Source organism: Mycobacterium sp. HM-7 (genome assembly GCF_053852335.1).
Window position 1 is genome coordinate 5,384,556 of sequence record NZ_CM132657.1, and the last position, 55,741, is coordinate 5,440,296.

57 protein-coding genes and 2 pseudogenes (2 of these 59 only partly in view) are annotated in these 55,741 nt (G+C 67.3%); 34 read left to right on the plus strand and 25 right to left on the minus strand.

What is annotated here, in order from left to right; translation table 11 throughout:
• Window positions 1-295: the start of an acyl-CoA dehydrogenase IpdE1 gene (gene ipdE1, locus ACWW1C_RS26025; RefSeq protein ID WP_455980947.1), read on the minus strand. Its footprint begins 860 nt before the window's first position; only the first 295 of its 1,155 coding nucleotides appear in the window; the start codon lies at window positions 293-295; the stop codon falls past the left edge of the window.
• Window positions 296-397: 102 nt separating this feature from the next.
• Between ipdE1 and ACWW1C_RS26030 the strand changes: the two are divergent.
• The 6 genes and pseudogenes from ACWW1C_RS26030 to ACWW1C_RS26055 all read left to right on the plus strand — a co-directional run.
• Window positions 398-577, plus strand: a pseudogene (locus tag ACWW1C_RS26030) (hypothetical protein); the annotation flags it as partial.
• Window positions 578-1,702 (plus strand): acyl-CoA dehydrogenase family protein, encoded by a 1,125-nt coding sequence (locus tag ACWW1C_RS26035; RefSeq protein WP_455980948.1) that lies wholly within the window; start codon window positions 578-580, stop codon window positions 1,700-1,702.
• 14 nt (window positions 1,703-1,716) lie between these two features.
• Window positions 1,717-2,682, plus strand: coding sequence for an acyl-CoA dehydrogenase family protein (locus ACWW1C_RS26040; RefSeq protein WP_455980949.1), 966 nt, complete (start codon window positions 1,717-1,719; stop codon window positions 2,680-2,682).
• Window positions 2,683-2,684: 2 nt separating this feature from the next.
• Window positions 2,685-3,623 carry an acyl-CoA dehydrogenase IpdE2 gene (ipdE2, locus tag ACWW1C_RS26045; RefSeq protein WP_455980950.1) on the plus strand — a complete coding sequence of 313 codons (939 nt, stop codon included), beginning with the start codon at window positions 2,685-2,687 and terminating at the stop codon, window positions 3,621-3,623.
• 25 nt (window positions 3,624-3,648) lie between these two features.
• Window positions 3,649-4,815 carry a pyridoxal phosphate-dependent aminotransferase gene (locus tag ACWW1C_RS26050; protein ID WP_455980951.1) on the plus strand — a complete coding sequence of 389 codons (1,167 nt, stop codon included), beginning with the start codon at window positions 3,649-3,651 and terminating at the stop codon, window positions 4,813-4,815.
• 79 nt (window positions 4,816-4,894) lie between these two features.
• A complete protein-coding gene (locus ACWW1C_RS26055) occupies window positions 4,895-5,701 on the plus strand; it encodes an Abi-alpha family protein (RefSeq protein ID WP_455980952.1) in 807 nt (268 codons plus the stop codon).
• Between the two features lie 126 nt (window positions 5,702-5,827).
• Here ACWW1C_RS26055 and ACWW1C_RS26060 read toward each other — a convergent pair whose 3' ends face one another.
• The 4 genes from ACWW1C_RS26060 to hsaA are packed head-to-tail and all read right to left on the minus strand — an operon-like array spanning window position 5,828 to window position 9,864.
• Window positions 5,828-7,168 (minus strand): MFS transporter, encoded by a 1,341-nt coding sequence (locus tag ACWW1C_RS26060; protein WP_455980953.1) that lies wholly within the window; start codon window positions 7,166-7,168, stop codon window positions 5,828-5,830.
• 7 nt (window positions 7,169-7,175) lie between these two features.
• Window positions 7,176-7,745 carry a 3-hydroxy-9,10-secoandrosta-1,3,5(10)-triene-9,17-dione monooxygenase reductase subunit gene (hsaB, locus tag ACWW1C_RS26065; protein ID WP_455980954.1) on the minus strand — a complete coding sequence of 190 codons (570 nt, stop codon included), beginning with the start codon at window positions 7,743-7,745 and terminating at the stop codon, window positions 7,176-7,178.
• Window positions 7,746-7,756: 11 nt separating this feature from the next.
• Complete coding sequence (hsaC, locus tag ACWW1C_RS26070) at window positions 7,757-8,659, minus strand: iron-dependent extradiol dioxygenase HsaC (RefSeq protein ID WP_455980955.1); 903 nt, start codon at window positions 8,657-8,659, stop codon at window positions 7,757-7,759.
• A gap of 14 nt (window positions 8,660-8,673) precedes the next feature.
• The gene (hsaA, locus tag ACWW1C_RS26075; RefSeq protein WP_455980956.1) at window positions 8,674-9,864 is read right to left on the minus strand and encodes a 3-hydroxy-9,10-secoandrosta-1,3,5(10)-triene-9,17-dione monooxygenase oxygenase subunit; all 1,191 of its coding nucleotides are present in this window, start codon (window positions 9,862-9,864) and stop codon (window positions 8,674-8,676) included.
• 155 nt (window positions 9,865-10,019) lie between these two features.
• On the opposite strand from hsaA, the gene ACWW1C_RS26080 reads away from it, so the two are divergent.
• A complete protein-coding gene (locus ACWW1C_RS26080; protein ID WP_455980957.1) occupies window positions 10,020-11,081 on the plus strand; it encodes a 2Fe-2S iron-sulfur cluster-binding protein in 1,062 nt (353 codons plus the stop codon).
• Between the two features lie 22 nt (window positions 11,082-11,103).
• The gene (locus tag ACWW1C_RS26085; protein WP_455980958.1) at window positions 11,104-11,688 is read left to right on the plus strand and encodes a hypothetical protein; all 585 of its coding nucleotides are present in this window, start codon (window positions 11,104-11,106) and stop codon (window positions 11,686-11,688) included.
• Window positions 11,689-11,719: 31 nt separating this feature from the next.
• Here ACWW1C_RS26085 and ACWW1C_RS26090 read toward each other — a convergent pair whose 3' ends face one another.
• On the minus strand, window positions 11,720-12,181 hold the full coding sequence (locus ACWW1C_RS26090; protein ID WP_455980959.1) for a MarR family winged helix-turn-helix transcriptional regulator: 462 nt from the start codon (window positions 12,179-12,181) through the stop codon (window positions 11,720-11,722).
• Window positions 12,182-12,218: 37 nt separating this feature from the next.
• On the opposite strand from ACWW1C_RS26090, the gene ACWW1C_RS26095 reads away from it, so the two are divergent.
• Complete coding sequence (locus tag ACWW1C_RS26095; RefSeq protein WP_455980960.1) at window positions 12,219-13,031, plus strand: amidohydrolase family protein; 813 nt, start codon at window positions 12,219-12,221, stop codon at window positions 13,029-13,031.
• Here ACWW1C_RS26095 and ACWW1C_RS26100 read toward each other — a convergent pair.
• Window positions 12,992-13,480 (minus strand): hypothetical protein, encoded by a 489-nt coding sequence (locus ACWW1C_RS26100; RefSeq protein ID WP_455980961.1) that lies wholly within the window; start codon window positions 13,478-13,480, stop codon window positions 12,992-12,994. The two genes, ACWW1C_RS26095 and ACWW1C_RS26100, sit on opposite strands and share 40 nt — an antisense overlap.
• An 83-nt stretch (window positions 13,481-13,563) precedes the next feature.
• Between ACWW1C_RS26100 and ACWW1C_RS26105 the strand changes: the two genes are divergently transcribed.
• Window positions 13,564-14,178 (plus strand): TetR/AcrR family transcriptional regulator, encoded by a 615-nt coding sequence (locus tag ACWW1C_RS26105; RefSeq protein ID WP_455980962.1) that lies wholly within the window; start codon window positions 13,564-13,566, stop codon window positions 14,176-14,178.
• A 4-nt stretch (window positions 14,179-14,182) separates the two neighbouring features.
• Here ACWW1C_RS26105 and ACWW1C_RS26110 read toward each other — a convergent pair whose 3' ends face one another.
• Entirely contained in the window at window positions 14,183-15,187 is a 1,005-nt protein-coding gene (locus ACWW1C_RS26110) for a bile acid:sodium symporter family protein (RefSeq protein WP_455980963.1), read from the minus strand.
• A 71-nt stretch (window positions 15,188-15,258) separates the two neighbouring features.
• Between ACWW1C_RS26110 and ACWW1C_RS26115 the strand changes: the two genes are divergently transcribed.
• Window positions 15,259-16,113 (plus strand): LysR family transcriptional regulator, encoded by an 855-nt coding sequence (locus ACWW1C_RS26115; protein WP_455980964.1) that lies wholly within the window; start codon window positions 15,259-15,261, stop codon window positions 16,111-16,113.
• A gap of 75 nt (window positions 16,114-16,188) precedes the next feature.
• Here ACWW1C_RS26115 and ACWW1C_RS26120 read toward each other — a convergent pair whose 3' ends face one another.
• Complete coding sequence (locus tag ACWW1C_RS26120; RefSeq protein ID WP_455980965.1) at window positions 16,189-17,253, minus strand: hypothetical protein; 1,065 nt, start codon at window positions 17,251-17,253, stop codon at window positions 16,189-16,191.
• Between the two features lie 401 nt (window positions 17,254-17,654).
• Between ACWW1C_RS26120 and ACWW1C_RS26125 the strand changes: the two genes are divergently transcribed.
• Entirely contained in the window at window positions 17,655-18,524 is an 870-nt protein-coding gene (locus tag ACWW1C_RS26125) for a helix-turn-helix transcriptional regulator (protein ID WP_455980966.1), read from the plus strand.
• Here the strand turns inward: ACWW1C_RS26125 and ACWW1C_RS26130 are convergent.
• Window positions 18,521-20,641: an acyl-CoA dehydrogenase gene (locus ACWW1C_RS26130; RefSeq protein ID WP_455980967.1), complete on the minus strand. Its 2,121-nt coding sequence runs from the start codon at window positions 20,639-20,641 to the stop codon at window positions 18,521-18,523. The genes ACWW1C_RS26125 and ACWW1C_RS26130 overlap by 4 nt on opposite strands.
• Window positions 20,642-20,896: 255 nt before the next feature.
• Between ACWW1C_RS26130 and kstR the strand changes: the two genes are divergently transcribed.
• Entirely contained in the window at window positions 20,897-21,502 is a 606-nt protein-coding gene (gene kstR, locus ACWW1C_RS26135; RefSeq protein WP_346416108.1) for a cholesterol catabolism transcriptional regulator KstR, read from the plus strand.
• Window positions 21,503-21,505: 3 nt separating this feature from the next.
• Entirely contained in the window at window positions 21,506-22,249 is a 744-nt protein-coding gene (gene otsB / locus ACWW1C_RS26140; protein WP_455980968.1) for a trehalose-phosphatase, read from the plus strand.
• Here otsB and ACWW1C_RS26145 read toward each other — a convergent pair.
• Window positions 22,246-23,346, minus strand: coding sequence for a LacI family DNA-binding transcriptional regulator (locus ACWW1C_RS26145; protein WP_455980969.1), 1,101 nt, complete (start codon window positions 23,344-23,346; stop codon window positions 22,246-22,248). The two genes, otsB and ACWW1C_RS26145, sit on opposite strands and share 4 nt — an antisense overlap.
• Window positions 23,347-23,443: 97 nt before the next feature.
• Between ACWW1C_RS26145 and ACWW1C_RS26150 the strand changes: the two genes are divergently transcribed.
• Genes ACWW1C_RS26150 through ACWW1C_RS26160 form a run of 3 tightly spaced genes read left to right on the plus strand, consistent with a single transcriptional unit; the run spans window position 23,444 to window position 26,009 of the window.
• On the plus strand, window positions 23,444-24,364 hold the full coding sequence (locus tag ACWW1C_RS26150; RefSeq protein ID WP_455980970.1) for a metal ABC transporter solute-binding protein, Zn/Mn family: 921 nt from the start codon (window positions 23,444-23,446) through the stop codon (window positions 24,362-24,364).
• A gap of 9 nt (window positions 24,365-24,373) precedes the next feature.
• Window positions 24,374-25,186: a metal ABC transporter ATP-binding protein gene (locus ACWW1C_RS26155; RefSeq protein ID WP_455980971.1), complete on the plus strand. Its 813-nt coding sequence runs from the start codon at window positions 24,374-24,376 to the stop codon at window positions 25,184-25,186.
• Window positions 25,179-26,009 carry a metal ABC transporter permease gene (locus ACWW1C_RS26160; RefSeq protein WP_455980972.1) on the plus strand — a complete coding sequence of 277 codons (831 nt, stop codon included), beginning with the start codon at window positions 25,179-25,181 and terminating at the stop codon, window positions 26,007-26,009. Before ACWW1C_RS26155 ends, ACWW1C_RS26160 begins: the two co-directional genes overlap by 8 nt.
• Here the strand turns inward: ACWW1C_RS26160 and ACWW1C_RS26165 are convergent.
• Window positions 25,996-26,799: a sulfurtransferase gene (locus ACWW1C_RS26165; RefSeq protein WP_455980973.1), complete on the minus strand. Its 804-nt coding sequence runs from the start codon at window positions 26,797-26,799 to the stop codon at window positions 25,996-25,998. The two genes, ACWW1C_RS26160 and ACWW1C_RS26165, sit on opposite strands and share 14 nt — an antisense overlap.
• A gap of 23 nt (window positions 26,800-26,822) precedes the next feature.
• Here ACWW1C_RS26165 and ACWW1C_RS26170 point away from each other — a divergent pair, with 23 nt between their 5' ends.
• The 5 genes and pseudogenes from ACWW1C_RS26170 to ACWW1C_RS26190 all read left to right on the plus strand — a co-directional run bounded on the left by ACWW1C_RS26170 (window position 26,823) and on the right by ACWW1C_RS26190 (window position 31,719).
• Complete coding sequence (locus ACWW1C_RS26170; protein ID WP_455980974.1) at window positions 26,823-27,581, plus strand: LamB/YcsF family protein; 759 nt, start codon at window positions 26,823-26,825, stop codon at window positions 27,579-27,581.
• A complete protein-coding gene (locus ACWW1C_RS26175) occupies window positions 27,581-28,501 on the plus strand; it encodes an MBL fold metallo-hydrolase (RefSeq protein WP_455980975.1) in 921 nt (306 codons plus the stop codon). The genes ACWW1C_RS26170 and ACWW1C_RS26175 overlap by 1 nt, the downstream gene beginning before the upstream one ends.
• Window positions 28,474-29,622, plus strand: coding sequence for an SLC13 family permease (locus tag ACWW1C_RS26180; protein WP_455984443.1), 1,149 nt, complete (start codon window positions 28,474-28,476; stop codon window positions 29,620-29,622). Before ACWW1C_RS26175 ends, ACWW1C_RS26180 begins: the two co-directional genes overlap by 28 nt.
• A 31-nt stretch (window positions 29,623-29,653) precedes the next feature.
• Window positions 29,654-30,061, plus strand: a pseudogene (locus tag ACWW1C_RS26185) (nitroreductase family deazaflavin-dependent oxidoreductase).
• A 101-nt stretch (window positions 30,062-30,162) separates the two neighbouring features.
• The gene (locus ACWW1C_RS26190) at window positions 30,163-31,719 is read left to right on the plus strand and encodes a purple acid phosphatase family protein (protein WP_455980976.1); all 1,557 of its coding nucleotides are present in this window, start codon (window positions 30,163-30,165) and stop codon (window positions 31,717-31,719) included.
• Here ACWW1C_RS26190 and rlmB read toward each other — a convergent pair.
• The 4 genes from rlmB to carD all read right to left on the minus strand — a co-directional run bounded on the left by rlmB (window position 31,716) and on the right by carD (window position 35,071).
• The gene (gene rlmB, locus ACWW1C_RS26195; protein ID WP_455980977.1) at window positions 31,716-32,657 is read right to left on the minus strand and encodes a 23S rRNA (guanosine(2251)-2'-O)-methyltransferase RlmB; all 942 of its coding nucleotides are present in this window, start codon (window positions 32,655-32,657) and stop codon (window positions 31,716-31,718) included. The genes ACWW1C_RS26190 and rlmB overlap by 4 nt on opposite strands.
• Window positions 32,658-32,659: 2 nt before the next feature.
• Complete coding sequence (gene cysS, locus ACWW1C_RS26200) at window positions 32,660-34,027, minus strand: cysteine--tRNA ligase (RefSeq protein WP_455984444.1); 1,368 nt, start codon at window positions 34,025-34,027, stop codon at window positions 32,660-32,662.
• A 61-nt stretch (window positions 34,028-34,088) separates the two neighbouring features.
• A complete protein-coding gene (gene ispF, locus ACWW1C_RS26205) occupies window positions 34,089-34,562 on the minus strand; it encodes a 2-C-methyl-D-erythritol 2,4-cyclodiphosphate synthase (protein WP_455980978.1) in 474 nt (157 codons plus the stop codon).
• 20 nt (window positions 34,563-34,582) lie between these two features.
• On the minus strand, window positions 34,583-35,071 hold the full coding sequence (gene carD, locus ACWW1C_RS26210) for an RNA polymerase-binding transcription factor CarD (protein WP_020100886.1): 489 nt from the start codon (window positions 35,069-35,071) through the stop codon (window positions 34,583-34,585).
• Between the two features lie 360 nt (window positions 35,072-35,431).
• On the opposite strand from carD, the gene ACWW1C_RS26215 reads away from it, so the two are divergent.
• From ACWW1C_RS26215 to disA, 3 genes are all read left to right on the plus strand, one after another.
• Entirely contained in the window at window positions 35,432-36,025 is a 594-nt protein-coding gene (locus ACWW1C_RS26215) for a hypothetical protein (RefSeq protein WP_455980979.1), read from the plus strand.
• Window positions 36,026-36,079: 54 nt separating this feature from the next.
• The gene (gene radA, locus ACWW1C_RS26220) at window positions 36,080-37,474 is read left to right on the plus strand and encodes a DNA repair protein RadA (RefSeq protein WP_455980980.1); all 1,395 of its coding nucleotides are present in this window, start codon (window positions 36,080-36,082) and stop codon (window positions 37,472-37,474) included.
• 74 nt (window positions 37,475-37,548) lie between these two features.
• Entirely contained in the window at window positions 37,549-38,628 is a 1,080-nt protein-coding gene (gene disA, locus ACWW1C_RS26225; RefSeq protein WP_455984445.1) for a DNA integrity scanning diadenylate cyclase DisA, read from the plus strand.
• Window positions 38,629-38,630: 2 nt separating this feature from the next.
• Here disA and ACWW1C_RS26230 read toward each other — a convergent pair whose 3' ends face one another.
• Complete coding sequence (locus tag ACWW1C_RS26230; RefSeq protein ID WP_455980981.1) at window positions 38,631-39,431, minus strand: hypothetical protein; 801 nt, start codon at window positions 39,429-39,431, stop codon at window positions 38,631-38,633.
• Between the two features lie 75 nt (window positions 39,432-39,506).
• A complete protein-coding gene (locus ACWW1C_RS26235) occupies window positions 39,507-40,124 on the minus strand; it encodes a carbonic anhydrase (RefSeq protein ID WP_455980982.1) in 618 nt (205 codons plus the stop codon).
• A gap of 37 nt (window positions 40,125-40,161) precedes the next feature.
• On the opposite strand from ACWW1C_RS26235, the gene ACWW1C_RS26240 reads away from it, so the two are divergent.
• Together ACWW1C_RS26240 and ACWW1C_RS26245 are read left to right on the plus strand one after the other, a co-directional pair.
• Window positions 40,162-41,049: an A/G-specific adenine glycosylase gene (locus ACWW1C_RS26240; protein ID WP_455980983.1), complete on the plus strand. Its 888-nt coding sequence runs from the start codon at window positions 40,162-40,164 to the stop codon at window positions 41,047-41,049.
• 98 nt (window positions 41,050-41,147) lie between these two features.
• Window positions 41,148-41,492: a hypothetical protein gene (locus ACWW1C_RS26245; protein WP_455980984.1), complete on the plus strand. Its 345-nt coding sequence runs from the start codon at window positions 41,148-41,150 to the stop codon at window positions 41,490-41,492.
• Here ACWW1C_RS26245 and ACWW1C_RS26250 read toward each other — a convergent pair.
• Window positions 41,489-42,463, minus strand: a complete 975-nt coding sequence (locus ACWW1C_RS26250) for a helix-turn-helix domain-containing protein (RefSeq protein ID WP_455980985.1) — start codon at window positions 42,461-42,463, stop codon at window positions 41,489-41,491. The genes ACWW1C_RS26245 and ACWW1C_RS26250 overlap by 4 nt on opposite strands.
• A gap of 72 nt (window positions 42,464-42,535) precedes the next feature.
• Between ACWW1C_RS26250 and ACWW1C_RS26255 the strand changes: the two genes are divergently transcribed.
• On the plus strand, window positions 42,536-42,736 hold the full coding sequence (locus ACWW1C_RS26255; RefSeq protein WP_455980986.1) for a hypothetical protein: 201 nt from the start codon (window positions 42,536-42,538) through the stop codon (window positions 42,734-42,736).
• Here ACWW1C_RS26255 and ACWW1C_RS26260 read toward each other — a convergent pair whose 3' ends face one another.
• Entirely contained in the window at window positions 42,737-43,495 is a 759-nt protein-coding gene (locus ACWW1C_RS26260; protein WP_455980987.1) for an alpha/beta fold hydrolase, read from the minus strand. It abuts the gene before it with no gap.
• Between the two features lie 55 nt (window positions 43,496-43,550).
• Here ACWW1C_RS26260 and mhuD point away from each other — a divergent pair, with 55 nt between their 5' ends.
• A complete protein-coding gene (gene mhuD, locus ACWW1C_RS26265) occupies window positions 43,551-43,868 on the plus strand; it encodes a mycobilin-forming heme oxygenase MhuD (protein ID WP_020100898.1) in 318 nt (105 codons plus the stop codon).
• Window positions 43,831-45,195, plus strand: coding sequence for a serine hydrolase (locus ACWW1C_RS26270; protein WP_455980988.1), 1,365 nt, complete (start codon window positions 43,831-43,833; stop codon window positions 45,193-45,195). The genes mhuD and ACWW1C_RS26270 overlap by 38 nt, the downstream gene beginning before the upstream one ends.
• Here ACWW1C_RS26270 and ACWW1C_RS26275 read toward each other — a convergent pair.
• From ACWW1C_RS26275 to ACWW1C_RS26290, 4 genes are all read right to left on the minus strand, one after another.
• Window positions 45,161-45,823: a (2Fe-2S)-binding protein gene (locus tag ACWW1C_RS26275; RefSeq protein ID WP_455980989.1), complete on the minus strand. Its 663-nt coding sequence runs from the start codon at window positions 45,821-45,823 to the stop codon at window positions 45,161-45,163. The genes ACWW1C_RS26270 and ACWW1C_RS26275 overlap by 35 nt on opposite strands.
• Entirely contained in the window at window positions 45,813-46,367 is a 555-nt protein-coding gene (locus ACWW1C_RS26280) for a TetR family transcriptional regulator (RefSeq protein ID WP_455984446.1), read from the minus strand. Before ACWW1C_RS26280 ends, ACWW1C_RS26275 begins: the two co-directional genes overlap by 11 nt.
• A gap of 65 nt (window positions 46,368-46,432) precedes the next feature.
• Window positions 46,433-46,900, minus strand: coding sequence for a DUF4334 domain-containing protein (locus ACWW1C_RS26285; RefSeq protein ID WP_455980990.1), 468 nt, complete (start codon window positions 46,898-46,900; stop codon window positions 46,433-46,435).
• 78 nt (window positions 46,901-46,978) lie between these two features.
• Window positions 46,979-48,385 (minus strand): short-chain fatty acyl-CoA regulator family protein, encoded by a 1,407-nt coding sequence (locus ACWW1C_RS26290; protein ID WP_455980991.1) that lies wholly within the window; start codon window positions 48,383-48,385, stop codon window positions 46,979-46,981.
• A gap of 119 nt (window positions 48,386-48,504) precedes the next feature.
• On the opposite strand from ACWW1C_RS26290, the gene prpD reads away from it, so the two are divergent.
• From prpD to ACWW1C_RS26310, 4 genes are read left to right on the plus strand one after another with little or no spacing between them, the layout of a single operon-like run.
• On the plus strand, window positions 48,505-50,010 hold the full coding sequence (gene prpD / locus ACWW1C_RS26295) for a 2-methylcitrate dehydratase PrpD (protein WP_455980992.1): 1,506 nt from the start codon (window positions 48,505-48,507) through the stop codon (window positions 50,008-50,010).
• Window positions 50,007-50,927 carry a methylisocitrate lyase gene (gene prpB, locus ACWW1C_RS26300; RefSeq protein ID WP_455980993.1) on the plus strand — a complete coding sequence of 307 codons (921 nt, stop codon included), beginning with the start codon at window positions 50,007-50,009 and terminating at the stop codon, window positions 50,925-50,927. Before prpD ends, prpB begins: the two co-directional genes overlap by 4 nt.
• Window positions 50,924-52,042 (plus strand): bifunctional 2-methylcitrate synthase/citrate synthase, encoded by a 1,119-nt coding sequence (locus ACWW1C_RS26305; RefSeq protein WP_455980994.1) that lies wholly within the window; start codon window positions 50,924-50,926, stop codon window positions 52,040-52,042. Before prpB ends, ACWW1C_RS26305 begins: the two co-directional genes overlap by 4 nt.
• A 7-nt stretch (window positions 52,043-52,049) precedes the next feature.
• Window positions 52,050-55,430 (plus strand): pyruvate carboxylase, encoded by a 3,381-nt coding sequence (locus ACWW1C_RS26310; RefSeq protein ID WP_455984447.1) that lies wholly within the window; start codon window positions 52,050-52,052, stop codon window positions 55,428-55,430.
• A 12-nt stretch (window positions 55,431-55,442) separates the two neighbouring features.
• Here ACWW1C_RS26310 and ACWW1C_RS26315 read toward each other — a convergent pair whose 3' ends face one another.
• On the minus strand, window positions 55,443-55,741 hold the final stretch of the coding sequence (locus tag ACWW1C_RS26315) for an NADP-dependent oxidoreductase (RefSeq protein WP_455980995.1). 619 nt of this gene lie beyond the right edge of the window; the window shows 299 of its 918 coding nt (coding positions 620-918); its start codon lies off the right edge, out of view — the gene reads right to left on this strand; it ends in the stop codon at window positions 55,443-55,445.

The following is a 55,741-nucleotide window of genomic DNA, read 5'->3' on the forward strand; positions in this document are numbered from 1 at the left end:
GCCCGAGCAGTTCCTCACCGAGGTGGTTGACCTTGTCCGGGGCGTCCGCCTTGGCGTACTCCTCATAGAAGGCGACGCGGTGCGCGACCGACAGGCCGCGGCCACCATGCTCCTCCGGCCAGCCCAGGCAGGTCAGCCCCGCCGCAGCCAGATGCTGGTTCCACGCACGTCGTTCTTCATAAGCCTCGTGCTCACGACCGGGGCCACCAAGGCCCTTGAGAGCTGCGAATTCACCGACGAGATTGTCTGCGAGCCATTGCCGGACCTCAGCCCGGAACGTCTGGACCTCTATCACCCTTGTAGGCTAACCTACCAAGCACTTGCTTTGTTAGAGGGAGTTCCGATGAGTGGGTCCGACGGCACCCAGCAGCCCGGTCGGCAGACCCCACCGCAGACCTACACCAAAGAACATTTGGCTAATTTCAAGACACCGCGGTCGGTGGCGTTCCTCGAGACGCTGCCACGTAACCCTGGAGGCAAAGTGGTCAAACCTGCGCTCAGGGCGAGCGAAGCGACGGGAAAGACTTCCAGGGCGAGCGAAGCGACGGGAAAGACAAACGGAGAGACGAGTCGGTAAATGGATCTGACATTCGACGACGAAACCGAGGAATTCCGGGCCGAGGTCCGCGACTTCTTGGCGGCCAACAAGGACAAGTTCCCCACCAAGTCGTATGACACGCTCGAGGGCTTCGAGCAGCACCGCGTCTGGGACAAGGTGCTTTTCGACGCCGGCCTGTCGGTCATCGCGTGGCCCAAGGAGTACGGCGGCCGCGACGCCACCATGCTGCAGTGGGTGGTGTACGAGGAGGAGTACTTCAAAGCCGGCGCACCCGGGCGGGCCTCCGCCAATGGCACCGCGATGCTGGCGCCGACGTTGTTCGCACACGGCACACCGGAGCAGATGCAGCGCGTGCTGCCGAAAATGGCCTCCGGCGAAGAGATCTGGGCCCAGGCCTGGTCCGAGCCCGAGTCCGGCAGCGACCTGGCCTCCCTGCGGTCGACCGCGACCAAGGTCGACGGCGGCTGGAAGCTCAACGGCCAGAAGATCTGGAGCTCGCGGGCCCCGTTCGGGGAGCGCGGTTTCGGCTTGTTCCGTTCCGACCCGGAGGCGCAGCGCCACAAGGGTCTCACCTACTTCATGTTCGACCTCAAGGCCGAGGGCATCACGGTCCGCCCCATCGCCCAGCTGGGCGGTGAGACCGGTTTCGGTGAGATCTTCCTCGACGACGTGTTCGTCCCCGACGAGGACGTCATCGGTCAGGTGCATGGCGGCTGGACCGCCGCCATGAGCACGTCGAGCAACGAGCGTGGCATGTCGCTGCGTAGCCCGGCCCGCTTCGTGGCCCCGGCCGAACGCCTTGTCGCGCAATGGAAGGTCGACCAGAACCCGGCGTACGCCGAGCGTGTCGCCGACGCCTGGATCAAGGCTCAGGCCTACCGCCTGCACACCTTCGGCACCGTCACCCGGCTGGCCAACGGCGGCGAACTGGGCGCCGAGTCCTCGGTGACCAAGGTGTTCTGGTCCGACCTGGACGTCGCGCTGCACCAGACCGCACTGGACCTGCGCGGCGCCGACGCCGAGCTGTACGACCACTGGACCGAAGGATTGTTGTTCGCCCTTGGCGGCCCGATCTACGCCGGTACCAACGAAATTCAGCGCAACATCATCGCCGAGCGCCTGCTGGGCCTGCCCCGCAAATAAGAGGGATTGTTCACGTGTTCTTTGAATTGGACGAATCGCAGCGCGATTTCGCTGCGAGCATCGACGCCGCGCTGGGCGCGGCAGATGTGCCCGCCGCCGTTCGGGCGTGGGGCGGGGTCGAGAAGGCGGCCGACGCCGCTCCCGGCCGCAAGGTCTGGTCGACCCTGGCCGATCTCGGCGTCACCGCGCTGAACGTGCCGGAAGAGTTCGACGGCATCGGCGCACACCCGGTGGATCTGGTTGTCGCCCTTGAGCGTCTGGGCTACTGGGCCGTGCCCGGACCGGTCACCGAGTCGATCGCGGTCGCGCCGGTGTTGCTGGCATCAGATAAGCGTTCGGAAGGCCTGGCCTCCGGTGAGCTCATCGCCACCGTCGCCCTGCCGCCGTTGGCCCCGCGGGCCGTCGACGCCGACACCGCCGGCCTGATCCTGCTGGCGGGTGATGGCCAGGTGCAGGACGCCGTCATCGGTGCCGAGCACCAGTCCGTCGACCCGGCCCGCCACCTGTTCGACGTGACCGCCACCGGTGAGGCCCAATCGGCCGACACTGCAAAGGCTTTCGAGTTCGGCGCGCTGGCCACCGCGGCGCAGCTGGTCGGCGCCGGCCAGGCGATGCTCGACATGGCTGTCGCCTACGCCAAGCAGCGCACCCAGTTCGGCACCGTGATCGGTTCCTACCAGGCCATCAAGCACAAGCTGGCCGACGTGCACATCGCCGTCGAGCTGGCCCGCCCGCTGCTGTACGGCGCGGCACTTGCCCTGGCTGACGGCTCACCCACGCTGGCCCGTGACGTCAGCGCCGCCAAGGTCGCCGCGAACGAAGCCGCACTACTGGCGGCTCGGTCGTCGCTGCAGACGCACGGCGCCATCGGTTTCACCCAGGAACACGACCTCTCCCTGTTGCTGCTGCGCACGCAGGCGCTGCGCTCGGCGTGGGGCGACTCGGCGTGGCACCGGACCCGCGTACTGGAAGGGCTGTGAGCATGAGCGAAGAACGGGAGATGCTGCGCGCCACCGTCGCGGCGCTGGTCGAGAAGCACGCGGGCCCTGAGGCCGTCCGGGCCGCCATCGGGTCCGAGAAGGGCTACGACGAGAAGCTCTGGCAGATGCTGTGCGAGCAGGTCGGCGCCGCGGCGCTGGTCGTGCCCGAGGAACTCGGCGGCGCCGGCGGCGAATTGGGCGACGCCGCAGTCGTTCTCGAAGAGCTGGCCAAGAACCTGGTCCCGACGCCGCTGCTCGGCACCACGCTGGCCGAACTCGCGCTGCTCGCCGTCGGCGACGAAGAGCCGCTGGAGGGCCTGGCCGAGGGAACGTCCATCGGCACAGTCGTTTTCGACGCCGGCTACGTCATCAACGGCGACGTCGCCGACGTCGTTATCGCGGCGCAGGACGGCCAGCTGACCCGCTGGACCGACAACACCGTCACGCCGGCCACCGCGATGGACCCGACCCGCCGGCTCGCCGCTGTCACAGCGGGCAGCACCACTACTCTCGGCACCGACCCGGGCCTCGCCGACACCGCCGCCATCCTGATGGCCGTCGAGCAGGTCGCCGCCGCGAGCCGCTGCCTGGACCTGACCGTGGCCTACTCCAAGGACCGCGTGCAGTTCGGCCGTGCGATCGGCAGCTTCCAGGCGCTCAAGCACCGGATGTCGGACATGTACGTCAAGGTCTCGGCCGCCCGGTCGATCGTCAACGACGCCATCGCCGACCCGACGCCCACGAATGCGTCGCTGGCCCGCTACATGGCCACCGAGGCGTTCAATGCCGTTGCCGGCGAGGCGATCCAGATGCACGGCGGCATCGCGATCACGTGGGAGAGCGACATCCAGTTCTACTTCAAGCGCGCGCACGGCAGTGCCCAGCTGCTCGGGTCGTCGCGGGAGCACCTGCGTCGTCTCGAAGCCGAAGTTCTGCTCTGACGTACCGTCCTCTAGCGTCGAAAGCATGACCAACCCGGTAGCGCTGCGTGCAGGCATTCCGCCGTTCTATGTGATGGACGTGTGGCTGGCCGCGGCCGAGCGCCAGCGCAGCCACGGCGACCTGGTGAACCTGTCGGCGGGCCAACCCGCCGCACAGGCACCGGCGCCCATCCGGGCCGCCGCCGCCGAGGCGCTGGCCAACGACAACCTCGGCTACACCGTCGCGCTGGGCATTCCCGAGCTGCGTGAGGCCATCGCCAAGTCGTACCTCGACCGATACGGCGTCGAGGTCGAACCCGACGCGGTCGTCATCACCACCGGATCGACCGGCGGCTTCCTGCTGGCGTTCCTGTCGTGCTTCGACGTCGGCGATCGCGTCGCGGTCGCCAGCCCCGGCTACCCCTGCTACCGCAACATCCTGTCGGCGTTGGGCTGCGAGGTGGTCGAAATCCCGTGCGGCCCCGAAACCCGTTTCCACCCAACCATTTCCATGTTGGAACAGCTCGACCCGCCGGTGAAGGGTCTGATCATCGCCAGCCCGAACAACCCGACGGGCACCGTGCTGCCGGCCGAGGATCTGGCCGCCATCGCGACCTGGTGCGACGACAATTCCATCCAGTTGATCAGTGACGAGCTGTACCACGGCCTCATCTACGACGACGCACCCGCGACCAGCTGCGCCTGGGAGACCTCGCGCAACGCCATTGTGGTGAACAGCTTTTCGAAGTACTTCGCCATGACCGGCTGGCGGCTGGGCTGGCTGCTGGTGCCCGAGCCGCTGCGCCGAGCCGTCGATTGCCTGACCGGCAACTTCTCCATCTGCCCGCCGACACTGCCGCAGTACGCGGCCGTCGCGGCGTTCACGCCGGAGGCCATCGCCGAAGCCGACGCCCTGGTGCACCACTATGCCGAGAACCGGGCATTGCTGCTCGCCGGGCTGGCCGAGGTCGGGCTCGACAAGCTGGCGCCCGCCGACGGCGCCTTCTACGTCTACGCCGACATCTCGAAGTACTCCACCGACTCGCTGACGTTCTGCGAGAAGCTCCTGGCCGACACCGGCCTGGCGATCGCGCCGGGCGTGGACTTCGACACCCAGCACGGCGGATCGTTCGTGCGGTTGTCGTTCGCCGGGCCGAAGTCCGACATCGAAGAAGCATTGCGCCGCCTCGGCCCCTGGCTCGCCGCGTACTGAAGGTGCCCGTCGCAGGCCGCTGAGGCGTTTGCCACACAACCGGTGAGAACGAGCTGCAGACCGGTACCATCGGTCCGCAATGTCCCAGGAAACCGACAACCCAGAACCGGAAGTTACCGACGACTTACCGGTGAACCGCGAGGGCCTCGAACGGCACGGCATCAAGCTGTCCACGCCCATCGGTGAGATCGCCATCGCGATCTCGACGCCGCGCGGAGGCTTGGCGATCCCGAAGCGATTCGACCCGCTCGGCCTGGCCAACCGCGCCCTCGGGGTCGCGAAATTTGGGTTCAAGCTGGCTGCCTGGGGCGGCGAGCAGATCGCGATCGCGACCAAAACCAGCATCGAAGCCATCGAGATGGCCCCCGAGCGGACGCCGGCTCCGGCGCCGCAGAAGCAGCCCGCCGCGCAGTCCCTTCACGGCAAGCTCGGCGGCCTGCTCGACCGTGCCCTGGATCAGAGCACCTCCGATGGTCGCACCGAGCTCTACCACCGGCTGCTCGATCAACTGGTGGCCGACGAGGCCCGGATCATCGGCGCGCTGTCCGACAACGAGTCGTCTCCGCTGGTGAACATCTACCGCCGGAACCGCACCGCCCCGACCCTGGAGAACGCCTGCCTCATCGGCCGCACCGCCAACGTCGCGCTGCCGCAGATGGTGCCGCAGTACGTCAGCCACCTGTTGGCACTGGGACTGGTCGAGACCGTGCCCGAGGACCCGAACCTCAAGGCCGACTACGAAATCCTCAGCGCGGAATCGATGGTGTTGAAGGCCATCAAGGACGCCTCCCGCGGCCCCTTCCCGGCACGTGTGGAGAAGCTCGCGTTGCAACTGTCGGAGCTCGGTCGCGGCCTGTGGGAAGCCGCGATGCGGGACGAGTCGTAGTCGAGGTTTTCCCGTCGGCCGCGCGTTGATGCTGCGCCCAGGGTCTTCGTTACTCGAACTTTGTGGCCCTCAGTGCAATGTCAACGCCGACAATGCATTTGCTTGTCACACTCGTCGCCCGAACCGTCAAGGACGGGGCACTCCCAGGGCCCGCTCGCGGTCAGCCCGGTCCAGCTCGGCCAGGTCGATCCCCTTGGTCTCGCGCGCGAACGCCAACGCGACCAGCGTCACGACGCAGGCCCCGGCCAGATAGATCGCGATCGGCACCGACGAGTGGTAGTCCTTCAGCAGCCGCACCGCGATGATCGGCGCGAGGGAGCCGGCGAAGATGGCCGTCACCTGATAGCCAAGGGACACACCGGAATACCGCATCCGGGTCGGGAACATCTCGGACATCAACGCCGGCTGCGGGGCGTACATGAATGCATGCGCCACCAGGCCGGCGGTAATGGCCGCCATGATGGCGAAATAGTGCTTGCTGTCCATCATCGGGAACGCGACGAAACCCCAGACTGCGGTGAGCAGCGTCCCGATCAGGTACACCGGCCGGCGGCCGATGCGGTCGGAGAGCCTGCCCACCAACGGGATTGCCACCAGGTGCACCGCGTGCGCCACCAGCAGATACCACAGGATCAACGAAGTGCTCACGCCCGCATGCACTTTCAGGTACGTGATCGAGAACGTCACCACCAGGTAGTACATGATGTTCTCGGCGAACCGCAGGCCCATCGCCGTCAGCACTTTGCCCGGGTAGTACCGGAGCACCTCGATGACGCTCAGCGACGTCGCCTTCACCCGCTCGGCTTCTTCTTGTGCCGCAACGAAAATCGGGGCATCGGTCACCTTGGTCCGGATGTAGTAGCCGACCAGCACCACCACCGCGGACAGCCAGAATGCCACCCGCCAGCCCCAGGACAGGAACTCCGACTCGGGCAACGTCCCGGTCAGCGTGAGGAGCACGACGGTCGCCAGGATGTTGCCCACCGGCACCCCGGCCTGCGGCCAGCTGGACCAGAATCCGCGGCTCGGCGCGGGACTGTGCTCGGCGACCAGGAGCACCGCGCCACCCCACTCGCCGCCGACCGCGAAGCCCTGAATGAACCGCAGCACCACCAGTAGGGCCGGCGCCCAGTAGCCGATCTGACCAAAGGTCGGTAGGCAGCCCATCAGGAAAGTGGCCGAACCGACCAGCAGCAGCGAGAACTGCAGCAGCGTCTTCCGGCCGAACTTGTCCCCGAAATGGCCGAACACCACGCCGCCCAGCGGGCGGGCGACGAAGCCCACCGCGTAGGTGACGAAGGCCGCGAAGATCGCGTCGAGATCACCGCCGCTCTGGCCGAAGAACACCTTGCTGAACACGATCGTGGCAGCGGTGCCATACAGGAAGAACTCGTACCACTCCACGACGGTGCCGGCCATGGAGGCCAGGACAACCCGCCGCAATCCGGTCCGGATCGGCGCGCTCATGGCGCGACTATAGCCAGGTGTCCTCGGTTGTCGTGGTCAAGAACGATTCCAGATCATCGCGCCATTGCGCCGGGGTGTTCTTGTCCGGCTCGATGCCGGTGTACTCGCCGCGGTAGAACAGCAGCGGACGAGGCTTGATGGCCGGTGGCTCAGACATCGATTGCACCGCACCGAACACGACGAAATGGTCGCCGCCGTCGTGCACGGAATGCACCGTGCAGTCGATGTGCGCCAGCGTGCCGCCGAGCACCGGGGAGCCCAATTCCGAAGGGCTCCAATCGATGCCGGCGAACTTGTCTTCGGCCTTCGAGCCGAACTGCGCCGAGACGTGCTGCTGGTTCTCGTGCAGCATGTTGACGCAGAACTTGCCGCTGGCTTCGATGGCCTTCCACGCCCGCGAGTGCTTCGTCGGGCAGAAGAGGACCAGCGGTGGATCCAGCGACAAGGCAGCGAACGACTGGCAGGCGAAACCGACCGGCACACCGTCATTCACGGTGGTGATGACGGTGATGCCGGTACAGAACTGCCCGAGCACATTTCGGAATGTGCGGGGGTCGATCTGCGGGGTCTGAGTCATGCCGCGCGAGCCTACTTGAACCCGACGCTGAAGTCGTGGCCCCAGAGGCTGATGCCGACGCTCTCGCGGGCGATCCAGCTCTCGTCCTCGACTTCGAGTCCCTCGCAACCGAATTCCATGTCGAAGCCACCCGGCGTCTTCATGTAGAAGGACAGCATCTTGTCGTTGATGTGCCGGCCCAGCGTGGCCGACATCTTGACCTTCTTGCGGTTGGCGCGATCCAGGCAGAGGCCGACGTCGTCGGAGTTCTCCACCTCGACCATCAGGTGCACGATGCCCGTCGGGTTGGGCATGGGCATGAACGCCAGCGCATGGTGGCGCGGGTTGCAGCCGTAGAAGCGCAGCCACACCGGGTCGCCATCGGCGGGGCGGCCCGCGAGCTGCGGAGGCAGCCGCATCGAGTCGCGCAGCCGGAAGCCCAGCACGTCCTGGTAGAACGCCTGCGCCGCGGCGTCGTCGTTGCAGGTGAGCACGACATGGCCGAGGCCCTGCTCGGCGGTGACGAACTTGTGGCCGTAGGGGCTGACGAACCGACGACCCAGGTACTGGATGCCGTAGTACACCTCGAGGGTGTTGTCGGCCGGGTCCTGGAAGCTGATCATGCCCTCGACCTTGCGGTCGAGCAGCTCGTCCTTGGTGCCTTCCTTGAAGGCGACGCCGTGGGCGCTCAGGGTTTCCTTCAGCTGCTCGAGGGCAGGCGCGTCGGCGACCTCCCAGCCCGACGCCAGTAGCCGGTCCTGCTCACCGGGCACGATGACCAGGCGCGCAGCGACGTCGTCCATCCGCAGGTAGAGGGCGTCAGGGTTGGTGCCCTCGCCCTCCATCATGCCGAGCACCTTGAGCCCGAACTCGCGCCAGGCCGCCATGTCGGTGGCCTCGATGCGCATGTAGCCGAGGGCCTTGATGACCGTCATTGAGCGATATCCCCTTAGACCATGGTGTCTGCGGGCGGCAGACCGAATTCGTTGTTACCGAAGATCAGGTAAGCGCGCTCGGGCTCGTTGGCGGCGTGCACGCGGCCGGCGTGCGCGTCACGCCAGAAGCGCTGCAGCGGAGTGCCGTTCGCCAGCGCGGTCGCGCCGGCCGCCTCGAACAGGCGGTCGACGGACGCGATGGCCCGACCGGTGGCGCGCACCTGGTCACGACGAGCGCGGGCCCGCAGCTCGAACGGGATCTCCTTGCCGGCGACCAGCAGGGCGTACTCGTCACCGACGTTGCCGACCAGCTGGCGCCATGCGGCGTCGATGTCGCTGGCGGCCTCCGCGATGCGGACCTTGGCGAAGGGGTCGTCCTTGGACTTCTCACCGGCGAACGCGGCGCGGACACGCTTGCCCTGGTGCTCGACATGCGCCTCATAGGCGCCGTAGGCCATACCGACGATCGGCGCCGAGATGGTCGTGGGATGCACGGTGCCCCACGGCATCTTGTAGACCGGGGCGGTGTTGGTCTGGTAACCGCCGGCGGTGCCGTCGTTCATCGACTTGTAGGACAGGAAGCGGTGCCGCGGCACGAACACGTCCTTGACGACGATCGTGTTGCTGCCGGTACCGCGCAGGCCGACCACGTTCCAGACGTCGTCGATCGTGTACTCGGTGCGCGGGATCAGGAAGCTGCCGAAGTCGACCGGACGGCCGTCCTTGATCACCGGGCCGCCGAGGAATGCCCAGGTGGCGTGCTCCGAGCCGGAGGACCAGTTCCATGCGCCGTTGACGATGTAGCCGTCGCCCGTCTCGGTCACGACGCCCGCGCCCATCGGGGCGTACGACGAGGAGATGCGGACGGTCGAGTCTTCGCCCCACACGTCTTCCTGGGCCTGCTGATCGAACAGCGCCAGGTGCCAGTTGTGCACGCCGATGATCGATGCGACCCAGCCGGTGGAACCGCAGGCGCTGGCAATGCGACGGACCGCCTCGTAGAACACCGTCGGGTCAGCCTGGAGGCCATCCCACTGGGCGGGCTGCAGCAGTTTGAAGAAGCCGATCTCGTTCAGACTGTCGATAGACTCCTGCGGCACCTGGCGCAGGTCCTCGGTCAGCTGTGCGCGTTCGCGCAGCACCGGCAGCAGGTCGTCGATACCGGCCAGCACGGCCTGCACGTCGAGTTGTTCAATTGACGTCACGGATTGCCTCCCGGGGAGTGGTCGTCTAGACAGAAGATTAGAACACGTTACGATTTGTGTCGAGCACGGCGGTACTGCAGCAGGTAGACCCGCATAACTGCACTTTTGTAACCTGTTCTAGTTACCGGTCAGAAGACCGGTTCGAACGAAGGGTGATGGTTGTGGACGAGCCGCTGGGCAGCCACGTACTGGAACTTGTGGTGGCCGACGTCGTCGCCGAGACCAACGACTCACGTGTGTTGGTGTTCAAGACGCCAGAAGGCAGCGACATCCCGCCGGAGCGACTGAAGTACGCCCCCGGCCAGTTCCTGACCCTGCGGGTCCCGAGCACCCGCACCGGATCGGTGGCCCGCTGCTACTCGCTGTGCAGCTCGCCGTACGCCGACGAAGCGCTGACCGTCGCGGTCAAGCGCACCGCGGACGGCTACGCGTCGAACTGGCTGTGCGACAACGCGCACGTCGGCATGCGGATGCACGTGCTGGCACCGTCCGGCACGTTCGTCCCCAAGAACCTCGATGCCGACTTCATCTTGCTGGCCGGCGGTAGCGGCATCACCCCGATGCTGTCGATCCTCAAGTCCGCGCTGTCCGAGGGCACCGGCAAGGTGACGCTGTTCTACGCCAACCGCGACGAGAAGTCGGTGATCTTCGGCAAGGCACTGCGCGAGCTGACCTCGCTGTACCCAGACCGGCTGTCGGTCGTGCATTGGCTGGAGTCGGTGCAGGGGCTCCCCAACCCGACCATCCTGGCCACCCAGCTGGCGCCCTACGCCGAGCGCGAGGCCTTCATCTGTGGCCCGGCGCCGTTCATGGCCGCCACCGAAGAGGCCCTGCTCAAGTCCGGCGCCGACAAGAGCAATGTTCATCTCGAGGTGTTCCAGTCACTGGACTCCGACCCGTTCGCCGCTGTTGTACTCGCCGAAGATGACAGCGATGAGGGCCCGGCCACCGCAATCGTCACGCTCGACGGCAAGACGCACGAGCTGCGCTGGCCGCGCAATGCCGTACTGCTCGACGTGCTGCTCGACAAGGGACTGGACGCGCCGTTCTCCTGCCGCGAGGGCCACTGCGGGGCCTGCGCGGTGTTGATGAAGAAGGGCGATGTCGACATGGCGATCAACGACGTGTTGGAGCCGTCCGACCTCGAAGAGGGCCTCATCCTCGGGTGCCAAGCGGTGCCGAAGACGGATTCCGTCGAAGTCACGTACGACGAGTAGCGAAGGGATTACGTTCTTGAACGTGAAAGTGACTGTGCACCGGGTTACTGCGGCAAGCGCCGCCGCTGTGCTGACCGCGACCGCGCTGATGTCCCCGGCGACGGCTGTGGCCGCAGTCAATTCGGCCGACGCCTTCGTGCCCGTCGACGACGGCACCAAGATTCAGATTCACGTGACGGCGCAGTGCTCGGGCGGCGCGTGCACCTTCAACACCGCCGCCAACCTGGTGGTCGGGGGCAATCCGGTGCCGCTGCCGCCGAACACCTGGGCGCGCGAGAACATCACGCTGCGCAGCTCGGATCGCCTGGTGTACCAGGATGTCTCGTACAGCGCGCCGACCGGCGCCCCGCCCATCAACCGCGGCTCCTGGAACGGTCCGGTGAACTCGCGGCAGCTCAAGTCGCAGAACAGCGCTTTGGTCTCGGTCACGTTCAACGGCGGTGGCACGTTCGAAGAGTTCATGGTCGACGGCACCTCACTGCCGCTCGACGTGTCCACCGGCAGGCCCCGGACGCAGTCGAACTTCATCGCCTGCGCCGACATACAGGTCACCTACCCAGGGGTGAACCTCACCACGCCGACGGCCTGCGCCACCACCAACTTCTGAGTCGCCGAACGCGAATTCGTCAGCAACTACTTCACTTTCGGCCTTCGGACGCGTCGAGCAGACCACTGAGCCGTTGCAACGCATCGACGACGTTGTCGACCTGGTCGGCTCCTATCGCCTCGTCGATGTAGCCGTTGACGGTAGCCAGCGCGGCGTCCAATCGCCGAAGTGCGTCGGTGCCGGATTCGGTCGGCCACAGCGCCCACGCGCGGCCGTCGCTCCGGCTGGCCCTGCGCTCGACGAATCCCGCCGCCTCCAAGCGCCCGACCATCGCGGTCACCGCCGACTCCCGCTGGCCGAGTTGCGCCGCGATGAGCGACTGGCGGCACCCGGCATTGCTCGCGATGAGCGTCAGCGCGGCGGCCTGTGCGGTGGAGATGCCGGCCTCATCCATGAACAACCGGTCCGCTGTGGTGCGCAGCCGCTGTGCGGCGGTCTGCAACTGGAAATACGCGCGCCGTCTGCCCGCCGGCGAACTGTGCTTCGAACTCACCCTTGCATTATTACTTCACTAGTGAAGTAATTGGGTGATGACACGAGTGATCGACGCGTGGTCCCAGCAGCCGAACGAGTTGTTCATGCGTCAGCCGTGGCTGCGGCCGCTGCTGCGCTGGACCCGCCAAGAAGACCTGCCGGCGCTACCCATCGACGTGACGTTGAAAGCAATGGACGACGCCGGCGTCGAGAAGTCGTTGTTGTGCGCATGGGTTGGGCCCCATGGCGCCCTGATCGACAACGACGAGACGGCGGAACATGTGCGCGCGTACCCGGACCGGTTTGCCGGCGTCGCGTCCGTGGACCTCACCCGCCCGGTCGAGGCGGTCCGCGAATTACGCCGTGCGGTAACCGATCTGGGGATGGTGGCACTGCGCGTCGTCCCATGGCTGTGGAACCTGCCGCCCAATGACCGGCGCTACTATCCGCTGCTGCAGGCCTGCGTCGAGCTCGGCGTCCCGTTCTGCACACAGGTCGGGCACACCGGCCCACTGTGCCCGTCCGAGCCCGGCCGGCCGATCCCCTACCTGGAGACGGTCCTGCTCGAGTTTCCGGAACTCGTGGTCATCGGTGGCCACGTCGGAGCACCCTGGATCGACGAAGTGCTGTTCCTGGCCAAGAAGTTTCCGAACTTCTACATCGATACCTCGGCCTACGCCGCGCATCGTCTGCCCTCGGCACTGGTGGACTACATGCGCGGATCCGGCCGTACCCGAGTGCTTTTCGGCACCAACTGGCCGATGTTGTCCGCGCAGCGGTGCCTGGAACGGCTTGACGAGCTGAACCTCGATGCCGAGACGCGCGACCTCTACCTCGGCGGGAATGCGGCCCGGGTTTTCGGCGTCTGACGCTCCGACTGTGACCGAATCAGCTTGTGCCACCGGCGATGCCGGTAGCGGAAGATGCCGGCCGCACCAAGCGCGACCAGACCGGTGAACCACCCGGCATCGATCTCGATGGTGTCGGCGTACCGGCAGCGCCCTTGGCCGGCCGGCACGGCATGCAGCGTGTGATTCCACGACCTGATACGTCCGCCGTATTCGTGGGTGCGAATGGTGTGCGCGGCCTCGTCGACCGACAACACCTCGATGGTGTGCCGGTAGGCGGGGAACACGTGAAAAGCCATGAGCCAGCCCGTCCCTCGCTCCCCGACCTGCAGCGGCTCGGTGCGGTTCGCGAGCGCCGGCACCCCGAACAGGCCGCGGCACAGGTACAGGAAGGTCGCAGGCAGCTGCATGAGATGCCACACGCGATCCAGGTCGGCAGCCAGTTCGGACTCGATGTACACCGTCTTCACGATGACGCTCCTTTGAGTTAGGGTCACCTGATCATCGACCGGCCACGCGCCGGTGACTACTCGCTTTCCGGGCGGAGGTGACCGTGGCACCACCAGACCGGTTCCGCGCCCGCAAGCAGCCCAAACAGCAACGCTCAGCCGAGACCCGGCAGCGCATCCTCGATGCTGCTGCTCACGTTTTCGCCGACTTCGGCTACCGCGGTGGCACCACCAATCGCATCGCCGAAGCGGCTGACATCTCGATCGGCTCGCTCTACCAGTACTTTCCGAACAAGGACGCGATCCTGGCCGCGCTCACCGATGCCCACATCGACGCCGGAGCGTCGCTGCTGGCAACTCGGCTGGCCGCCGGAATGCCGCCCGGATTAGAAGATCAACTGCGACTGTTCACGCGCGCGACCATCGACAACCACCGCGACGATCCGCAGCTGCATCAAGTGTTGTTCGCGGAGGCGCCCCGGTCACCGGCACTTCTGGCACGGCTGCGCGACGCCGAAGAAATCGCGGTCGCGGCCGCACAAGATCTTCTTGCCCGGCATCCCGACGTTCGAGTCCCTGACCTGAAGTTCGCCGCCCGGATGACGGTCGCGACCATCGAGTCGCTCACCCACCGCCTCATCGCCTGCGCGCAGCCCGCCGACGCACAGCAGTTGGAGGATTCGATCGTCGACATGCTTGCCGCATATCTGCGGGGCTAGCGGTTCAGCTCTGCGCGACCGCGAGCGCTTCCCGCTCCGTCTCGGCGTCGGCCTGGCGCCCCCAACGTGCGGCCAGGGTCGCGCAGGTGATCAGCTGAATCTGGTGAAAGATCATCAGCGGCAACACGATCAGGCCCACCGGATGTCCGGCGAACAGCACCGTCGCCATCGGCAACCCGGTTGCAAGACTCTTCTTCGATCCGCAGAAGACGATCACGATACGGTCGGCGCGATCGAACTTCAGTAGCCGCGCCACTCCTGCCGTGATGCCGAGCACCACCGCGAGCAGCACCACGCTGACACCGATCACCGCGAGCACGTTGGTGATCTTCATACCTGTCCAGATGTGTTCGGCCATACCGGCGCTGAACGCCGCGTACACGACGAGGTAGACCGAACCGCGGTCGACGACCTTGGTGAGCGTGGTGTGCGACAGCACCCGGTGCAACTTGGACCGCAACAGCTGGCCGGCGAGGAACGGCAGCAACAACTGCACGACGATCTCCAGGATCGAGTTCGCCGACACGGTGGCGGCGCCCGTGGTCGTCATGAGCAGGGTCACCAACAGCGGGGTGAGGAAGATGCCCAACAGGTTCGACGCCGACGCACTCACGACGGCTGCGGCGACATTGCCGCGCGCGATCGAGGTGAAGGCGATGGACGACTGCACTGTCGAGGGCAGCAGGCACAGATACAACATGCCGGTGTAGAGATCGTCGGTCAGGACCGTCGGCACCAACACCTTCATGGCCAGCCCGAGCAGCGGGAACAGCACGAAGGTCGCGGCCAGCACCGTGGTGTGCAGCCGCCAGTGCCTCAGCCCTTCGAGGGCCTCGCGCGGCTCCAGCCGGGTGCCGTAAAGCAGGAACAGCACGGCGATCGCGACCTTGGTCGCCGTCTCGACTGCCTGACCTGCGTCACCACGGGCCGGCAGCAGCACACCGATGGCCATCGCCGCGAACAGCCCGAGCAGGAAGCCGTCGATGCGGAGCTTGGCGAGCAGGTTCACGGGAAGAACGTACTGCTTCGCCAACTCATAGCACCAGGCGATAGATCCGATATCTCTAACCGGATATCGTGATGAATGTGTTCGACCCCGAACTGCTGCGCACCTTCCTCGCCGTCGACCGCGCCGGCGGATTCACCGCGGCCGGTCGCCTGCTGGGGCTCCGTCAGTCCACGGTGAGCGGGCACGTCGCCCGCTTGGAGCAGGCCGTCGGCCGCGAGCTCTTCCGGCGCGATACCCGCAACCTGGCACTCACCGCCGACGGCGCCGCGATGGTGAGCTTCGCGCACGACATCCTGGACGCACAGGCCAAAGCCGACCGCTATTTCTCCGAATCCCAACCCACAGGCCTGATCCGGCTCGGCGCCTCCGACGATCTGGTCGGCCGGATGCTCTCCGACGTGCTGGTCGAGTTCCGCCAGTCCTACCCCGGCGTCGACCTGGAACTGGTCGTGGGCCTGAGCGAGAACCTCAAAACCCGAATGGCCGCAGGCGAATTGGACCTCATGGTGGCCAAACGGCTGCCCGGCGAGCAACACGGCGAACTGTTGTGGCGCGATCGCCTCGTATGGGCCGGCCGCCCCGGGCTGACCGACATCACCGACCCGGTGCCGATCGTGACGTACCCACCGCCGAGCCTGACCCGGCACATCGCCCTACGCGAACTGGAACGAGAGCGCCGCAGCTGGCGCATCGCGTGCGTCAGCGACAGCCTGCTCGGCCTGCAAGCCGCGGCGCTCGCCGGGCTCGGCATCATCGCGCATTCCGAATCGGTTCTGCCACAAGGCCTGCAACCGATCATGGACAGTCGGCTGCCGAGCCTGGGACACCTGGAATTCGTTCTGCTGCACCGGCGGAGCACGCCATCCGAAGCCGAGGTGGCGCTGCACGACGCCATCGTTGCCGGCGCACACCGCATGCGGCGCTGAGGAACTCAGCCGAGATCGACGAAATAGTCGCTGGCCGTGCGGCTTTCGCAACCAATTCGCCGATCTCGCCCCCCATCAACCAGCGTCGGCTGACTGATGCGTCGACGACGCCACCTTCCCCTGCTTACCGGTCTTCGTGACCTTCGGAGTCTTCGGCGTCTTCTGTGCCTTTTCGGCCCTCTTTACCGGCTTGTCCGCCTTGCCTGCCGAATCGGAGTCCGACGACGTTGCGCCCGCCGGCTTGGCACCGGATTGGGTCTTGGCTGGTTCGGCTGACACCGGCTCCCCAGCGGGGGTGGACGTGTCGACCTTCGTCGGCTCCGCGACCTTCACCGGCTGCGATTCCGGTGCTTCGGTCACAACCGCAGGCTTCGGATCCTCCTTGTTCACAGACGCTTTCGACTTCGCCAGGCTCCCCGACACCTTGTCGGCATCGCCGGCCTTGACCGCTGCGGTGGCCGCCGGCTTGATGGCCGGTGCCAGAGCCTTTGTCGCCGTGCCAGTTACGGCCGTCGCCACCGCCGCGCCGTCCGTGGTCGCTGCCACCGGAGCGGTCGGAGCCTGTGGCTTGATGGCGCCGGCAATCATCTTTAGGGCTGTGATGACACTTGCGGCAAAGCCGTAGCTGCCGAAGATACCGCCAGTACCTTTGCTCGCCCCATAGCCGTTCAGCACGGCGTTGACCATGGTCGCCGGAAAGTTGATCACCGCGCTGACGGCAGTTGCGGCGTCACCGGCCTTCACCGCATCAAGGAATTGCTGGCCGGTGTTCGAAAACGCCTGCTCGGCTGAACCAGCAACCCCCAACGCGCCAAACGCCAACTGGGTAGCGACCGAACTGAGACTGCCGATGACATTGGTGACGTTCTGGGCGATCTTCTTCGGGATGTCGAACTGCAGTAGGGGGAACATGACGCCGACGAGCGCGTAAAGCGGCAAGGCGTAGAGGCCGTCTACTCCTGCGGCAAACTGGCCCGAAGCCAATTGCTGAAGAGCGGTTTGCAGTCGCCCTGGCAGTTGGTTGACCCAGAAGGTGAGCCCCTTGCCCATCTGGTTGCCGATCGAGATGATCTGCTGCGCGTAACCGACCTGGTTCGCAATGACCTGACGCAGGATCGGGAACGGGTCGGCGGCATACATCTGCCCCAGTTTCCCGATGTCGGTGACAGTCGTCCTCAACACGTCGCCCCACGCCGCGATCGGGTTGACGAATGCGGTGAGGTCGACGGTCCGCGTCGACACCACGCTCGTCGGCGCCGGCAGATGAAGGGCGGGTGGCGCGACCGTCACCGGACTGATGGCGATGACGCCGGCGGTCGCGACCGCGATTCCCGCCGTCGAATATCGGCGCAACTCGAATGCCATACGTTCTCCTTGGACTCTGGGGGTCAGCACTTCTGGCCGCGCAGACGGTAGTGACCAAGCCGAAACGGAACATTCGAAATCTGCAACAAGTTCTAATTTCTACCCACAGGCTATTGACGCACTCGCAGGTGTTGCACAGGATGTGGTCAGGAATGCGGCTGACCAGGAGGTTGTGCATGGCGCGCAGGCCGGTCCTGAAGCCTTGGAACGACGACCGCCCCATGACACCACGCATCGTGGTCGGCGAGCGGTCCGTCGACAGTCGCGGCATGACGCTGCGGTTCGCCACCGAGCGGATCGAGAGCACCACCGACTGGTGTTGTGAGGACTCCGGCCGCCACCTGATCTACGTGCACCGCCACGGCGAGCTCCGATCGATGGAGACCAACCTGAATTGGGGTCCGACCGACCGCACGCTGCCGCGCATCGGCGATACCTGGGTGGTCCCCGCAGGCGTGCGCTGCACGTCGGTGGTCACGGGTGACACGGCCGGCTTCTGCGAGATCTCGATACCCGAGGAGGCACTGGGCGAGATAGCGCTGCTCCCCCGGCGCAAACATCATGATCCGCTGATCCTGCAGCTGGTCACCAAAATACGCAGCGTCGCCACGCGGGACGACGCGCTGGCCCGGCTACTGCTCGATTCCGCCGGCGAGACACTGCGATTGCTGATCCGCGACACCTACACGATCACCCCGCCCCCAACGGAATTCGAGCGAGACACCCTGGCGCCGTCGGCGCGCGCATCGATCATCGAGTTCCTGGAAACCAGCATGGAATCCGACATTCACCTGGAATCGCTTGCGCACCTTGCCCAGATGTCCGTGGCGACGTTCATCAAGGCCTTCCGGGCCGCGTTCCACACGACGCCGTACCAGTTCCTGCTCGACCGCCGCATCGACCGCGCGAAGACCCTACTGTCCTCGACCCGGCTGTCGATCACCGAAATCAGTGCCGCGGTTGGGTTCTCGACACCCAACCACTTCGCCACCACATTCCGGCAGCGGGTCGGCCTGACCCCGCGGGACTTCCGCCGGGGCCGCTAGCGCGGGAGGCCCAGCAGGCGCTCGCCGGCCACCGTCAGCAGAATCTGCTCGGTACCACCGGCGATCGACAGGCAGCGGGTGTTGAGGAAGTACCGGACGTCGGGCGAATCCTCGATACCGGAGCCGTCGTGGGCGTCCATGATCGTCTCGGCCAGCGTCTGGCGGTAGCGCACGCCGATGAGCTTGCGCACGCTCGACGGGGCACCGGGATCGTGCCCGCCGACGGCCATCTGCGCCGTCAGCTGATCCAGCAGCGAACCCACCTGGGCCGCAACGATAAGGGCGCCAAGGCGTTCCGCATCGGCAGCGTCCAACTCGCGGTCACCGAGCACCTCCAGCAGGTGCTCCATGCCCTTGTCCAGTGCGCCACCGGCGGCCATGGCGACGCGCTCGTTGGCCAGCGTGGTGCGGGCCAACGGCCAGCCGCCGTCGACGGGGCCGATGACGCAGTCGTCCGGCACGAACAGGTCGTCCAGGAACACCTCGTTGAACAGTGCCTCGCCGGTGATCTCGCGCAGCGGACGGATGTCGATGCCGGGCGAGCTCATGTCGACGACGAAGTAGGTGATGCCCTTGTGCTTCGGTGCGTCAGGGTTGGTGCGGGCCAGGCAGATTCCCCAGTTGGCGCGGTGCGCGTTGGAGGTCCACACCTTCTGGCCGGTCAGCTTCCAGCCACCGTCGACCTTGACGGCCTTGGTCCGCAGCGCCGCCAGGTCCGAGCCCGCGCCGGGCTCGCTGAACAGCTGGCACCAGTACACGTCGCCGGTGAGCGTGCCCGGAATGAAGCGGTCGATCTGCTCGGGGGTGCCGTGGCCGAGGATGGTCGGCGCGGCCCACCAGCCGATCGAAATGTCAGGGCGCACAACGCTTGCCGCGCTGAGTTCGTCGTCGATCACCAGCTGCTCACCCGGTGACGCCCCGCGACCGTACGGCGCGGGCCAGTGCGGCGCCATCAGGCCGGCCTCGGCCAGCGCTGCCTGATGCTTCTCGACGGGCAGCGCGGCGATCTGGGCCACCACAGCGGCGATCTCGGGGCGGATGGTCTCGGCGGCACCCGTGTCGACGTGCAGTTGGCGGCGCAGTCCCGACCGGGTCAGCGCGGCCACCCGGCGCAGCCAGCTGCCGTGGCCACCGAGGATCTGCGAGGTCGCATAGGAGCGCCGCAGGTACAGGTGCGCGTCGTGCTCCCAGGTGAAGCCGATGCCGCCCAGCACCTGAATGCAGTCGCGGCCATTGTGTTTCGCGGCGTCGATGGCGGCCGCGGCGGCGACCGCCGCGGCGATGGAGAGTTGGGAGGTGTCACCGCCTGCAGTGGCTTCCGAAGCTGCCTCGGCGACGTCGCTCGCGGCGACGGCAACCTGCTGCGAACGCAGCAGCATCTCGGCGCACATGTGCTTGACGGCCTGGAAGCTGCCGATCGGCTTGCCGAACTGCTCACGCACCTTGGCGTATTCGGCGGCCGTCTCCAGCTGCCAGCGGGCCAGACCCGCGGCCTCGGCGGCCAGCACGGTCACGGCCAGGTCGGCGACCGGCGTGTCGAGGACTGTCGCCGCCGCGCCATTCAGTTCGACGCGCGCCAGCGGCCGGGAGAAGTCGGTGGCTTCGAGCGGCGTGACGGTGACGCCGGCCGCGGCGGCGTCGACCAAGAGCCAGGTGTCTCCGGCCGGCAGGATCAGCAGGCCGTCCGGCAGTGCGCCCAGCACGAACCTGGCGGTGCCGGTGGCGGACTGCCCGTCGAAGGCGATATCGGAGCTCAGGGCCAGGCCGGCGGTGCGCTGCCCGGAGATCAGCGAGTCCAGCAGCGTGGCGTCGGTGATCACCAGCGTTGCCACGGCGGTCGTGGCAACGGGGCCGGGAACCAGCGCGGCGGCAGCTTCGTCGACCATCACGCACAGGTCGACGATGGAGCCACCGGCGCCGCCGAGGTCCTCGGACACCGCGACGCCGAAGGTCCCTAGTTCGACCAGACCGCCATAGGGGCCCCGCCAGGAGTCAGCGCCGTCCTCCTCGGCAGCCCGGACCGCGGCGATGGAACCCGACGCGACAGCCCAGCTACGGACCATTTCGCGGACCTCGGCCCGCTCCGAGTCGATAGTTGTGGAAGTGATGGACACCATGCGCTCCTAGCGTTTGGGCGAGAAGAACACGCTTCTCACTAGAACGTGTTCTAATGGTGACAGCAATCAGACGTCAAGTCGATCGCTATTACAGCAGGACACTTGGGTGTCCCGGGGCGCCTGGAGGTGGGAAATTACCGATCACTTTGCGTATCGTTTTCACCCAATGCGCTACCCGAAGGAGCTGACCGCCGAATGCCGACGCCAGCAACACCCGAGTCCGATTCCGCCGTTCGCCCGCGGGAGGTGACCAACATGGCCGTACTCACCGAATCCGAGCTTGGTTCAGAGGCTCAGCGCGAGCGCCGTAAGCGCATCCTGGACGCCACCTTGGCCATCGCCTCCAAAGGCGGCTACGAGGCAGTTCAGATGCGTGCCGTGGCAGAACGCGCCGACGTCGCGGTCGGCACCCTGTACCGCTACTTCCCGTCGAAGGTGCACCTGCTGGTGTCCGCACTGGGCCGCGAATTCGAGCGCATCGACGCCAAGACCGATCGGGCCTCACTTACGGGCGGCACGCCGTACCAGCGACTCAATGTGATGGTCAGCAAGCTGAACCGGTCGATGCAGCGCAATCCGCTGCTGACCGAGGCCATGACGCGCGCTTTCGTGTTCGCCGACGCGTCCGCGGCCGGTGAGGTTGATCACGTCGGCAAGCTGATGGACTCGATGTTCGCCCGTGCCATGAGCGACGGCGAGCCGACCGAGGACCAGTACCACATCGCCCGCGTCATCTCCGATGTGTGGCTGTCGAACCTGCTGGCCTGGCTGACCCGCCGTGCATCGGCCACCGATGTGAGCAAGCGACTCGATCTGGCGGTGCGACTGCTGATCGGCGACGGGGAACACCCTAAAGTCTGACCGGTGCTCCCGGCTGATCTGATCGCGGCGCTCGACACCGTCGCCGCGACCCCCCGACTGCTCGTCACTTCGGATTTCGACGGCACGCTGTCGCCGATCGTGAACAATCCCGGCGACGCCCGGGCCCTGCCCGCCGGTGCCGCCGCCCTGCTCGAGCTCGCGGCGCTGCCACACACCTCGGTGGCGTTGGTGTCCGGCCGCGCGCTGGGGGTCCTTCGTGAACTGTCCGGCATGCCCGAGTCGGTGCATCTGGTGGGCAGCCACGGCGCCGAGTTCGACACCGGGTTCACCCAGACCGTCGACCGTGCACTGCTGACCCAGATCGTGGATTCGCTCACCGAGATCGCAAGCCGGTACCCCGGCGTCGCGGTCGAGACAAAACCCGCCAGCGTGGCCCTGCACGTACGCAACGCCTCGGCCGGCGACGGTGAGGCGGCACTGGCCGCCGCGCGGACGGCCGGTGAGTCCTGGCCCGCCGAAACCACCGAAGGCAAGGCGGTGCTGGAGTTCGCGGTGATCACCACCAACAAGGGCTCGGCCATCGACGTGCTGCGGGAGCGCGACGACGCGACCGCCGTCGTGTACCTGGGCGACGACGTCACCGACGAAAAAGCCTTCGCGCGTCTGCGCGACGGTGACGTCGGGGTGAAGGTCGGTACCGGTCCGTCGGCCGCGCGGTACCGCGTCGACTCCCCCGAGGACGTCGCGGACGCGCTCGCGTACCTTGCCGCCCGCCGCAGCAGCTAGGCGGGCGGACCCGAAGTACGGCCGCGCACCAGCTCGGTGTCGAGCACCTCGATCACCGGGATCCCGGACCGCGGTGGATTGTTCAGCAGGTACCCTGCCCGCCGGCCCTTCTCCAGACTCGGCTGGGCCACGGTGGTCAGCCCGCGCGCGAGCGCCTCGGGGACGCCGTCGAATCCGGTCACGGTCATCTGGCCCGGCACGTAGATACCACGCGAGCGCAGGTGGTCCATGGCGGAAAGGGCCAACACGTCAGCGGTGCACATCAGCGCGGTGATACGTGGATTCGCTTGCAGCGCAACAGCGGCCGCCGCCCCACCCGAACTCGGCAGGTGCTCGAACGTCTCCACCACCGTCAGCGCATCGGGATTCAGACCGGCGCCCGCCATCGCGTCACGTACCCCGAGAATGCGCTCGCACTGCGCGTGAAAATGCTGCGAGGCGAGCCGATCCGGGTCCGCGACTGCCGACTGCGCGTCGCCGTGCGGCCAGTGCCGACCGAGCCGCATGGTCAGCAGACCGATCTCCCGATGACCAAGGCCGACAACATATTCCGCGATCTCGCGCATGGCCGCCCGGTCGTCGATGCACACCCGGGAGGCGCCCTGGACATCCTTGGGCTGGTCGACGACGACGATCGGCACGCCCCGCTGCTGCACTACCGGCAGATACGGATCGTCGTCCGAGGCCGCGTAGACCACGAACCCGTCGACCCCGGCGGACAGCACCGCCGCGGTGCCGTCCTCGACCGACCGGTTCGGCCCGGCCGCCACCAGCAGCAGGCCCTGCCCGGCCTCTTCGCACGATTCGGCAAGTCCGGCAACGAAATCCAGGGCCGCCGGGTCCCGGAATGAATAGTTGAGCGACTCGGTGATGATGAGCCCGAAGGCGCCGGCCTTGCGGGTGCGCAGGGAACGTGCCACCGGGTCGGGGCCGGGGTAACCCATCTCCTTGGCCGCCGCGAGCACCCGCTCACGCAACTCCGGCGAGAGCTGATCCGGCCGGTTGTAGGCGTTCGAGATCGTGGTCCGCGAGACCTTCAACTCGGCAGCGAGCGAGGCCAGCGTGGCCCGACGCCTCGGGTTGGGACTCCTCGGCATATTTGTGACGCTAGCGCATCCGATTCGCGCTGCACGGCAACGGTGCACTAGATTTATTGCAAACGGTTTTCATTAACACTAACCCGCAGGAGCACTCATGACCCGGACCAGGCTCATCGCACTGTCCGCCCTCACCGCGCTGGCCTCGGTCACCGGGTTGGCCGCTTGCGGGTCGCACGACGACGCCGGCCACGCCAACGGCGCCGCCAAGGTCGTCACCACCACGAACGTCTGGGGCAGCGTCGCCACCGCGGTGGCCGGCGGGCACGCCGACGTCAAGTCCCTCCTCACCAGCGACGTCGACGACCCGCACTCCTACGAAGCCACCCCGGCCGACGCCGCGGCGATCGCCGACGCCGCCCTCGTCGTCATCAACGGCGGCGGCTACGACCACTGGGCCGACGACGTGTTGAAGAACCACAAGAACGTCACCACCGTGGACGCCTACTCGCTGCTGCCGCACAACGCGCCCGGTGAGGCGAACGAGCATGTCTTCTACAACATGGCGGTGGCCAAGGCCGTCGCCGTCAAGATCGCCGACGACCTGGCCTCCTCCGATCCCGCGCACGCCGACGCCTACCGCGCCAACGCCGCGGACTTCGGCAAGAAGACCGACGCGATCGCCGCGACCGAGCACGCCATCGGACAGAAGCACCCCGGCGCCGCGGTGGTCTCCACCGAACCCGTCGCGCACTACCTGCTGGCCGCCGCGGGCGTCGTCGACAGCACGCCGCACGGTTTCGCCGCCGCCGCCGAAGAAGGCCACGACCCCGCCCCGGCCGACGTCGCCGCGGTGCTCGACCTGATCAACGGTCACAAGGTCGACGCGCTGGTGGTCAACAAGCAGACCGAGACCGCCGTCACCAAGCAGCTGCAGGACGCCGCCCGCAAGGCCGCCCTGCCCATCCTCGAGGTGACCGAGACGCTGCCCGCGGGGCAGGATTTCCTGACGTGGCAGCAGCAGACCGCCGAGGCACTGGCACACCAGTTGGATACCGCGCCTGCCCCGACGCGATAATCGACGACTGTGCCCTCAGATCCCTCACCGACCACGGCGGTCGCCGAACTGACCGGCGCGCGGTTGTCGTTCGGCGACCGCGTGCTGTGGGACCGGTTGGATCTGACGGTGCGCCGCGGCGAGTTCATCGCGGTGCTCGGCCCGAACGGCACCGGCAAGACCTCTCTGCTCAAGGTGCTGCTGCGCCAACAGCTGCTGACGGCGGGCCGGATGACCACGACCGGCACCATCGGCTACGTGCCGCAGCACCGCTCACTCGACACCGGACTGACGCTGCGCGGCCGCGATCTGGTCGGCCTCGGCTGCGATGGCCACCAGTGGGGTTTCGCCGGTCCGCGCAAGCGCGCGCAGCGTCGCGCCCTGGTGACACAGGCCCTGAACCAGGTGGACGGTGCCCGGCTGGCCGACGTCCCGGTGTCGGTGATGTCCGGCGGCGAGCTGCAGCGGGTCCGCATCGCGCAGGCCCTGGCGTCCGATCCCGCGTTGCTGCTGTGTGACGAACCGCTGCTCAACCTCGACCCGGCCAACGCCAAACTGGTGTCGGGCCTCATCGACCAGCGCCGCAAGGACGCCGGGACAGCCGTGCTGTTCGTCACCCACGAGGTCAATCCCGTGCTGCCGTACGTCGACCGCGTGCTGTACCTCGTCGACGGCCGCTTCCGGATCGGCACCGTCGAGGAGGTCATGACATCAGAGACGCTGTCCGCGCTGTACCGCGCCGACATCCAGGTCGCCCGGATCGGCGGTCAGTACGTCGTTGTCGGCCAGGACGGTGCCGGCGTGGACAACTCCGAGCACGCGAGCGGGCACTGCTGTGAATAACTTCTTCAACCCGGCACTGACCGCAGACCTGCTCGGCCGCGATTTCGTCCAGCAGGCCGTGCTCGCGGCAGCGCTGCTGGCCCTGCTCGGTGGCCTGATCGGGCCGTTCATCGTGATGCGGCAGATGTCGTTCGCCGTGCACGGCTCCAGCGAGCTCTCCCTCACCGGTGCTGCCTTCGCCCTGTTGACCGGGCTCAACGTCGGCCTCGGCGCCCTCGTCGGAAGTGCCCTGGCGGCAATCCTTTTCGGCATCCTGGGGCAGCGATCGCGCGAACGGGACTCGGCCATCGGCGTCGTGCTGGCCTTCGGCCTGGGTCTGGCCGTGCTGTTCATCCATCTCTACCCCGGCCGCACCGGCACCAGTTTCGCGTTGCTCACCGGACAGATCGTCGGCGTCGGCTACTCGGGTCTGACGCTGCTGGCGGTCGTGACGGTGCTGGTGCTCGCGATCCTGGCGGCCTGTTACCGGCCGCTGCTGTTCGCGACCGCCGACCCGGAAGTGGCTGCGGCCCGTGGGGTTCCGGTGCGGGCGCTGGGCATCGTGTTCGCCGCGCTCGTCGGCGTCGCGGCCGCGCAGGGCGTGCAGATCGTCGGGGCGCTGCTGGTGATGTCGCTGCTGATCACCCCCGCCGCCGCGGCGGGCCGGGTGTTCAGCTCCCCCGTCACCACGATGGTGGCGTCGGTGGTGTTCGCCGAGATCGCCGCGGTGGGCGGCATCGTGCTGTCCCTGGCCCCGGGTGTGCCGGTGTCGGTGTTCGTCACATCGATCTCGTTCGGCATCTACCTGCTGTGCTGGGGCGCCGGCAGGCTCAGTCGCCGGTAGCCACCAAACGCCCGGCCTCGTTGCTCCACTGCGACCACGAACCGGGAAACAGCGCCACGTCGCGACCCGCGGCCGCCAGCGCGGCCACCGCCACCGCCGCGGTGACCCCGGACCCGCAGTAGACGCCATCCACGTCCGCGCCGTCGGTGCGCAGCGTGCCGTCGGCGGCGAGCACGCTCGGCAGGTTGATCGCACCCGGGATGTGCCCGGCGACGGGATCGATGGGCTCGACGTCGCCGCGGAACCGTTCCGGCGCCCGGACGTCGCCGAGCCGCGGGCCGAGCGCGGCGGCCTCGTCGGCCGTCAGCGTCGGCATGGCACCCGCGTAGAGGTCGTCGTGGGTGACGGTCACGTCGCCCGGCTCGGGTTCGACGTCGCCGCGGTCCAGCGGGCCGCCCGAGGTGGTCCACGCGGCCAGGCCGCCGTCCAGAATGCGGACGTTCTCGATGCCCGCGGCCCGCAGCACCCACCAGGCACGCGCCGAGCCGGCGCGGTTCCAGTCGTCGTAGATGACGGTCGGGACGCCGTCCTTGACTCCCCAACGCCGGGCGGCGGTCTGCAGCGCCGTCCCTGACGGCAGCGGATGCCGGCCCCGACCGGTGACGGTGTGGTCGGACAGCTCGTCCTCCAGCGAGACGTACACCGCGTCGGGAATGTGCCCGGCCAGGTAGTCGTCGCGGCCGTCGGGCTTGGCCAGCTGCCAGCGCACGTCGAGCAGCGTCACGTCGCCGGCGGCGATCAGCTGGGCCAGTCCGAAGGCGGTGATCAGGACGTCGTCACGGGTAGCCATCCTCGAAGCCTAGGCTGGCGGGCATGGCTGCGGTGGACCTCAATGCCGATCTGGGCGAAAGCTTCGGGGTGTGGCGCCTCGGTGACGACGACGCGATGCTCGATCTGGTCACCAGCGCCAACATCGCCTGCGGCTTCCACGCCGGCGACCCGGCCGGGCTGCTGCGCGTCTGCCGGGCCGCTGCCGAACGCGGCGTGCGGATCGGCGCACAGGTGGGTTACCAGGACCTGGCCGGCTTCGGTCGCAGGTACCTCGACGTCAGCCCAGAGGACCTCGCCGCCGATGTCATCTACCAGATCGGCGCGTTGCAGGCGCTCGCGCAGGCGGCGGGGTCGACGGTGAGCTACGTCAAACCCCATGGCGCCCTGTACAACACCATCGTCACCGACCAGGCGCAGGCACGCGCGGTAGCGGCCGCTGTGCATGCCGTGGACCCCGCACTGCCGGTACTGGGCCTGACCGGTTCGGCGTTCTTCGCCGCCGCCGACGAGCTCGGACTACGCACCGTCCCCGAAGCTTTCGCCGACCGCTCCTATCGCCCCGACGGGCAGCTGGTCCCGCGCACACAGCGTAATGCCGTGCTGCACAACGTTTCGGCCATCGCCGACCGGGTGGCCGCCATGGTGACGACGGGCCGCGTCGGCGCCGTCGACGGCTCCACCATCAAGATCACCGTGAAATCGATTTGCGTACACGGCGATTCGCCCGGCGCCGTCGACATCGCCCGCGCCGTCCGGGACCGCCTGACCACCGACAACGTGAAGATCGAGGCCTTCTGCTGATGCGACTGAAACCCGGCCGACCCGACCTGGCCTCGTACACCCGCTACTTCGACCAGCCGGCGGCCGGGCCCGACTCGCCGCTGATCGTCACCTGGGCCGGCGTCACCACCATGCTGGTTTCCGACGGTTCGTCGGCGCTCCTGACCGACGGCTTCTTCTCGCGGCCGAGCCTCTTGGCGGTCGGGCTGGGCAGGCTGAGCCCCGCACTACCGCGTATTGACGGCTGCCTGCACCGCCTCGGCATCGACCGGCTCGACGCGGTACTGCCGGTCCACACCCACTTCGACCACGCCATGGACTCGGCGGCAGTCGCCGCGCGGACCGGAGCGAAACTCGTCGGCGGCACGTCGGCCGCCCTCATCGGCCGCGGCGGCGGGCTTCCCGATTCGCAGTTGACGATAGCGACCCCCGGCGAGCCGAACCCGTTGGGCGCCTTCGACGTAACGCTCTTCACCGGACACCACTGCCCGCCGGACCGATTCCCCGGCACCATCACCGCACCGGTCGTGCCGCCGGTGCGGGCGTCTGCCTACAAGTGCGGCGAGGCCTGGTCCACGCACATCCATCACCGCAGTAGTGGCCGCAGCCTGCTCGCCGTCGGCAGTGCGGGTTTCGTGCCGGGCGCTCTCGCCGGGCAACGCGCCGAGGTCGTGTACCTCGGCATCGGGCAGCTCGGTCTGCAGCCCGAGAAGTATCTCGTCGACTACTGGACCGAGACTGTTCGGACCGTCGGCGCACGCCGGGTGGTGCTGACCCACTGGGACGACTTCTTCCGGCCCCTGCACGAGCCGCTACGTGCCCTGCCCTACGCCGGCGACGACCTCGACGTCTCGATGCGGGTGCTGACCCGGCTGGCGGCCGACGACGGCGTGCCGCTGCACCTTCCGACCGTCTGGCAACGCGCCGACCCTTGGCTGTGAACACCGCGCTACAGGAGGTCGGCCGACTGCTGCCTGTCGTCGGGTTTCTGGCCGCCGTCCTCGTACTGGCCAAACTCTGCGACGACGAAGGCCTGTTCCACGCCGCCGGCGTCTACATGGCCCGCCACAGTTGGGGGGCGGGCCAGTCGGCGGCGCGACGGCTGCTGGCCATCGTGTTCCTGGTCGCGGCCGGCACCACGGCCGTGCTCAGCCTCGACGCCACCGTGGTGCTGCTGACCCCCGTCGTCCTGTCGACCGCACGGACGCTGGGCGTACCGGCGCGGCCGCACGGCTACGCCGCGGCCCACCTCGCCAACACCGCGTCGCTGCTGTTGCCGGTGTCGAATCTGACCAATCTGCTGGCATTTTCGACCGCGGGCCTGAGCTTCACCAGATTCACCGCGGCGATGACGCTGCCCTGGCTGCTCGCCGTCGCGGCCGAATATGCCTTGTTGCGCTGGTTGTTCCGGCGCGAGTTACGGAACGGCACGACCGAGCGGGCGGCCCCACCGCAGCCGGAGGTGCCGTACTTCGTCCTGACCGTGGTGGTCGTGACGCTCATCGGCTTCGGTGCGACATCGCTACTCGGCTTGTCGCCGGCATGGGCGGCGTTCGCCGGCGCCGCGGTGCTGGCGGTGCGGGCCGTCGTCCGCGGCCACGAGACGGTACTGGGCATCGTGCGGGCGGCCAACGTCCCGTTCCTCCTTGCCGTGCTGGCGCTGGGCGTACTGGTGAGCGCCGTGCTGGACATGGGCCTGGGGCACGCTTTGTCGCAGCTGCTGCCGCACGGCACCACGCTGCCGGCGCTTCTCGGCATCGCGGCCATCGCGGCGGTGCTGTCGAATCTGATCAACAACCTGCCCGCCGTGTTGGTGCTGCTGCCGCTGGTCGCGGCGGCCGGGCCCGTCGCAGTACTTGCGGTCCTCATCGGGGTGAACATCGGCCCCAACCTGACCTACCCCGGATCGCTGTCGAACCTCCTGTGGCGCAAGGTGGTCCGTGGCGAGCTGACCGCGCGGGCCCGGGAGTTCACCACCGTGGGCCTGGTGACGGTGCCGGTCACCCTGATTCTGGCCGTGACGGGATTATGGTTGGGCTGTTCGCTGTTGGGGCTGCGATGAGCGCACCCTCCGCTCGGAAGGACTGAACGTCATGGCCGACAACTGGAACGAGCAGATCATCGCCGAATTCCGCGCCAACTAGGGAAAGGTCGGTGGCCCGTTCGAGCAGATGACCCTGCTCCTGCTGCACACCACCGGTGCCAAGAGTGGTCAGCCGCGAGTGAACCCCGTCGGCGCGTTCGACATCGACGGCAAGCTGGTCATCGTCGGGTCATATGCGGGCGCGGACACCGACCCGGCCTGGCTCCACAACCTGCGGGCGCATCCCGACGCCCACATCGAAATCGGTACCGACGCTTACGATGTCGTGGCGCGCGAACTCCCGCGCGAGGAGCGTGACGACGCCTACGCCAAGATCGTCGAGCAGGCGCCCACCTTCGGCGAGTACGAGAAGAAGACGGACCGGGTCATCCCGGTCATCGAACTCCGACGTCGCTGAATCCGCGCGGTTACCTCGACGAGAACAACAATCGGACATCGCACGTCGATTTGTGGCCCGGCGGCGTTGCAGCCTGACGGACCGGCCGCAACGTAGGCAGGATGGCTGTCGTGGACGTGAGCCGCAGAACGCTGATCGTGGGAGGCACGTCGGCTCTCGTCGGCGCGGGCCTCGGAGCCGGTGCCACCGGGTACGTCACGACCAGGCGCACCGGCCCGATGCTGTGGCAGCGTGCCGACCGCAGCGGCGCACCACCGGTCACCGGTTTGCACACCCAGTTCGGCACCGACGCGGCCACCGAGGTCGTGGTGTCGTGGCATAGCGCCGCGGCGGTGCAGAACCCACGCGTCCTGGTGGGTACCCCTGACGACGGGGTGGGCAACGCTGTCGCAGCCGAGACCGTCACCTATCGCGATGCATTGTCACACAATGAAATTCGCGTCCACCATGCACGATTGACCGGCCTTGCGCCCGACACCGACTACGTCTACGCCGCCGTACATGACGGCGCCGGTCCCGAGCTGGGCTCAGTGCGTACCGCGCCGCGCGGCCGGGCACCCATCCGCTTCACCAGCTTCGGCGATCAGTCGACCCCCATGCTGGACGCCAAGGTGGCGGCATCCTTCGGCAACGACCATCGCGGGTCTCCGTCCGCCGGTGACATCACGACGGCGGTCGAGCGGATGGCCCCGCTGTTTCACCTGGTCAACGGCGATCTCTGCTACGCCAACCTCGCCGACGACCGGGTCCGCACCTGGTCGGAGTGGTTCGAGAACAACACCCGCTCCGCACGGCATCGACCGTGGATGCCGGCACCGGGAAATCACGAGAACGAGCTGGGCAACGGCCCGATCGGCTACGGCGCCTACCAGGCCTACTTCGGCCTGCCGGACTCCGGCTCCGACCCCGAGCTCCGTGGCCTGTGGTACGCCTTCACCGCCGGCTCGGTCCGGGTGATCATCCTCGCCAACGACGACATCTGCTACCAGGACGGCGGTAACTCCTACGTGCGCGGCTATTCAGGCGGCGCCCAAAAACGTTGGCTCGAACAAGAACTCGAACGCACCCGCAGCAACAAGGACATCGACTGGGTGGTGGTGTGCATGCACCAGACGGCGGTCTCCACGGGCAACAAGACCAATGGCGCCGACCTCGGCATCCGTGAGAACTGGCTGCCCCTGTTCGACCGCTTCAACGTCGACCTCGTGGTCTGCGGGCACGAGCACCACTACGAACGCAGCCATGCGCTTCGCGGCACCCTACCGACCGACACGCTGACGCCGAATCCGGTTGATCCGCAGTCCGGTTCGATCGACACGAGCAAGGGCACGGTGCATCTGGTCATCGGCGGCGGTGGCACGTCGATTCCGTCGAACACGATGTTGTTTCCCGAGCCGCGCTGCCGCGTCCTGATGTCCGCGGGCGGAGTGGACCCCAGCACCGGACGGAAGACGCCGAACTACATCGAGGAAGCTGCGCCCTGGTCCGTCTTCCGGGATCGCGACAATCCTTGCGGCTTCGTGGCTTTCGACGTCGACCCTGGTCAGCCTGGTGGCAACACCTCGATGGACGCCACCTACTACGCCGTGAGCGGCCCGTTCGGCGAGGTACGGGCCGTCGACAAGTTCACCCTGACGCGGCCCCGCACCGACCGTTAGTCCCTTCGCTGCCGGGCGATCTCGGCCAGCACCACACCGGCGGCCACCGATGCGTTGAGCGACTCGGTGGGTCCGGCCATGGGGATCGAGACGATGTGGTCGCAGTTCTCGCGGACCAGCCGCGACAGTCCCTTGCCCTCGGAGCCGACCACGACCACCATCGGTCCGGACGCGTCCAGCTCGTCCAAGGTGGTGTCGCCGCCCGCGTCCAGCCCGACGATCGTCAGTCCGGCGTCGGCCCAATCCTTCAGTGTCCGATTGAGATTCGTGGCCCGTGACACCGGCAGCCGGGCCGCCGCGCCGGCACTGGTGCGCCAGGCCACCGCGCTGACCGACGCCGAGCGACGCTGCGGGATCACCACTCCGTGTCCACCGAACGCCGCGACCGAGCGCACGATGGCACCCAGGTTGCGCGGGTCCGAGATGTTGTCGAGCGCGACCAACAGCGCAGGAGTGGAGTCGCTGGTCGCGGCCTTCAACAGGTCGTCCGGGTACATGTACTGATAGGGCGGCACCTGCAGCGCGATGCCCTGATGCATGCCGTTGCTGGTGATGCGGTCCAGGTCGTGACGCTGCACCTCCATGATCGCGATGCCGGCATCGGCGGCGCGCGTCACCGATTCGGTCAGCCGCTCATCGGCTTCCGTACCCAGCACCACGTAGAGCGCGGTGGCGGGCACGCCCGCCCGCAGGCATTCGACGACCGGGTTGCGGCCGACCACGACCTCGACGTCGTCGGTCTTCTTGTGCCGCCCCTGATTCGATCGGGCAGCCTTCTGCGCGACCTTGTACGCCTTGTGGTTCGGGCGCTGGTCGGCACGCGGGGTTGCGCCCTTGCCCTCCAACCCACGACGCCGTTGGCCACCGGAGCCGACCTGCGGGCCCTTCTTGGTGCCGTCTTTACGAATCGCGCCGCGGCGCTGGGAGTTTCCGGCCATCGTCAGGCCCCATCAGTCAGGGCCCATTGCGGGCCGTCAGCGGTATCGGTGACCTCGATGCCGGCCAGCTTCAGCTGGTCCCGGATCGCGTCGGCGGCGGCCCAGTCGCGGTTCTCGCGGGCCTCGGTGCGGCTCTTGAGCGCCCACTGCACCAGGGCGTCAACAGCATTCAGCGCGGCCGATGTCTCGTCGCGGGTTTCCCAGCGCTCATCGAGCGGATCGCAGCCCAAGATGCCCAACATGGCCCGGATCGACGTCGCCGCGGCCATCGCGCCGGCGTGGTCGCCGGCGTCCAGTGCGCGGTTGCCGTCGGCGCGGGCGGCGTGCACCTCGGCCAGCGCCGCGGGCACCGCCAGGTCGTCATCCAGTGCGGCCGCGAACTTCTCGGTCCAGGTGCCGACCTCGACGGCACCTACCCGGGTGCGGACCCGATGCAGGAACTCCTCGATGCCGGTATAGGCCTTGGCCGCGTCCTGCAGAGAGTTCTCGGAGAACTCCAGCATGGACCGGTAGTGCGCACTGCCCAGGTAGTAGCGCAGCTCGGCGGCCCGAACCCGTTGCAGCACAGCAGGAATCGCCAGGACATTGCCCAGCGACTTACTCATCTTCTCGCCGCCCATGGTGACCCAGCCGTTGTGCAGCCAGAACCGCGCGAACTCGTCACCACAGGCGTTCGCCTGGGCGGTCTCGTTCTCGTGGTGCGGGAAGATCAGGTCCATGCCGCCGGCGTGGATGTCGAATTCGGAGCCCAGGTACTCCTGGCACATCGCCACACACTCGGTGTGCCAGCCGGGCCGGCCGCGGCCCCACGGCGTCGGCCACGACGGCTCGCCGGGCTTGGCGCCCTTCCACAGCGTGAAGTCGCGCGGGTCGCGCTTGCCGGTGGCCAGTCCCTCGCCCTGGTGCACGTCGTCGATGCGGTGCCCGGAGAGCTTGCCGTAGTCGGGCAGGCTCAGGACATCGAAGTAGACGTCGCCATTGGCGGCGTAGGCATGCCCACGCTCGATGAGCTTCTCGATGACCTCGACCATCTGGGTGATGTGCCCGGTCGCACGAGGCTCAGCAGAGGGCGGCAGGACACCCAGCGCGTCGTAGGCGGCCGTAAATGCGCGCTCGAAGGTGGCAGCCCACTCCCACCACGGCCGGCCGGCTTCGGCGGCCTTGTTGAGAATCTTGTCGTCGATATCGGTGACGTTCCGGATGAACGCGACGTCGTAGCCCTTGGCCGTCAGCCAGCGCCGCAGCACGTCGAACGCGACGCCGCTGCGCACATGGCCGATGTGCGGCAGGCCTTGCACAGTTGCGCCGCACAGGTAGATGGATGCGTGTCCGGGCCGCACCGGGGTGAAATCCCGCACGGCACCGGTCATGGTGTCGTAGAGCCGTAGGCCCTCGAGACGGTGTTCGGTCACGACGGGCCAGCTTACCGGCCTAATCGACCGACACCACCAGCGCCGTGGCAATAGCGGCCAGACCCTCGCCCCGCCCGGTCAGCCCGAGGCCGTCCGTGGTGGTCGCCGAGACGGAGACAGGAGCATCCAGCAGCGCCGACAACACCTGCTGAGCCTCAACCCTGCGGGGCGCGATTTTCGGGCGATTGCCGATCACCTGGACGGCGGCATTGCCCACCCGAAAACCGGCAGCGGCCAGCAGTGTGGAGACATGTTTGAGCATGTCGGTGCCGGTGACGCCGCGCCATTCGGGACGGTCCGTGCCGAAAACACTGCCCAGGTCACCGAGGCCGGCCGCACTCAGCAAGGCATCACAGAGTGCGTGCGCGGCGACGTCGCCGTCGGAATGCCCGGCACAGCCGTCAGCATCGTCGAACGACAGGCACAGCAGCCAACACGGCCGCCCCGCCTCGATGGGATGTACGTCGGTACCGAGACCGATACGGAAGTTCACTGCTCCGTTGGAGATGGCGCTCAGGACGCCGCGGCGAGAACCTCGTCCAGGATGGTGGCGGCCTTCGCGTCATCGGTGTTCTCGGCCAGAGCCAGCTCACCGACCAGGATCTGGCGAGCCTTGGCCAGCATGCGCTTCTCGCCTGCGGACAGACCACGCTCCTGATCGCGACGCCACAGGTCGCGAACGACCTCGGCGACCTTGTTCACATCACCGGAGGCCAGCTTCTCCAGGTTCGCCTTGTAACGACGGGACCAGTTGGTCGGCTCCTCGGTGTGCGGGGCACGCAGCACCTGGAACACCTTGTCGAGGCCTTCCTGACCCACCACGTCGCGAACACCGACGTACTCAGCGTTTTCTGCGGGTACTCGAACGGTCAGATCGCCTTGCGCAACCTTGAGGACGAGATATTCTTTCTGCTCGCCTTTGATGGTCCGGGTTTCAATCGCCTCGATCAATGCTGCACCGTGGTGTGGGTAAACGACGGTGTCTCCGACCTTGAAAATCATCAGATTCGGGCCCCTTTCACATAGCAATGTTAGCACGGGCGTCAGACACCCGCGGATCAACAATGCAGGTCAGGGGCCATGCAGATGCGCGAAAGGGGTTGACAGGGCGGCGTTTACGTGCAGTGGCGAGGGCCACAATCCGGCCGAATTCCTCCGGATTCACGTTCCATTCACCGGTCATTCGCGACCGAAAAGACGCCCGAACCAGGCCGATAGCGGGCCTCCGCTACCGCCGTCCACCGCCACCTACTACTCTGCATAGTCGAACGCCGGACCCCGTCCGGGGAGCACAGCAGGACATACCCGAGGCCGTCACGCGCATCGCCGCTGGCGCCCAAGCAGGAGGCTTGAGTGAACCGCATGAAATCGCGCACTTCTGCCGTCACGCTGGCCGCCTTCGGGCTGGCCACCGCGGTGACGCTCACCGGCTGCAGCAGCGGCCAGGTCTCGCAGAGCGCGAACCAGCTGCCTGCGGTCAACGGCACCGCCACCACCATCGGCAACGAGAAGGCCGGGGTGGACCTGCGCAACGTATACCTGCGCGCCCCGCAGACCCGCGACTTCGTCAAGCCCGGCACCATGGTCGAGCTGCTGTTCGTCGCGACCAACAAGTCGCCCGACAACCCCGACAAGCTGATCGGCATCTCCTCTGACGCCGGTGAGGTGCTGGTCAACGGTGGCACCACGGTGCCCGCGGGCGGCGTGCTGCTGGTCGGCACCCCGGACGGCCAGAAGCAGACGCTGCCGCGGTCCGAGGACGCCACGACCTCCGTCGCCATGGTGGCGCTGACCAAGCCCATCAGCAACGGCCTCAACTACAACTTCACGTTCAAGTTCCAGAACGCGGGCGAGAAGACCATCGCGGTCCCGATCTCCGCAGGCGAGGCCCCGCGCCGCGAGGGCGGCGAAGCCGCTGCTCCCGCACCTGCCGGCGGCGGCGAGGGACACCACTAAGCCCTTCCGCGGCGCCTACCGGATTCTGTCGGTGCCGACGACTACCGTCGCGGCATGGCCAGAACCGGTTCGAAAGTACGTTCGCAATTTCGTTGTTCGGAGTGCCAGCACACGACTGCGAAATGGGTGGGCCGCTGCCCGGACTGCGGCACCTGGGGCACGGTCAACGAAGTCGCGGTTCTGAGCACTCTGACACCCGCGACGCACCGCGCTGTCGCGCCCGCCTCCCCCGCTGTGCCGATCAGCTCGATCGATCCGGGCACCACCAGGCACTTCCACACCGGCATCAGTGAATTGGACCGCGTGCTGGGTGGCGGCGTGGTGCCTGGTTCGGTGACGCTGCTGGCCGGTGATCCCGGCGTCGGCAAGTCGACGCTGCTGCTCGAAGTCGCGCACCGCTGGGCCATGTCCGGGCGCCGCGCGCTCTACCTGTCGGGCGAGGAGTCGGCCGGTCAAATCCGGCTCCGTGCCGAGCGCACCGGATGCACTCACGACGACGTCTACCTGGCCGCCGAATCCGATCTACAGACCGCGCTCGGCCACATCGAAGCAGTCAAGCCCACGTTGGTGGTCGTGGATTCCGTCCAGACCATGTCCACCGCCGAGGCCGACGGCGTCACCGGCGGCGTGACGCAGGTCCGCGCGGTCACCGCCGCGCTGACGATGGCCGCAAAGACCACCGGCATCGCGATGGTCCTGGTCGGCCATGTCACCAAGGACGGCGCCATCGCCGGGCCGCGTTCACTGGAGCACCTGGTGGATGTGGTGCTGCACTTCGACGGCGACCGCGCGTCGGCGCTGCGCATGGTCCGCGGCGTGAAGAACCGGTTCGGCGCCGCCGACGAGGTCGGCTGTTTCATGTTGCACGACAACGGAATCGAATGCGTCGCCGATCCATCGGGGCTCTTCCTCGATCAGCGGCCGGCCCCGGTGTCGGGCACCGCCGTGACGGTCAGCCTCGACGGCAAGCGGCCACTGATCGGTGAGGTACAGGCTCTCATCGGCTCACCCTCGGCCGGATCGCCGCGGCGCGCGGTCAGCGGGATCGACTCGGCCCGGGCTGCCATGATCACCGCGGTGCTCGAGAAGCGGGCACGCCTGCCCGTCGGCACCAACGACATCTACCTGTCGACGGTCGGCGGCATGCGGTTGACCGACCCGTCCTCGGATCTGGCGGTCGCGCTGGCCATCGCGTCGGCGTACACGGACCTGCCGCTGCCGGCCACCGCGATCGCCATCGGCGAGGTGGGCCTGGCGGGCGATCTGCGCCGCGTCACCGGGATGGACCGCCGGCTCGCCGAGGCCGCCAGACTCGGCTTCACCACGGCCGTCGTGCCCGCCGGAATCGAGTCGCCACCGCGCGGTCTTCGGGTGTTGCCGGCCGAGAACATCACCGCGGCGTTGCGGGTGTTGCGCAAGATCACAGAGAATGTGGACCGGACCGGGTAGAGCCCGGCCGGAAACCTCTGAGGAGTGCACCGATGTCGGTGAAAGCGGGAACCCGGGCCGGGCGCGGCAACGTCGTGCACCTGGCCCGACCGACGCTGCGCGAGACGTTGGGCAAGCTGGCGCCCGGCACCCCGCTGCGAGACGGCCTGGAGCGCATCCTGCGCGGCCGTACCGGCGGACTCATCGTGCTGGGCTATGACGACAGCGTCGAGTCCATCTGCGACGGCGGCTTTCCGCTGGACGTCCGGTTCGCCCCGACCCGGCTGCGGGAGCTGTCGAAGATGGACGGCGCCGTCGTGCTCTCCAGCGACCTCACCCGCATCCTGCGGGCCAATGTTCAGCTGGTGCCCGACCCGTCGATCCCGACCGACGAATCCGGTACCCGGCACCGCTCCGCCGAGCGGGCGGCCATCCAGACCGGTTTCCCGGTGGTGTCCGTCAGCCACTCGATGAGCATCGTGACCGTGTACGTGGCCGGCGAGCGCCACGTCGTGCCAGAATCGGCGACCATCCTGTCGCGCGCGAATCAGACCATCGCCACGCTGGAGCGCTACAAGTTCCGCCTCGACGAGGTCAGCAAGCAGCTGTCGATGGCAGAGATCGAGGACTTCGTGACGCTGCGCGATGTCATGACCGTCGTACAGCGCATGGAGATGGTCCGCCGGATCAGCCTGGAGATCGATGCCGATGTGGTCGAGCTCGGCACCGACGGACGTCAGCTCAAGCTGCAGCTCGACGAACTGGTCGGCGACAACGACGCGGCCCGCGAACTGATCGTCCGCGACTACCACGCCAACCCCGACCCGCCGGCCGCCGAACAGGTGACCGCCACGCTCGAGGAGCTCGACGCGCTGAGCGACAACGAACTCCTCGACTTCACCACGCTGGCAAGGGTTTTCGGCTATCCGTCGACAGCGGAGGCCCAAGATTCAGCGATGAGTTCGCGCGGCTACCGGGCCATGGCGGGTATCCCGCGTCTGCAGTTCGCTCATGTCGACCTGTTGGTGCGGTCGTTCGGCTCGCTGCAGGGGCTACTGGCCGCGAGCGCCGACGACCTGCAGTCAGTGGAAGGCATCGGGTCCATGTGGGCCCGCCACATCCGTGAGGGTTTGTCGCTACTCGCCGAGTCGACGATCGCCGACCGGCTGGCCTGAGATCAGTTGGCGGGGCCGGGCAGCGTCGGCTCGCCGGGCGCCGGTGCAGCGGGCGCCGGCGGTGGTGCCTCGCCCGCCGGCGGTGCACCAGGGCCGGGCTGCTGAGCCTCGGACAGCACGAACGGCACCGGGGCCGACCGCAGGTTGCCCAGCTGGACGACGAGGTTGTAGGTGCCGGGGCCGATCGCCTGGCGCGGCAGCGGGCAGTTCGGCGCCGAGCCCATGCCGGTCCAGGTGACCTCGGTGGTCACCTGCTCGCCGGGCTTGAAGGCGCGGACCAACGTCTCGTTCGACGGCGCGCAGTCCAGGTTGGACCACAGCCGGTTGTTGTCGAGCGAGTAGACATACGCACTCAGCACAGCGGCACCGACGTCACGCTTGCACTCGACGAGGCCGATGTTGGTGACAACCATGGTGAACTTCGGCTGGTCACCGATCACGTAGGTCGGCTGGTTGGTGATGCCCTTGGCCGCCAGCGTGCTGTCCGGGCAGTCGTCGCCCGCCTTCAGCACCGGCGGCGGGGTGACCGCGGTGGTCGGGGTGGGCGTCGGCGCCGGACCCGCATTGGGGGGCGGCGCGATCGGACTCTTCACCCCCGGCGTCTCACCCGGCAGTGGCGTCGCGGACGTCGACGTCTTCGCGGTGGGCTGAGTCTGTTTGGAGTCACCCGTGCTGTTGCTGAAGACGACGACCCCGATGATCACGACCAGCAGCAGGACGACCGCACCGACACCGATGGCCAGCATCCGCCGTCGGAAATAGATCTGGGATGGCAGCGGGCCATGCGGTTCTAGATCCGGCACATTGTCACGTTAAGGGCACAAAACGCGGTGGGCTCTGACCTGGTGCGGCGTGTCGTCTGTGAACTGGGCCTCTGTCTATTCGCCGATGTCTCCGACGTGGTCACGCTTGGTGACCCGGCCCTCGGCCAGGTGATAGGTCGCGCCGACGATGGCCACCTTGCCCGACTTCAGCTTGTCGGCGATCACGTTGGACCGCTCGCTCAGCAGACGGACCGTCTCGTTGACGTGCTTGGCCTCGAGCTCGTCGACCTCGGTGAGTCCCTCGCGGCGGCCGACCAGGATCGACGGTGTCACCCGCTCGACGATGTCCCGCACAAATCCGCCCGGCACCGAGCCGTCGTCCAACGCGGTGATGGTCGCCTTCACCGCACCGCAGCTGTCGTGGCCCAGCACCACGATCAGCGGTACCTCGAGGATCGCCACGGCGTACTCGATGGACCCGATCACCGAGGAATCGAGGACGTGGCCGGCGGTACGCACCACGAACATGTCGCCGAGGCCCTGATCGAAGATGATCTCGGCGGCGACGCGGCTGTCGGCGCAACCGAACAGCACGGCCGTCGGCTTCTGCCCGCCGGCCAGCTCGGCGCGGCGCTCGATGCTCTGGCTGGGATGCAGAGATTCGCCGGCAACGAAGCGGTCGTTACCCTCTCTGAGTGCTTTCCAGGCGTTTATCGGGTTCGAGTTGGGCATGCCGCCCATTGTGCCCTGCTCGTATAGTCGCCGCGCAATGAGTTCAGGGCAAATTCTCATCCCGGCCGACGAGCTCCTCGGCTGGTACCGCACCGCGCGGCGCGACCTACCGTGGCGCGCCCCGGATGTCACCGCGTGGCAAATTCTGGTGAGCGAATTCATGTTGCAGCAGACCCCGGTTTCTCGGGTCGAACCGATCTGGCGGGACTGGATCGCCCGCTGGCCCACGCCGTCCGCGACCGCCGCGGCCGGCGCCGCGGATGTACTGCGCGCGTGGGGCAAATTGGGATACCCGCGACGCGCCAAGCGGTTGCACGAATGCGCCGAGGTGATCGCCGCCGAGCACGGCGACGAGGTCCCCCGCGACGTCGAGACCCTGTTGACACTGCCCGGCGTCGGCGCCTACACCGCACGGGCCGTCGCCTGCTTCGCGTATCAGCAGGATGTCCCCGTGGTCGACACCAACGTGCGCCGGGTCGTGGCGCGCGCGGTTCGCGGCGTGGCCGACACCCCAGCGCGCACCCGCGACCTCGATGACGTCGCCGCGCTCCTTCCCAAAGATGGCACGGCACATGTATTTTCGGCCGCATTGATGGAGCTTGGGGCGATCGTCTGCACTGCCCGCGCGCCGAAATGCGGAGTCTGCCCGCTGGCTGCGTGCGCTTGGCGCAGCGCGGGCCATCCGGAGCTGGACACGCCGGCCCGCCCCGTGCAGAAGTACGCGGGTACCGATCGCCAGGTCCGTGGCCGGCTGCTGGATGTGTTGCGCGGCAGCGCAACTCCGGTGACACGAGCTCAACTGGATGTGGCGTGGCTCACCGATACCGCGCAGCGCGACCGGGCATTGGACTCGCTATTGGTCGACGGCCTGGTCGAGCAGACCGCCGACGACCGATACGCCCTGGCAGGCGAGGGCGAGCGCTAAAACACCGTTTCGATGAGAACGGCATGAAATCCCGCACTTTCCAATGAGAACGGCATGAGTCGCTACCACATGCCCTGATCCTCGGATAGAACGGAAGCATGACCGCATACCGAATTTCAGGTGAACAGAAAGTAAACGCACGTCGTCGCGGCCTCGTCATCGCAGGAACCGCTGCCGCCGCAATTGCCGCCGCGACCCTCGCACCGGCCACGGCCTCCGCGCTGCCGACCGGCGGCGGCTCAGCCGTCGACACGATCAACGAGCTGCAGTCCCGCGGCTATCACGTCCAGGTCAACACCAGCACCTCCGGGCCGCTGTCCGCGTGTTCGGTGACCGATGTGCACGGGCTGTCCGGCTCCAACATCGACGGCCGGGGCCAGCGCATCAACTCCGGCCAGTTCGACACCGTGTACGTCAACGTCCAGTGCAGGCCTCAGGGCTAGTCAACCGGTTGCGGCGCAACCAGATTGGGACAGGCGAAGCGCCGCCGATAGTCGGACGGATTGACACCGACAACGCGCCGGAAATGGTGCCGCAGCAAGGTTGCGGTACCAAATCCGGCCTTGTCGGCCACCCGGTCGACATCGAGATCCGTCTCCTCCAACAGCGTGCGGGCGTACAGCACACGCTGATCGGTGACCCACTGCATGGGCGTTCGCCCGGTCTCCTCGACGAATCGCCGCGCGAACGTACGTCCCGACATGCTTGCCCGCTTGGCGAGGCTCGCCACCGTATGCGGTTGACGCAGGTTGGTCAGGATCCAATCCAGATGTGGCGCAAAGCCTTCCGAACACCGCACCGGGATGGGCTGCTCGATGAACTGCCGCTGCCCGCCCTCGCGCTGCGGCGGCACCACCATGCGCCGGGCGATCTTGTTCGTGACCTCACTACCCATCTCGCGGCGCACCAGGTGCAGGCAGGCATCGATGCCGGCGGCGGTCCCCGCACTGGTGATCAGGTTTCCGTCGTCGACGAAGAGCACATCACGATCGACGCGGGCGGTGGGATACATGCGGGCCAACTTGTCCGCATGCATCCAGTGCGTCGTGCACGCGCGACCGTCGAGCAGCCCGGCCGCACCGGCGACGAACACCCCTGAGCAGATGGTCAGGATCATCGAACCGGAATCCGCGGCATTGCGAATGGCGTCGAGCGCGGCCTGCGGATAGACCGGACCCGCCACCGCCGGAATCGCCACCAGGTCGACACCCAGCAGGTGGTCGAACCCGTGATCCGGAATCAGTGACGCTCCGACCGACGTGCGCACCGGTCGCCCGGCCTCCGGCCCGCACACCTTGAAATCGAAATTCGGCACGCCGTCTCCGGACCGGTCGATGCCGAACACCTCACACACCACACCGAACTCGAATGGTGCGACCCCGTCCATCACCAGGACCGAGACACTGTTGATCATGGCTGTATTTTATCGACTGCCGTCAGTTCTGCCACTGTTTATTCGGTTGCCCTCGATTCGACAATTATCGGTATGAACACCGTCCTGACTCTGATCGCGATGGTCGCGATCATGGTCGCCCCATTCGCACTCGGCGCCGCACTGAGCGCCGTCACCCGAAACCCCGGTGCGCGCAATGGTTTCGGCTACTTCAATTGGACCGATGTGGGGGACTCCCGCGACCTGGACCGCGTCGCACACGACCTCTCCGCGGCACGCTCCCGATTCGAGTAGTCAGACGGAGCGCAGAAAATCCTCGACCGCGCGGCGGTAGACATCGGGCGCGTCGTCGTGCACGAGGTGACCGGCCCCCGGGACTTCCAAATACGTTGTCCGGTATCCGATCTCGGCCATCTTGCGCATCTGCCCCGGCGGCGCGACGCCGTTGCCGGCCTCGATGAGCAGCGTCGGCACCCGCACGGCCGCCCATTGCCGCCAGTAGTCCCGGGTGCCCCATTCGGCGGCGATCGCCACCCAGTGTTGCGCTTCGCCGTGCAGCCGCCAACCGGTCTCGGTGCGGTCGAACGCGTCCAGGAAGTACTGACCGGCGATCGGGCCGAACAGATCCAAAACCTGTTGCGCCGAATCGAACTCGACCGGGATCGAATGGGTCCACGGGTCCCACGCACCGATGGTGAAGCCGACGAAGTCTGCCGCCATGTCCTCGACCACCAGCGCGGTGACCAGTTCCGGATGTTCGGCAGCCACACACCAACTGTGCAGGCCGCCCATCGAATGACCGATCAACCGCACCGGGCGCCCCAGCGAGCCGACCGCGTCCGCCAGGTCGGCCACGAACCGTTCGGTGCTGATCGGCTCGGGATCGTGGACACCACGGCCGCGGTGCCAGGGTGCGTCGTAGGTGTAGACCTCGCCCAGTTCGGTCAGCCACGGCAGCTGCCGGTCCCACGTCGACCCGCGGCCCATCAATCCGTGCACCAGCACAATCGGCTCGCCGGTGCCGCCCCGAGCGGTGAGCAGGTCGGTCGTCATAGCCCTATATTGCCGCCCATCCTGTCCGGCCCGGCAGCGCGGTAACCTGAACCACATGCCTGTGGTGAAGATCAACGCGATCGAAGTTCCGCCCAACGCCGGCCCGGAATTGGAGAAGCGGTTCGCGAACCGTGCTCACGCAGTGGACGGTCAGCCCGGCTTCCTCGGATTCCAGCTGCTCCGCCCGGTCAAGGGCGAGAACCGCTACTTCGTGGTGACGCAGTGGGAGTCCGACGAGGCGTTCCAGGCCTGGGCCACCGGTCCGGCCGTCGAGGCGCACGCCGGGCAGCGGGCCAACCCCGTCGCCACCGGAGCATCACTTCTCGAATTCGAGGTTGTGTTGGACGTTGCTGGTTCCGGCCAGCAGGCATAAGACCCGGGCTGCGCTGGCCACGGCCGGCGCAGTCATCGTCGTCTTGGGCGGCTGTAGCAGCACGCCTGCAGCCGTCGCGCCTCCGTCGAGCGCTGCCTACGGCGCGCTGATCGACATGAGCACCCCTCAGGGCATGCGGTCGCGGCAGACGATGGACATGCTCAATTCGGACTGGTCCATCGAGCCCGCCGGGGTGAAGACCCTCGCGGCGCCCGACCAGGTGGACGACATCACCTACCGGATGAAGTGGATCTGGTGGGACCGCCCGTTCAAACTCACGGGCATCGACATCGGCGCCGGGCAGTCGACGCTGCACGTCACCAATTCCTACGGCGTGAACCAGGACATCCAGCTGCACGTCGACGGCAAGGGCACCGTCGACCGTATGGAGGTCTCGCTGCGTCCGCCGCCCGTGAAGTCCTGGGCGGACGTCGACGCGGCGATCGCGAAGTCCGGCGCCCACTACTCGTATCAGGTCGCCAAGGTCGTCGACGGCAAGTGCGTCAAGGTCGCGGGCACCAACGTCGACGAACCGATGCCGTTGGCGTCGATCATGAAAATCTATGTGCTGCTTGCCGTTGCGCGGGCGGTGTCGGCCGGCACCCTCAGCTGGGACGACCAGGTGACCGTCACCGCAGAAGGCAAGAAGCTCGGTTCGGCAGGCATGGACAACCTGGCGCCGGGCACGCAGGTGACGGTCCGCGAGGCCGCCCAGCAGATGATCTCGGTCAGCGACAACATGGCCACCGACATGCTGATCAACAAGGTCGGACCGGCCGCCGTCGACGAGGCGCTCGTGGTCGCCGGGCATCACGACCCGGCGAGCCTGACGCCGTACCCGACCATGCACGAACTGTTCTCCATCGGCTGGGGCAAACCCGACGTGCGCGACCAGTGGAAGAACGGCGACAAGGCGCAGCGCACGGCGCTGCTGCAGCAGGTGAGTTCGCGCCCGTACGAACCCGACCCGTACCGCACCCGCACGCCCGCTTCCAGCATCGGGGCCGAGTGGTATGGCACCGCCGCCGACATCTGCCGCGAGCACGTCGCGGTGCAGGCCGCCGCTGTCGGGCCCGCCGCGCCGGTCCGGGACATCATGTCGAAGGTCGCCGGCATCGACCTGGACCGCACCAAGTGGCCCTACCTGGGCGCCAAGGGCGGCAACCTGCCCGGCGACCTCGGCTTCAGCTGGTACGCCGTCGACCACACCGGCCAGCCGTGGGTGGTGAACTTCCAGCTGACCTGGCCGACGTTCAAGGGTCAGACGGCAGCGACGTGGCTGCTGAGCATCATCAAGCAGGCGTTCGATCTGATCCCGGTGCGGTGAGCACGCAATCGCCGCAGCACGCCGCCCTGTCGCCTGCCAACTGGTAGATCAGGCAGCAGCTGTTGCGCCGGAACTCCGGCCCGGAGCGCAGCACTCCCCCGTCGACCCTGGGGTCCGCGAGCACCGCGTCGGCCGCTTGTCGCGCCGTCTCCGCCACGTCCGGCCGGGCCCGGCCGATCTGCTGGGCCGCACTGTTGGCGGCCGATCCCACGTTGCCCCACAACACTTTCGGGCTGACTCCGAACCGGCCGAACGCATCCGTGAGCACCTCCACGGCAGGTGCGCCACCGGATGGCCGTGCGGCGATCGACAGCGGATAGGGGCCGCCCAGCTGGTCCTGCCACGCCAGGTCGGCCAGTGACCACGACACCGGCTCCCCGAGGGCGGCGGTACCGATCATGGGCGCGATCAGTCGAGCCACCAATCCCAGGTGCGCGACGGACGCGGCGACGCGAATCTCCGGCTCTCCGTTGCCCATGAGCGCCGACCGGACCTTCTGGACGCGAGCGGGCAACGCGTCTGGATCGTCGATGAGTTCGGTCATCGGGCGCCACGGTGCGGTCAGCGAATCCTGCTGCTGCACAACGACAAAGAACGGGCCGAATGCGGCCAGGGCGTCATTCGGCACGGGGCTGCGAAACCAGCCGCCGCGCGGCTTCGGCGACAGCGGCCCGGCGCACGGCGGCGGATTCCGGGGACAGCGGCTGGTCGACGATGCGGTCTATCCCGAACCCACCCGCGGCGAGCGCGTAGGTCATGTCGTTGAGCAGGACCAGCAGATCCATCGGCCGCCACGACGCGTCGATGATCCCGTTGTGCTGCGCCTCGGCGATCCGGTCGAGCTTGGACTGGAAGATGCGGCGCAGGACATGGTCACCGAACATCCCGTCGGCGGCCTCCAACTCGATCCAGCGCTGCAGGCGTGCTCCGACCGGGTCGGCGACCATGTAGTCGAAGAGCGCGACTGCGTACGCCGGGACGTCGTCAGGCTTGAAGATTGCGTCGTACGGCGCGTCCTGAATCCACTGCTCGACGACAGCCTCGAATAGATTCTGTTTGCTCTGGAAGTAGCTGTACAACCGCTCCTTGCTGGCATTGGCATCGGCAGCAATGCGATTCAGCCGGGCGCCGGCAAATCCGAGGGCGGAGAACTCCACTTTGGCGGCAGCCATGATGCGCTCACGTGTCGCATGTCCGGCTGCTCTCATAGCACCCGCCAGGGTAACAGCCAGCTACCTCACTGGTCGCGTTCGAGGAGGAAGTAGAACAGCTTGTCGTCGGTGCGTTGCCGCTTGCCATTCATGATGCCCATCAGGGTGTTGCCGTCGACCCGCTTGAAGTGGTCGAACACCGGTTGCCCGTCGTAGACCATGGTCCCCGTCACCTCGCCGCGAAATTCGATGTCCCACAACGACGCGCCGCCACGGCTCAGGTCGCGGTTCGAAAACAGTTGGCCCGCCTCGTCGTAGCAGACGATGGGCTCGACCTCGTTGATCGATTTGAAGATCTTGCCGTACCACCGCGCCGACTGAAGTTGGCCGTTCATCTTGTGACCAGTGTCGAACTCGTCACCTTTCCAGTTGCCGACCATGTCTGCGGCGCGGACCGGTTCCAGCGAGGCCCAGATCTCGTCCAGTTCTGCCGGATCGACATGGGCTTGGCCCCGCAGTTCGGTGAAACGAGCACGGGCGGTGTCAACGTCCACAAGGACCTCCCAAGTCAGTTGGTTCGGAAACTGACTGTAGTCCCGAACCAACAGGTTCGGCAAGCCCGAGCGTCGACACTAGGAGGACGAGTACGGCAAGTCGCTGCTGCTGTACGGGTCCATGTGCACGGGGCGGCCGACATAGGGAAAGGCCCGCTGCGGGCACGCCGGGCGGTCGCAGATTTTGCAGCCCGCCCCGATCGGCACCGCCGCGTCGGGATCGGCCAGATCGATTCCCGCCGCGTAGATCAGCTTCTCGGCATGGACCACGTCGCAGCCCAGTCCGATGGCAAAGCGCTTACGGGGGCCGCGATATCGACTGGGCGCGGACGACGTGGTCCGGGCGATCCAGAAGTACGACCGGCCGTCGGGCATCTGGGCCACCTGGGTCATGAACTCGCCGGGCCGCTCGAACGCCTGGTGCACCACCCACAACGGACAGTTGCCGCCCACGCGAGAGAAGTGAAATGCCGTGGCGGACTGACGCTTCGAAATGTTCCCGGCGCTGTCGGTACGGACGAAGATGAAGGGCACCCCGCGCACATCCGGCCGCTGCAACGTCGAGAGGCGGTGACAGATGGTCTCGAAGCCGACCTCGAACCGCCGCGCCAACTGATCGATGTCGTACCGCAGTTCCTCGGCCGCATCCAGGAATATCCGGTACGGCAGGAGGAGTGCGCCGGCGAAGTAGTTGGCCAAGCCGATCCGGGCGACTTCCGTTGCCTCGGAACTGAGTTGGTCGGCTGCAGCCGTAATGGCCGAGATCAAGTCCGAGTGCCGCAGCAGGGCCACTTGGGTGGCCAGCTGAAAAGCCCGCTGCCCGGGATGCAACCAACGCGCGATGTACAACACCCCGGTGTCGGGCCGGTAGGACCGTTGCGCGTTGGGGCCCAACGCATCACCGTCGTCGATCACCACCGTGACGCCGAACTCGTCTGCCAGCAACTCGGCGAGTTGTGCGTCGAGTCCGCCGAGTCGCAATCCGCGCTCCACGAACAATGATTCGGCTGCTTCGTCGAGTTCCCCGATGTAGTTCTTGCGGTCGTAGAAGAAGTCCCGCACTTCCTCGAACGGCATCGGCTGCTGCACGGACACCGACGAATCCACATTGGCCCGGGTATGCATCGCATCGAGTTCGGTTGTTGCGTCGAACAATCGGCGGTTCATACTGACCAGCATCTGGCCAACTGCCGGCATCCTGGCCACCAGCTCCTCGACCTGACCCGCAGTCGCGGAGGTGTCGGCGAGTATCTCGCGCAGGTCGGAAACCAGCCGCGCATCCGAATCCGGGGCGAAGTAATTGGTCGGCAGATCGAACCGCTCCGCCAGTGCCAGAAGCACCGACACCGTGACCGGCCGCTGGTCGTTCTCCAACTGGTTGACGTAGCTCGTCGACAAGTCCAGGGCGCGCGCCAGCGCGACCTGAGTCAGGCCCTGTTCTTCGCGCAGCCGTCGCAGCCGGGCGCCAACGAATGTCTTCGCCACCGCCACGAGCGTAACCCGCCGGATTTACACAAAGTTCGCAAACTCCGCGGCCGAAGGACACAAAAATTCGCCTTTACAGGCACTTTCGGCCGATCAAGGACCTGCGTAGCGTGCGAATCATGCAGACACATGAGGTACGCACCCGGCGCAGCGCCGAGGAATTCCCCCGCTCGGAACACCTGGCCTGGAAGCTCGCGGAGATCGCCGCAGACCCGGTCGAGGTCGCTCCCGAGGTCGAGGCGATGGTCATCAACCGGATCATCGACAACGCCGCCGTCTCTGCCGCCTCGGTGATCCGCCGCCCGGTTACCGTCGCCCGCACTCAGGCCCAGGCTCACCGCACCCCGCGCGGTGCAACAGTGTTCGGCATCGACGGCACCTACTCGCCGGAGTGGGCCGCATGGGCCAATGGGGTGGCGGTCCGCGAGCTCGACTTCCACGACACGTTCCTGGCCGCCGAGTACTCGCACCCTGGTGACAACATCCCGCCGCTCGTCGCGGTGGCTCAGCAGCTCGGCGTGCGTGGCGCCGACCTGATCCGCGGCATCGCCACGGCCTATGAAGTGCAGGTCGATCTGGTCAAAGGCATCTGCCTGCACGAGCACAAGATCGACCACGTCGCGCACCTCGGGCCGGCGGTCGCGGCCGGCATCGGCACCATGCTGCGGCTCGCACCCGAAACCATCTACGCCGCAATCGGTCAGGCGCTGCACCTGACCACCGCCACCCGGCAATCCCGCAAGGGCCTCATCTCCAGCTGGAAGGCCTACGCCCCGGCGCTCGCCGGAAAGGTCGCCATCGAGGCCGTCGACCGCGCCATGCGCGGCGAGGGGTCGCCGGCCCCCATCTGGGAAGGCGAAGACGGCGTCATCGCCTGGCTGCTGTCCGGCCCCGAACACACCTACCAGGTCCCGCTGCCCGGGCCCGGCGAAGTCAAGCGCGCCATCCTGGGCAGCTACACCAAGGAACACAGCGCTGAGTACCAGAGTCAGGCCCCGATCGACCTGGCCCGCCGGATGCGTTCGCGGATCGGCGATCTCGACCAGATCGCGACCATCGTGCTGCACACCAGCCACCACACCCACGTGGTGATCGGCACCGGCTCGAACGATCCGCAGAAGTTCGACCCGGATGCGTCACGAGAAACCCTGGACCACTCGGTGATGTACATCTTCGCGGTGGCGCTGCAGGACGGTGAATGGCACCACGAGCGGTCCTACGCTCCCGAGCGCGCCCACCGCCCGGACACCATCGAACTGTGGCGCAAGATCTCCACCGTCGAGGACCCGGAATGGACCCGGCGCTACCACTCGAATGCCCCGGCGGAGAAGGCCTTCGGCGCCAAGGCTGTGATCACGTTGAAGAGCGGTGAAGTCATCGTCGACGAGCTGGCCGTGGCCGATGCCCACCCGCTGGGCGCGCGGCCGTTCCGGCGTGAGCAGTACCGGAACAAGTTCACCGCGCTCGCCGACGGTGTCATCGCCGACGCTGAACAGCAGCGATTCCTGACGGTCGTCGACGATCTCGCCGCCACGAAGCCGGGTGGCCTCGACGCGCTGAACCTCCGGGTCGAGCAGGTGGTGCTGGACAAGGCTCCGACGATTCCGTCGGGGATTTTCCGATGAGCGCGGGTCTCCTGGGCTCGACGGCGTCCGCCGCCGAGAAACGGACACGTCTGCGACTCGGCCTGAATTCCGGCCAGCTGCAACGCTATCCGGGTGCCTTCTCGCCACTGGTGGCAAAACTGGTGTCCGAGATTGGATTCGAGGGGGTCTATGTCTCGGGCGCGGTGCTGTCGGCAGATCTCGGCCTGCCCGATATCGGGTTGACCACCTTGACCGAGGTGGCCGGGCGCAGCGCCCAGGTTGCCGCAGCCACCGACCTGCCCACGCTGGTGGATGCCGACACCGGTTTCGGGGAGCCGATGAGCGCCGCACGCACCATCACGGTCCTCGAGGATGCCGGGCTGGCCGGCTGCCATCTCGAAGACCAGGTGAATCCCAAACGTTGTGGCCACCTCGACGGCAAGGCCGTCGTGCCGGCCACCGAGATGATCAAGCGGCTGCGCGCCGCCGTCGCCGCCCGGCGGGACCCGAACTTCGTCATCTGCGCCCGCACCGACGCGGCGGGAATCGAGGGCATCGACGCGGCGATCGACCGCGCGAAGGCCTACGCCGACGCCGGAGCCGACCTGATCTTCACCGAAGCACTTTCCACTCCAAGGGAATTCGAGCGCTTCCGGGCAGCGGTCGATACTCCCCTGCTGGCCAACATGACCGAGTTCGGCAAATCCGAACTCGTCGGCGCCCGGCAGTTGGCGGATATCGGCTACAACATGGTCATCTACCCGGTGACCACGCTGCGCCTGGCGATGTACGCAGTCGAGGTCGGCCTGCGCGAAATCCACAGCGCAGGAACCCAAGCCGGCCTGCTCGGCCGGATGCAGCACCGCAGCCGACTGTACGAACTGTTGCGCTACGCCGAGTACAACCAATTCGATTCGGACATCTTCAATTTCACCCTCCAGGACGTGAAAGCATGACCACTGAAACGCCACACATCCACAAAGGCCTGGCCGGCGTCGTCGTCGACACCACCGCCATCTCCAAGGTCGTCCCGGAGACGAACAGCCTGACCTACCGGGGTTATCCGGTACAGGATTTGGCGACGCGCTGCTCCTTCGAGCAGGTCGCGTACCTGCTGTGGCACGGGGAGTTGCCGACCGAACACGAGCTGGCGATGTTCTGCCAGCGGGAGCGGGCATCGCGCCGGGTCGACCGGTCGATGTACTCGCTGCTGGTCAAGCTGCCCGAGAGCTGCCACCCGATGGATGTGGTCCGCACCGCAATCAGCTATCTCGGCGCCGAGGATCCGGAAGAGGACGACAGCACGGTTCCGGCCAACTACGCCAAGTCACTGCGGATGTTCGCCGTCCTGCCGACCATCGTGGCCGCCGATATCCGGCGCCGGCAGGGACTTTCGCCCATTCAGCCGCACAGCCAATTGGGTTACACCGAGAACTTCCTGCACATGTGCTTCGGATCGGTCCCCGAAGCTGCGATCGTCGACGCGTTCTCCCAGTCCATGGTGTTGTACGCCGAGCACAGCTTCAACGCGTCCACGTTCGCGGCGCGGGTGGTGACCTCCACGCAATCGGACATCTACAGCGCGGTGACCGCGGCGATCGGTGCGCTCAAGGGTTCGCTGCACGGCGGCGCCAACGAGGCGGTCATGCACGACATGCTGGAGATCGGCTCGGCCGAGAACGCTTCGAAGTGGTTGCACGGCAAGTTGTCCCGCAAGGACAAAGTGATGGGATTCGGGCATCGGGTTTACAAGAACGGTGACTCCAGGGTCCCGACGATGAAGGCGGCACTCGACCGCGTCGCGGCAGCGCGTGGCGGCCGGCAGTGGCTGGACATCTACACGGTGCTGGAGCGCGAGATGTTCGCCGCCACCGGGATCAAGCCCAACCTCGACTTCCCCACCGGTCCGGCCTACTACCTGATGGGCTTCGACATCCCCGTCTTCACACCGCTTTTCGTCATGTCCCGGATCGTGGGCTGGACCGCGCACATCATGGAGCAGGCGGCATCCAATGCGCTGATCCGTCCCCTGAGCGAGTACTCGGGCCAACCGCAGCGATCCATTGCCTGAGCACGCTATCCGCAAAGTCCTCGTTGCCAACCGCGGTGAGATCGCGATCCGGGCCTTCCGGGCAGCCTATGAAATGGGCATCGCGACGGTGGCGGTGTACGCATACGAGGACCGGAACTCTCCACACCGATTGAAGGCCGACGAGTCCTACCAGATCGGTGAGCCGGGCCACCCGGTACGTGCTTACCTCACGGTGCCCGAGATCATCCGGGTGGCCCAGCTGGCCGGCGCCGATGCCGTCTATCCCGGGTACGGATTCCTCTCGGAGAACCCGGAATTGGCGTCGGCGTGTGCCGCCGCCGGCATCACCTTCGTGGGCCCCGGCGCCGACGTGCTGGAGCTGACCGGCAACAAGGCCACTGCGATCGCGGCGGCTCGGGCCGCCGGACTACCAGTGCTCACCTCATCCGAGCCATCGGCGTCGGTCGATGAACTGCTCACGGCCGCAGCAGATATGGAGTTCCCGCTGTTCGTCAAGGCGGTCTCCGGCGGCGGGGGACGTGGCATGCGGCGGGTCTCCGAGCTCGCCAATCTGGCCGAGGCCATCGCGGCGGCATCGCGAGAAGCGGAGTCCGCGTTCGGTGACCCGAGCGTCTACCTCGAGCAAGCCGTGCTCAATCCCCGCCACATCGAGGTACAGATCCTGGCCGACGGCACCGGCGAGGTGATCCACCTCTTCGAACGGGACTGCAGTGTGCAGCGCAGGCACCAGAAGGTGATCGAGCTGGCACCCGCCCCCAACCTCAGTGACGAGCTGCGGGACCGTATCTGTTCGGACGCAGTGACATTCGCCCGCCAGATCCGGTACTTCTGTGCCGGCACGATCGAATTCCTGCTCGACGAGCGCGGCCACCACGTGTTCATCGAATGCAATCCCCGGATTCAGGTTGAGCACACGGTGACCGAGGAGATCACCGATGTGGACCTGGTGGCCGCCCAGTTACGGATCGCGGCCGGCCAGTCGCTCGCGGACCTCGGGCTCAGTCAGGACTGCGTCCGGATTCGCGGCGCCGCCATGCAGTGCCGGATCACCACCGAGGACCCCACCAACGAGTTCCGCCCGGACACCGGCCGGGTCACCGCCTACCGCAGTCCCGGCGGCGCCGGAGTCCGGTTGGACGGCGGCACCGACGTCGGCGCGGAGATCAGCGCCCACTTCGACTCGATGCTGGTCAAACTCACCTGCCGGGGCCGCGACTTCGCCACCACGGCCAGGCGGACCCGCCGGGCCCTTGCCGAGTTCCGCATCCGCGGGGTGTCGACGAACATCCCGTTCCTGCAAGCGGTTCTGGACGACCCGGACTTCGCGGCGGGCAACGTGTCTACATCATTCATCGACGCGCGTCCGCAGCTACTGACCGCGCACACGCCCGGGGACCGTGGCACCCGCATCCTCAACTACCTCGCGGACGTGACGGTGAACAAGCCACACGGCGTGCGGCCGTCGGCGGTATATCCGCGCGACAAGCTGCCGGCCATCGACCTCGACTGCCCGCCGCCGGCGGGCAGCAAGCAGCTGCTGACCGAGCTCGGCCCGGAGGGGTTTGCGGCCGGCCTGCGGGAATCGCCGCGGCTGTGGGTCACCGACACCACGTTCCGCGACGCCCACCAGTCCCTGCTCGCCACGCGGGTGCGCACCTCGGGACTGGTCAAGGTGGCGCCATACGTGGCTCGGATGGCGCCGCAGCTGCTGTCGGTCGAGTGCTGGGGCGGCGCGACATACGATGTGGCACTTCGGTTCCTGAAGGAAGACCCGTGGGAGCGGCTCGTCGCGCTGCGGGAGGCGATGCCCAACATCTGCCTACAGATGCTGCTGCGTGGCCGCAACACCGTCGGCTACACGCCCTATCCGGTGTCGGTCACGTCGGCGTTCGTGCAGGAGGCGACCGCCACCGGCATCGATATCTTCCGGATCTTCGATGCGCTGAACAACGTGGAATCGATGCGTCCGGCGATCGACGCGGTGCGCGAAACCGGCTCAGCGGTCGCCGAAGTCGCGATGTCCTACACCGGCGATCTGTCTGATCCCGGCGAGACGCTGTACACGCTCGATTACTGGCTCAAGCTGGCCGAGCAGATCGTCGACGCCGGCGCACACGTACTGGCCATCAAGGACATGGCCGGCCTGCTGCGGCCGCCGGCAGCGGCAACCCTGGTGTCGGCGTTGCGATCCCGGTTCGACCTGCCGGTGCACGTCCACACCCACGACACCCCGGGCGGCCAGCTGGCAACGTACGTCGCGGCCTGGCAGGCCGGTGCATCGGCGGTCGACGGGGCCGCGGCACCGCTGGCCGGCACCACCAGCCAGCCCGCCCTGTCGTCCATTGTTGCGGCAGCCGCACACACCGAGCACGACACCGGCCTGTCGTTGGCGAACGTCTGCGACTTGGAACCGTACTGGGAGGCGTTGCGCCGCGTCTACGCGCCGTTCGAGGCGGGCCTACCCGCTCCGACCGGCCGCGTGTACACCCATGAAATCCCGGGCGGACAGCTGAGCAACCTGCGAACCCAGGCCGTCGCCCTCGGTTTGGGCGGCCGGTTCGAGGACATCGAGAATGCCTATGCCGGAGCGGACCATGTCCTCGGCAGGCTGGTGAAAGTGACCCCGTCGAGCAAGGTGGTCGGGGATCTGGCACTGGCACTGGTCGGCGCCGGGATCAGCGCCGAGGAGTTCGCCGCCGATCCACACCGGTGCGACATCCCGGATTCGGTGATCGGATTCCTGCGCGGCGAGCTCGGTGATCCGGCCGGTGGCTGGCCGGAACCGCTGCGCAGCAAAGCCCTTCAAGGACGGGCTGCCGCCAGGTCGACAGCCCGACTCTCCGTCGAGGATTACGCCGAACTGGCAGCGCCCGGGCCCACCCGCCGAGCCGCACTCAATCGGTTGCTGTTCCCTGGGCCGACTCGCGAATTCCTCTCGCACCGAGAGCAATTCGGTGATACTTCGAGCCTGAGCGCCAACCAGTTCCTCTACGGGCTACGGCGCGGGGAGGAGCACCGGGTGAAGTTGGAGAAGGGCGTCGAGCTGCTCATCGGGCTGGAGGCCATCTCCGAACCCGATGCGCGCGGCATGCGGACCGTGCTGTGCCTGCTGAACGGTCAGCTACGCCCAATCCTGGTGCGGGACAGATCGATCGACTGCGCCGTCCCGGCCGCCGAGAAGGCGGACCGGGACAACCCGGGACACGTCGCCGCACCATTCGCCGGTGTCGTGACGATCGGGGTGGCCGTCGGCAATGCGGTGGCGGCCGGTCAGACCGTCGCGACCATCGAAGCGATGAAGATGGAAGCGGCGATCACATCGCCGATCGCCGGCACCGTCAAGCGCATCGCGGTGGCGCCCACCGCAAGTGTCGAGGGCAACGACCTGCTTGTCGTGGTGACCTGACTCAGGCCGTGGTCACGGCACGACGGCGATCTTCCCGTGACCATGGCCCGTCGTGCTCGCCGAGAGCGCGGCCGCAGCTTCGGTCAGTGGGAAGGTCTGGCTGATCGAGACGACGAGCTTCGCCTGCTCGGCGAGTGCGGCCAGTTCCCGAAGGGCGGCGCCGTGTTCGCTTCCCGCACCGCCCACATGCACCTGGATGCCCGTGTCGGCGGCGTCGAAGGCAACCAGTGTGAGAACGCGCGCCGGGTTGCCCGTGAGTTCGATCGACAGCGGAATCTCGCCGCGGCCGGAGGCATCGAGAACCGCGTCCA

Excerpts from the sequence above, each read along its gene's own strand:
- hsaC (WP_455980955.1), bottom strand. The coding sequence starts at position 8,659 with ATGACGGTCATCAAGGCCCTCGGCTACATGCGCATCGAGGCCACCGAC.
- ACWW1C_RS26280 (WP_455984446.1), bottom strand. The coding sequence starts at position 46,367 with ATGGCTGCCGCCAAAGTGGAGTTCTCCGCCCTCGGATTTGCCGGCGCC.
- ACWW1C_RS26250 (WP_455980985.1), bottom strand. The coding sequence starts at position 42,463 with ATGATCAACAGTGTCTCGGTCCTGGTGATGGACGGGGTCGCACCATTC.
- ACWW1C_RS26145 (WP_455980969.1), bottom strand. The coding sequence starts at position 23,346 with ATGCCGAGGAGTCCCAACCCGAGGCGTCGGGCCACGCTGGCCTCGCTC.
- ipdE2 (WP_455980950.1), top strand. The coding sequence starts at position 2,685 with ATGAGCGAAGAACGGGAGATGCTGCGCGCCACCGTCGCGGCGCTGGTC.
- ACWW1C_RS26165 (WP_455980973.1), bottom strand. The coding sequence starts at position 26,799 with ATGGCTACCCGTGACGACGTCCTGATCACCGCCTTCGGACTGGCCCAG.
- carD (WP_020100886.1), bottom strand. The coding sequence starts at position 35,071 with ATGATTTTCAAGGTCGGAGACACCGTCGTTTACCCACACCACGGTGCA.
- ACWW1C_RS26060 (WP_455980953.1), bottom strand. The coding sequence starts at position 7,168 with ATGAGCGCGCCGATCCGGACCGGATTGCGGCGGGTTGTCCTGGCCTCC.
- kstR (WP_346416108.1), top strand. The coding sequence starts at position 20,897 with ATGGCCGTACTCACCGAATCCGAGCTTGGTTCAGAGGCTCAGCGCGAG.
- ACWW1C_RS26175 (WP_455980975.1), top strand. The coding sequence starts at position 27,581 with ATGCGACTGAAACCCGGCCGACCCGACCTGGCCTCGTACACCCGCTAC.
- prpD (WP_455980992.1), top strand. The coding sequence starts at position 48,505 with ATGCAGACACATGAGGTACGCACCCGGCGCAGCGCCGAGGAATTCCCC.
- hsaB (WP_455980954.1), bottom strand. The coding sequence starts at position 7,745 with ATGACTCAGACCCCGCAGATCGACCCCCGCACATTCCGAAATGTGCTC.
- rlmB (WP_455980977.1), bottom strand. The coding sequence starts at position 32,657 with ATGGCCGGAAACTCCCAGCGCCGCGGCGCGATTCGTAAAGACGGCACC.
- ACWW1C_RS26190 (WP_455980976.1), top strand. The coding sequence starts at position 30,163 with ATGGCTGTCGTGGACGTGAGCCGCAGAACGCTGATCGTGGGAGGCACG.
- ACWW1C_RS26170 (WP_455980974.1), top strand. The coding sequence starts at position 26,823 with ATGGCTGCGGTGGACCTCAATGCCGATCTGGGCGAAAGCTTCGGGGTG.
- ACWW1C_RS26260 (WP_455980987.1), bottom strand. The coding sequence starts at position 43,495 with ATGACGACCGACCTGCTCACCGCTCGGGGCGGCACCGGCGAGCCGATT.
- ACWW1C_RS26245 (WP_455980984.1), top strand. The coding sequence starts at position 41,148 with ATGACCGCATACCGAATTTCAGGTGAACAGAAAGTAAACGCACGTCGT.
- ACWW1C_RS26050 (WP_455980951.1), top strand. The coding sequence starts at position 3,649 with ATGACCAACCCGGTAGCGCTGCGTGCAGGCATTCCGCCGTTCTATGTG.
- ACWW1C_RS26125 (WP_455980966.1), top strand. The coding sequence starts at position 17,655 with ATGGCGCGCAGGCCGGTCCTGAAGCCTTGGAACGACGACCGCCCCATG.
- ACWW1C_RS26080 (WP_455980957.1), top strand. The coding sequence starts at position 10,020 with ATGGTTGTGGACGAGCCGCTGGGCAGCCACGTACTGGAACTTGTGGTG.
- ACWW1C_RS26305 (WP_455980994.1), top strand. The coding sequence starts at position 50,924 with ATGACCACTGAAACGCCACACATCCACAAAGGCCTGGCCGGCGTCGTC.
- ACWW1C_RS26120 (WP_455980965.1), bottom strand. The coding sequence starts at position 17,253 with ATGTATGCCGCCGACCCGTTCCCGATCCTGCGTCAGGTCATTGCGAAC.
- ACWW1C_RS26055 (WP_455980952.1), top strand. The coding sequence starts at position 4,895 with ATGTCCCAGGAAACCGACAACCCAGAACCGGAAGTTACCGACGACTTA.
- ACWW1C_RS26215 (WP_455980979.1), top strand. The coding sequence starts at position 35,432 with ATGAAATCGCGCACTTCTGCCGTCACGCTGGCCGCCTTCGGGCTGGCC.
- ACWW1C_RS26240 (WP_455980983.1), top strand. The coding sequence starts at position 40,162 with ATGAGTTCAGGGCAAATTCTCATCCCGGCCGACGAGCTCCTCGGCTGG.
- ACWW1C_RS26035 (WP_455980948.1), top strand. The coding sequence starts at position 578 with ATGGATCTGACATTCGACGACGAAACCGAGGAATTCCGGGCCGAGGTC.
- cysS (WP_455984444.1), bottom strand. The coding sequence starts at position 34,027 with ATGACCGGTGCCGTGCGGGATTTCACCCCGGTGCGGCCCGGACACGCA.
- ACWW1C_RS26150 (WP_455980970.1), top strand. The coding sequence starts at position 23,444 with ATGACCCGGACCAGGCTCATCGCACTGTCCGCCCTCACCGCGCTGGCC.
- mhuD (WP_020100898.1), top strand. The coding sequence starts at position 43,551 with ATGCCTGTGGTGAAGATCAACGCGATCGAAGTTCCGCCCAACGCCGGC.
- ACWW1C_RS26255 (WP_455980986.1), top strand. The coding sequence starts at position 42,536 with ATGAACACCGTCCTGACTCTGATCGCGATGGTCGCGATCATGGTCGCC.
- ACWW1C_RS26130 (WP_455980967.1), bottom strand. The coding sequence starts at position 20,641 with ATGGTGTCCATCACTTCCACAACTATCGACTCGGAGCGGGCCGAGGTC.
- ACWW1C_RS26095 (WP_455980960.1), top strand. The coding sequence starts at position 12,219 with ATGACACGAGTGATCGACGCGTGGTCCCAGCAGCCGAACGAGTTGTTC.
- radA (WP_455980980.1), top strand. The coding sequence starts at position 36,080 with ATGGCCAGAACCGGTTCGAAAGTACGTTCGCAATTTCGTTGTTCGGAG.
- ACWW1C_RS26235 (WP_455980982.1), bottom strand. The coding sequence starts at position 40,124 with ATGCCCAACTCGAACCCGATAAACGCCTGGAAAGCACTCAGAGAGGGT.
- ACWW1C_RS26115 (WP_455980964.1), top strand. The coding sequence starts at position 15,259 with ATGAATGTGTTCGACCCCGAACTGCTGCGCACCTTCCTCGCCGTCGAC.
- prpB (WP_455980993.1), top strand. The coding sequence starts at position 50,007 with ATGAGCGCGGGTCTCCTGGGCTCGACGGCGTCCGCCGCCGAGAAACGG.